The sequence below is a fragment of the Amycolatopsis sp. FBCC-B4732 genome (assembly GCF_023008405.1).
Classification (GTDB): Bacteria; Actinomycetota; Actinomycetes; order Mycobacteriales; family Pseudonocardiaceae; genus Amycolatopsis; species Amycolatopsis pretoriensis_A.
Window position 1 is genome coordinate 4,965,456 of the sequence record NZ_CP095376.1, and the last position, 57,671, is coordinate 5,023,126.

Sequence of the window (57,671 nt, forward strand, 5' to 3'; positions counted from 1 at the left end):
TCCGCCGCGGCGTAGGCCTCGGCCTCCGACACCAGCGCCACGCACCGCTCCCGCCGTCCCCGGATCAGCAGCTGCTTCAGCGCTTCGGCGTACTCGTCCAGGTCACGAACCCCGTCCAGGCGATACCGCTCACCGAACGAATCCCGGAAGACCTGATCACTCATGGTGCTACGCCCTTCCCCCGCGCCGGTCCGAGATGCTCCAGAAAATCTATGCCCGCCGAAGTAGACATTCAACGGCGGGTGGGTGTAGCGTTCTCCTTGTACGAAGAGAGACAACGTCAAGCGGCGCGGGAGACGACGTAACTACCCGCGAGTGAGGCAAGACGCGAGCGGAGCACCTGCGCTCGCGAGGATCAGCAGTTGCAGTCAGTGGTAGTTGTCAGTGCAGTTGCAGGACCGGTCAGGTGGCCGGAGCCGATCGGTGAACGGGGCTCCGGGCAGTGACCAGCGGCGTGAGCGTGCTGGGACCGATCAGTGGAAGGGTTCCCGGCACGTGGCGTCCGCGGTGGTACCGAGTAAGTGGAAAACACCGGAAAGAAGGGAACGGGAGCATCATGGGATCGCCCGCAGCGGGCTGGTAGCGCCGCGCGGGTGCCGTGGTTCCATCGAGTTCGGAGGTGGTGCTCGGTCACGAATGAGCGATCCCCGCTGGTTCCGGCGATGCGCCGGACGCGGGTGCAGGAAGCCGGCGGTCGCGCCGGCGGACAATGGTGAAACCCAACCCTTGAGGACCCCGGGTGCCGTGCACGGCACCCGGGGTCCTTCGTGTGCCGTGGAGGCCGAGTGATCCCTGACCAAGAAGGACCGGCCACGCCCAGCGCGGCCGACAAGTTCGACGACGAGCACTACCCCGCCTACACCATGGGCCGCGCCGCCGACATGCTCGGCACCACCCAAGGGTTCCTGCGCAGCCTCGGCGAAGCCGGCCTGATCACCCCGCTGCGGTCCGCCGGCGGGCACCGCCGCTACTCCCGCCACCAGCTGCGCGTCGCGGCCCGCGCGCGGGAACTGGTCGACCAGGGCACCCCGATCGAGGCCGCCTGCCGCATCATCAGCCTCGAAGACCAGCTCCACGAGGCCCAGCGCATCAACACCGAACTCCGCGCCGGCGAGTGAACTTCCCCGGCCCCACCACGAAGTCCACAGTGGCCCGGCGAACGGGGTGAGCCGGGCGGTTCCGCCGGCCCGAGGTCTGGACCGGCGGAACCTGGTCCTGTCTTCCGCGCGCAGAAGACCGGACTTGGCGCCTGACTACCCATCCCGAAAAGGATTCACACCATTCGGGGGCAGCCATTGCGCTGTTCGGCTCCCCCGGCGGCCGTGGCGGCTCAGTCCTCGAGTTCGTGGTGCCGCTCGGTCAGCGTCTGCGCGAGCTCGGCCAGCTTGACGTTGAGGTCCTGCGACGTGCGGCGCAGGATGTCGAACGCCTCGTCGGCGGACACCCCGCGGCGGTGCATCAGGATGCCCTTGGCCTGGCCGATCACGTCCCGGCTGTCGATCGCCCGGCGCAGGTTCCGCTCCCGCAGCGCGGCCGCGGTGTGCGCGGCCGACCCGGCCAGCGCCAGCGAGGCGTGGGACGACAGGACCAGCGCGTGGTTCACGGCCTCGTCGCCGAACGCGCCCGTGCGCCGGCTGTAGAGGTTGATCGCACCCGGCGGCAGCTCGGCCTTGCGGTCCGGCAGCAGCGTCGTCGCCAGCAACGACCCGAACCCCAGCCGCGCGGCTCGCGTGCCGAACTCGGGGAACGCCGCCGAGCCGGCCAGGTCGTTCGTGAGGCAGTGCCCGGGCCCCTCCTGGCGGGCCGCTTCCAGACAGGGCCCCTGGCCGGTCCGGTACTGGATCCGGTCCAGCTCCTCGGCCGCTTCCCCGGTCCGGACCGGGGTGTGGAACCCGCCGTCGGCCGAGCGCATGGTGATGCTGACCAGATCGGCACCGGGAACGATCCGCAGGGCCGCGGAAACCACGCGTTCCATCGCCTCGTGCAGGGAGCCGGCTTCGAGCAGGACGGCGGCGAGCGCACCGAACCGCCGCGCGAGCGGCCCGTCGGTGTCGACGCCGCAGCGGTCCCACCCGTCACCGGCCGGTTCCGCGCCGAACGCTGCCCGATCGGCCTCCCAGTCGCCGGTCTGCGCGTCGATGTCGGTCACTCCGAGCTCCTCTTCGTCGCGCGATGACCGCGCACCGAGCCCACACCATACCGACCCCGCGAAGACGTCGTGTACGCTCAGTGGTGTCCGAGAGCATTTCGTGCGCAAGTGATCAAGCCTGCGCCGTCCTCGGCCCCAATCCGGTCGTTCACCGGCCGGAGGCGGGAGCACCGACATGCCGTCGGGCCCGAACACCACCCCCTCCGCTTCACCGGCCTCCGAAGCACGCTTGCGGCTGACGACGGCCGCGACCGGGCGCTTCGACGGCGCCTGGTGGCCCCACGCCCGTGACCTGTCCGCCGAGCTGCCCACGCTGCTCGGCGCGGTGACCGAGCGGCTGGGCCGGATCGACCGGGTCACCTACCACCTCGAGGAGTGGCCGGCACCACACCGCCGGCTCGCCTTCGACGAGGGTGTCGTCCGGCTCGAAGGGTTCCGGTCGCAAGCGGCCGGCAGCCTCACCGTGATCGGCTGGAACCGCAAGCGGCTGACGCTGGCGGTGGTCCCGCCGGAAACCGGCCCGGAGACCGCGGAACGCGTCCTCGCGGACGCGGCGAGCGGCCGCACACCGCAGCCCGCCTGAACCACGCCGCTCACACCGGCGTCCACGAAAGGAAACCCCGATCACCACTTCCACAATGGACAGCTTGCTGTTCAGCCACCCCGTCACCGAAGAATCCCGCCCCGGAGCGCTCACCGTGCCCCAGGAGGACCGCTACGGCAGCCTCTTCCGCCAGCCGGTCTACACGCCGTCGCCCGGCAGCGAGCCCGCCCCGCGGCAGCGCTCCGGTGAGGCGGCGTACGACCCGTCCGGCCGCCGCTGACCACCGGCCCCCGAGGGATGCACCCCGCCGGCACGACCGTGCCGGCGGGCACGATGGACCGGTGAAGGAATGACCATGACCACGGATGTCGCTTTCGTCTCCCGTTACGACCTGCGGATCAAGCTCGTGCAGGACGTGCTGAAGGAGAACACGGACCTGTCCGAAACCGCCTGCCAGGCGCTCGCGGTGCGGCTGCTGCACACCATCGACACCGTTCCCGAACGCATGCGGTGACGAGCGGCCCGGCCAGCTGATGCACCCACACCCGGCGGAAACCGCGCGGCAAACTGATCGGACGTCCTCTAGCGTGACCCGGATGGAGCACCCCGAACCCGACATCCGGACGCTCGAGCACGGCCTGAGACGCTACGTGGGCGCGGTGGCGAAGGCGGTCGGCATCCCGGCCGAAAGCACCACGGTCGAGATCAGCGACACCGCCACCGCCTACCTCGGGCTCCCCCGGCGCTGGCTCGACCGGCCCGACCACGACGTCATGCTGGTGTGGAGCGAACGGCGCGGCTGGTCGCTCGCGGTGGAGACCGAACCCACCGAAGCCCCGGACGTCATCGCCCACCAAGGCAGCGAAGACCTCGTGCCGGCCCCGGCCGCGGTCGCGCGGTTCGTCGCCGACATCGCCGCCGGACGGCGCTCCAGCGGAGCGAGTCCGGCGGTGACGCCGGCCACCCGGGCGTCGCTGGCCGAGCGGCTGCGGCCCTACCTCGACCCCGCGCCGGCCGGCGACCCCCGCGAACGCGGCTAGCTCCGCGTCCACTTCTGGCCGCTGCCGCCGGTGCAGGTCTGCAGGGTCACCGGTGTGCTGTTGCCGGTGCCGCCCGGGGTGAGGCACAGTCCGGATTGGACGCCGGTGATCGTCCCGTCGGCGGCGGCGTTCCACTGCTGGTTGGCCCCGCCCGTGCAGTCCCAGATGATCGCCCGCGTGCCGGCGGTGGTGCCCTGGCTCTCGGCGTCGAGGCACTTGCTCCCGTAGACCTGGAGCTGCTTGCCCGAGGTGAGGGTCCACTGCTGGTTGCCGCCGCCGTTGCAGTCCCACAGCGTCACCTGCGTGCCGTTGGTCTGCGACACGTTGGGGACGTCCAGGCAGCGGCCGGATCCGGTGTTGCGCAGCACGGACGTCGACCCGCCGCCCGAGCCGGCGACGGCGAGGTTGTCGAACTGCGCGGTCTCCCCCACGCTCGTGCCGATGCCGACCTGGCCGGCCGGGAAGGTGCTGTCGGTGATCGTGCCGAGCACGGTGCCGTCGACGGAGGCGGTGATGGTGCTGCCGGAGAAGCCCAGTGACAGCTTGTGCCAGCTGCCGGTGCCGGGCGCGGCCGTCGTGCCGGTGCGCAGGGTCGTGTTCTGCTGGCTGGTGTTGTTGCGCCGGATCGACCACGCGCCCGTGTCGCTCACCCGGAAGTAGTACGCGTTCAGCGCGCCCTGGTTGCCCGTGTCCTGAGAGCCGGCCCGGCCGAGCAGCTCGACGTAGCCGGATTTCTCCAGCAGCACGTCCGTGCTGAGCGTGTAGTTGCTCCAGGCGATGTTGCCCAGCAGCGCGTAGGGATCGACGAACTTCTTCCACGGGATCGTCTTCTGCGTCGCGGCCTGGCGCACGCACGTGCCCGCGCGGCCGGCACCGCAGGCGGCGGTCTCGAACGCGCCCTCCATGTCCATCAGGTACTTGGCTTCCTTGCCCTTCGCGTACCCCTCGAAGTCGTCGCTGTAGGGCAGGTTCAGCGAGCCCTGCGGCGCGCCGGCCGCCGTGCCCTTGCCCTGACCGGTGGTGGTCGTGATGGAGTAGAGGTAGCCGGGCTGGACGTTCAGCGAGAAGGCGCCGCCGGACGGCGTGATGTCGGTGCTGTGCACGAAGTGGTCGGCCGGGTTGTTCGAGTTGAGGTTGGTCGCCCACACGTGCACCTGGCCGGTGGACAGGCCGCCGGTGACGTTCAGGTTCAGCGTCTGGGCCGACGTGGCGTCCATCGTCTCGATGACCGTGCTGTAGTCGGTGTTGTTCGGCGACTTGAGCGAGACGTAGCTGCCGTTGGCGCGGTTGCCGCCGAGGTAGCCGCTGGAGGAGTCGAGATACTTCCAGCCGGGCGCGGTGAACTGCGTCGTGTGTGCCAGCGCCCAGGCGTCCTTGCCGACCGAGTAGTACCCCGACCACGGCTGGTTGGCCAGGACCAGCCCCACGGTCGGCCACGGGATGTTCGGCGTGACGGCGGCGATCAGGTCCCAGTTGAGGTAGGCGGTCATCTTGCCGTCGAGGTAGACGCGGTTGATCCCGCGGGCCAGCGGCTTGGCGCCGTCGTTGTAGTCCTGGGAGCCGTTTTCGCTGGACCACAACGTCTTCCCGGTGTTGGTGACGTTGGCCGGCACGCTGCAGGAGGTCTGCGCGCTGAGGTAGCCGCAGGTGTAGTGGGCACTCAGCACGTCGGTCGCGTTGCGGTACGCCGTGTTCGTCGAGATCGCGCTCGCCGGTCCCCAGTCCCCCGGCCACGAGTCACCGGAGATGACTTTGACGGCGCTGTACCCGTTGGCGTTGAGGGCATTGCGGAGGGTCACGGTCCAGTCGGCGCTCCACTGCTTCTCGTTCTGGACGCTCGTGAGGTAGTCGAGGGTGAGCCCGTGCTGCTTGGCGCACCCCAGCCACGACAGGTAGTAGTCCGTCAGGTCGGTGGAGAAGAAGGTGCCGTTGCCGATCCAGCCCGGTGCGCCCCAGGGCAGGCCCACGAGCTTGATACCGGGGTTGCGCGCCTTCGCCTGTTCCATGAGCCACCACTCGTACCCGCGGTTGCAGTCGAGGTCGCCGCGGAAGTGGGCGTGGCTGGGCTCGGCGCCACTGGTGGAGTTGGTGTCCCCGCCCATTTCCACCTTGAGGATCTGCAGGGCGGCGCCGTAGCCGGGCTTGAACAGGTAGTCCAGGATCTGGCCGCGCTGCGGCTCGGGGTAGTCGATCAGCAGCCTGCTGTTGCCCCCGCCGCCGCTGACCGCGCCGACGCCGTCGAACGTCCGGCCGGCCGAACTCCCGTTGACGGTGATCGAGGTGGCGGCCTGCGCCGCCGGTGCGGCGGCCACCAGTCCCGCCGCCAGGACGACGGCCGCGGCCATCGCCGCTCGTACCCTTCCGCGCATGGTCTTTCTCTCCTGTCGAGGACGGGCTCAGACGGCCGTGACGGTCCACTGGTTGTTGGTGCTGCTGTTCGGTGCCCACAACACGACGGCCGAGCCGGCCGCGGTGCTGCCCGCGCCGTCGAGTGCCGTGCCGGTGGCGCGGTTGACGATCTGGTAGCGCCCGGTGCCGGTGCCGGTCAGCCGCCACTGCTGGTTGTCGCTCCCCGTCCAGGCCGCCTGCACGGCGTTGACGCCGTTGCCGGTGCGGCCGCCGCTGTCGGCGACCATCCCGTTGGTGCGGTTGACGATCCGGTGGTACCCGGTGCCGAGGTCGACCAGCTGCCAGTGCAGGTTGGTGGAGCCGTCGTAGGACCACTGCTTGAGCACCGATCCGGACGCGACGGTGCCGCCGCTGTCGAGCACGAGCCCGGTCGTGGCGTTCGCGATCCGCACCCAGCCCGTGGTCGCCGGGCCGGGGATCTGGCCGGCGAAGGTCAGTTTCACCACGTACGCCGGGGCGCTGAACGGCGCGCCGGACGACGGCATCCGGATGTGCAGCCCGGAACCGTCCTGCGTGCGGTCGGGCAGGTCGGTGTAGGACCCGGCGGTGGTGCCGAGCAGCTGCACCGTCTTCAGCGAGGCGAGGTCGATCCGGCTCGAGCCGAGTGTCGTGACGTCGAGCGTCGCGCCCGGCCAGCCCAGGACCGTGGCGTACAGGACGGTGCCGTCCTTGCTCCGGGTGAACCGGATGTCGCGGTTGGTGCCTTCGCGCGGCGTGGTGAAGGACCCGCCGCCCATCTGCGTCGGGCCTTCGCCGTAGACCGACCACGCGCGCGTCGCGTAGATCGACTCGCCGAAGCGGCCGAGGTAGTCGCCGATGCCGAGCAGGATCGTGCGCTGCCCGGCCGGGATGGTGCCGTCGGCCGTCGGCGCGATGTTCAGCAGCATGGTGCCGTTCTTGCTGACGCGGTCGATCAGCGCGTGCAGCATCGCCTTCATCGAGTAGTAGCCGATGCCGGTCGTGTAGCACCAGCTGGAGGAGGAGATGCTGTCGTCGGTCAGCCAGTACGGGTTCTGGATGTCCCCCGGCCCGCCGCGCTCGAAGTCGAAGACCTCGCCCCGGTTGTCGAAGCCGTCCTTGTAGGTCGCGACGACGTCCTTGTTCCACGCGACGGCCTGGTTGTAGTAGTGCGCCAGGAAGTTCAGCCGCCGCGACTCGTCGACGCGGGGCAGGTTGAAGTCCTGCCAGAGCAGGTCCGGCTGGTAGCCGTCGACGACTTCGGCGAGTTTGTCGTACCACAGCTGGTTTTCCGCCGCCGACCCCAGCTGCCCGTACAGCTTGCGCAGACCGGCGTCCGACTGCGCGGGAACGTGGTCGTAGTAACCGGTGAAGTGGTAGGCGTGGTGCAGCGACACCATGAACTTCAGGCCGCGGGCGCGGATCGCGTCGGCGTGCAACCGCACCAGGTCCAGCCGCGGCCCCTTGGCGACCGAGTTCCACTCGTTGACGGCGCTGTTCCACATCGAGAAGCCGTCGTGGTGTTCGGCGACCGGCCCGGCGAACCGGGCACCGGCGTCGGCGAACAGCTGCGCCCATTCGGCGGGGTCGAAGTTCCCGCCCGCGGACCTGAGCTTCGGTGCGAACTGGACCCAGTTGCCCGCCTTGTCCCGGGCTCCGTTGACGAAGTTGTGGTACGGCCACGCCGACGGGTCGCCGTACACGGCTTTGTGGTGGTTGTTCTCCGCCGAGCCGCCGACGCACATGTTGCGCGGGTACCACTCGTTGCCGAACGCGGGCACGCTGAAGACGCCCCAGTGGAAGTAGATGCCGAACTTGGCGTCCTGGAACCATTCCGCGGCGGGCGGGTGCTGGTCGACCGACGACCAGGCGGGCGTGTAGCTGCCCGGCCCGGCCGTGGCCCCGGCGGTGCCGCCGCGCAGGAGGCCGGCCGCCGCGGCACCGCTGACGGTGATCAGGCCCAGCACGGTGCGACGGCTGAACGAGGACATGTCGGAAAGCCTCCTCGGAATCGAGCGGCGATGCGGAAGTTAACGCTAACAGCAAACCCGCCGTCGTTCTGAAACTTTCACGACTTCCGTTCGTTCGGCGGAACACCTTGCCAGGTCGGGAAATCCGGGTATTGCCCCGTCCGGAACCGTCCGGCGAAGGTGAACACCGCGAACCGACCCTCGGGAAAGGGACGATGATGCCCGCACGAAAGCGACGACGGATTGCGTACCTGTTCACCGCCGTGGCGGTGGCCGCCACGGCCTGGTCACCACCGGCCACGGCCGCACCCGGCAGCCCGGCGCTCACCCCGCCGCTCGGCTGGAACAGCTGGAACAGCTTCGGCTGCGGGGTCAGCGAAAGCGCGGTCCGCCAAGCGGCCGACGCGATGGTCTCCTCGGGGATGAAGGACGCGGGCTACCAGTACGTGGTCGTGGACGACTGCTGGTTCGACCCGCAGCGCGACAGCCAGGGTGCCCTGCGCGCCAGCCCGTCGAAGTTCCCCGGCGGAATGCAGGCGCTGGGCGACTACATCCACAGCCGCGGCCTCAAGTTCGGGATCTACCAGGTGCCGACCGACCGGACCTGCGCCCAGCGGACCGGCACCTACCCCGGCTCCACCGGCAGCGCGGGCCACGAGACCCAGGACGCCCGCACCTTCGCGTCGTGGGGTGTCGACTACCTCAAGTACGACTGGTGCTCCCCCGCCGGGACCCGCGACGAGCAGGTCGCCCGGTTCACCGTGATGCGCGACGCGCTGCGCGCCACCGGCCGCCCGATCGTCTACAGCATCAACCCCAACAGCTACCACGCGATCACCGGCGACAAGTACGACTGGGGCCAGGTCGCCGATCTCTGGCGCACCACCGAAGACCTGCTCGACATCTGGCAGAACGGCAACACCAACAGCTACCCGATGGGTGTGGGCAACGTCCTCGACGTCACCGCCCCGCTGGCCGCGCAGGCCGGTCCGGGGCACTGGAACGACCCGGACATGCTCGTGGTCGGCCGGCCCGGGCTGTCGCTGACCGAGTCCCGGGCCCACTTCGCCCTGTGGGCCCTGATGGCCGCGCCGCTGATGGCGGGCAACGACATCCGCACCATGTCCGCCGACGTCGGGGCGATCCTGCGCAACCCCCGGCTGCTGGCGGTGGACCAGGACCGGCTCGGCGCCGGCGGCCGGCGGGTGCGCGACGACGGCGACGTCGAGGTCTTCGCCAAGCCCCTGTCCGACGGGTCGGTGGCGGTCGGCCTGCTCAACCGCGGGAGCGCGACGACGACCGCCGGCACGACCGCCGCGCAGATCGGCCTGTCCGGCACCGCGTTCACCCTGACCGACCTGTGGACCGGCACCACCTCGACGACCACCGGCGCGATCAGCGCGAGCGTGCCGGCGCACGGGATCGCCGCCTACCGGGTGTCCGGCGGTTCCCCGCGGGCCGCCACGACGTCCCGGTTGCGGGGCACGGGATCGGGCCGCTGCCTCGACGTCGAGAACGCCTCGACGGCCGCCGGCGCGGGCACGGTGATCTGGGACTGCCAGACCGCGGCGAACCAGCTCTGGACCACCTGGGACACCGGTGAGGTCCGCGTGTTCGGCGACAAGTGCCTCGCCGGCACCACCAGCGGCGCCCGCGTGCTCAGCCGGCCGTGCACCGGGCAGGACGACCAGAAGTGGACGTTCGCCCAGGACGGGACGATCCGCAACGGTCAGTCGGGGCTCTGCCTGGACGCCGAAGGCGCGGCCACCGCCAACGGGACCCGCGTGCTCCTGTGGACCTGCAACGGGCAGGCCAACCAGCGGTGGGCGCGCGCCTGACCCCTCCCGGACCGGCCGGGTCGTGAGCGGGAAACGTGGGTGTTTCAAGTGGTTGCCGCAACAGACCCTTGAGTAGACAGTAGCTGGTTGAGTCGCTCGGCTGGGGTGTCCCAGCCGAGCGTCTTACGAGCACGACCGTAAGTACTGACGCAGCAGGCCGTTGGTGTTCTCATTCGACCCGCGCTGCCAGGGTGAATGCGGGTCGCAGAAGTAGATCGCCATCTCGGTGGCCATCGTGATCGTGGCGTGCCGGGCCATCTCGGTGCCCTGATCCCAGGCCAGCGACCGGCGCAACTCCTGCGGCAACCACCGGATCATGGCGATCATCGCCTCGGCCACCGCGGCGGCGTCTTTGCCCTCGGGCAGGTGCAGCAGCAGGCAGAACCGGGTGGTGCGCTCGACCAGGGTGCCGATGACCGACCGGCTGTCCTTGCCGACGATCAGGTCGCCTTCCCAGTGCCCCGGGACGGCCCGGTCGGCGGCCTCGGCCGGCCGGGCGGAGATCGGCACCATCCCGGTGATCTTGCCTGCGCGGGTGCGGCGCCCGTCGGGGGTGCGCTGGGGTGCGCGGATCGCGCGTCCGGTGCGCAGGCAGGCGATCAGCCTGGCAGCGATCTGTTGCGGGGACCACCGGGCGGTCAGGTCCTGCTGGACTCGGTCGTGCAGGACCATGATTTCTTCGCGTTCGCCAGGGACAGATAGCGGCCCGAGCAGGCTGATGGCGCGTTGGTGATCACGCCGCCAGCCTGCTCGGATCTGGTCCCAGAACGCCACCCGGACGTCGCGGGGCAGTCAGCGTCGACGGTTTTCTGCCATGGCAACACCTCCAGTGTCAGGTGTTGCGACGACCGCTAGAACCCGAGGGGTTCCAACCCTCCTAAACACTCACGACCCCAGGGGAACGGAGACGGGGTGGGAGCGGCCGCCCGATCGACCGGTCCCACCCCGCTCTCCCCGCGGGTGCAGCGGCCCTCAGCGGTAGCCGGCGGCGACCACGTTGGCCTGCACCGCGTTCTCGGTCGCGTCGGACGGGTAGCCGGCGACCATCGCTCCCTCGTAGAACGTCCCCGCGCTGAGGTTGGCGCCGCCGCCGGGCTTGCAGCAGTCGCCGCCGCTGCCCAGGACGATCGCCCCCTGCTTCTTCATCGGGCTGTACCCGTTCGGGAGGCCGCCGTCCCACAGGGTGGTGAGACCGCCGGCCTGGGCGTCGCTGCCCTTGAGGGCGAACCGCGAAGTCCCGTTGTTCTTCAGCACCGCCGTGACGAACTTGCTCGTGAACGCCCGCTGGTTCGGGTTCCACGTCTGGCTGCCGCCGGGGTAGAGCCCCCACTCCAGGTCGCCCTGCACCCACGGGCCGGTGCCGGAGCAGCCGCCGAACCAGCACTGCTTGCCGAAGTTGATCGCGTCCATGGCGCCGGCGGCGTCGGCCTTCCTGGTCGTTTCGCTGTTGCCGTAGTCGAAGCAGCAGCCGCTGTTGACGTGCGTCCCGCTGGTCACCATGTACATGCCCTCGGGCGCGCTGCCGGTGGGCACGCCGGTCAGGTGCCCGTCGCGCCAGTAGCTGTTGCCCGGGTTGATGTAGAGCGAGTACGCCTTCCGGCCGCCGACCGTCAGGGACTCCGAGGTCGCCTTCGCGGGACTGCTCTGGCTGGAGCCGGGGACCACGCTCGAGCCCTGGTACCACAGGTCGTTGCCCCGGCCGGACTGGTCGTAGACCACCGTGACGACGCAGGAAGTCCCGGTGCAGAAGGAATCCTGGGCCGAAGCGTCGGCGGCGCCGCCCGCGGCCACCACGCCGACGTCGCGGGTCGCGTTGTCGGACGCGCGCCGGACCTGGTACAGGTTTCCGCCGTAGGAGCCGTAAAGCGCGCGCACGGTGCTGTGCGCGGCGACGCACGGTGTCCCGCCCGAGGCGTAGATGTCGCACGGGCCCGCCCCCGAGGGCGGTGTGCTCCCGGTGCTCCACCGCTGGTTGCTCTGGCCGTGGCAGGTCCAGAGGATGACCGCGGTGCCGTTGGCCGTGCCGGCCCCGGTGACGTCGAGGCAGAGCCCGGACTGGACGCCGGTGACCGTCCCGTCGGAGTTCTGCCGCCACTGCTGGTTCGCCCCGCCGGTGCAGGACCAGATGATCACCGCCGTCCCCGGCGCGGTCCGGTTGCCGTAGGCGTCCACGCACCGCGTCCCGTTCAGCGCCCGCAGCTCACCGGCGGCGGTGAACTCGAAGGCCTGGCTCGCCTGGCCGGTGCAGTCCCGGATCTCCAGCGCGGTGCCCGGCGTGTCGACGCCGCCCTGGACGTTCAGGCACCGGCCCGACGCCACGCCGGTCAGCGCCGTCGCGGCCGCGGACGCCGGCGTCGCGCCGGTCAGCGCGGCCGCCACCATCGCGGCCAGGACCAGTACGGCCCGCACCGCGTTGACTCGAGTGGTCACGAATCCTCCTAGGGGCAACTGAGTGTTAGCGTTAACACAATCAAGCGGAAGCGCGCAGGACCAGCTCGGTGTCCAGCACCGCGCAACACGGAGTGGCCGAGCCCCCGAGCATCGCGAGCAGCTCGTCGGTCATCCGCGCGCCCATCTCCTCGATCGGCTGGCGCACGGTGGTGAGCGGCGGATCCGTGCGCAGGCCGATCGGCAGGTCGTCGAACCCGATGACGGCGACGTCGGCGGGTACCCGGCGACCGGCGCGGTGCAGCGCACGCAGCGCGCCGACCGCCATCATGTCCGAAGCCGCGAAGATGGCGTCGACGTTCGGCCGGCGCTCCAGCAGGCGCGCGGTCGCCTGCTGGCCGGACGCCTGGCCGAAGTCCCCGAAGACCACCAGCCCCCGGTCACCGTGCCCGGCACCCACCACGGCCTGCCGGTAGCCCAGCAGCCGGTCCACGCCCGCGGTCATGTCCTGCGGCCCGGCGATCGTCGCCACCGACCGCCGCCCCGCGTCGAGGAGCCGCTGGGTCGCCCGCTCGGCGCCGCCGCGGTTGTCCACGTCGACGTAGGAGAACCGGCCCGGCTCCCCCGCGCACACCGGACGGCCGCCGAACACCACCGGGATCCCGAGCCAGCCCAGGTCGAGCGGGCGGCGCCCGTGCATCCCGACGACGAGCGCCCCGTCGACGTGACCGCCGTCGAGGTAGCGCACCACCGGCGCCTGGTAGTCCTCCGTCGCGGGCACGGTCAGCAGCACCAGCTGCAGCCCCGCCGCGGTCAGCTCCCGCCCCGCACCCGCGGCGATGCGGGCGAAGAACGGGTCGGCGAACAGCCGCAGGACCTCTTCGCACACGACCAGCGCGACCGATCCGGTCGGTCCCGCCGCCCCTCGCGCGGCCCGCTGGCGGGCGTAGCCGAGCGCCGACATCGCGGACTCGACCTGCTTGCGCGTTTTCGGCCGGACCCGGGGAAAGCCGTTGAGCACGCGGGACGCGGTGGCGGTGGACACCCCCGCCGCTCGCGCGACGTCGGCCAGGGTCGGACGGAATTCGGGTGACTCGGCGATGGACACGGTGGCTCTCCCAAGACGTCGTTGTCTTCGCGGGCTCGCTCGAGGATATCGCCGGGTGCCTCAGGTGCGCTGAACCCGGAACCGCTGGTTGGCACCGCCCGACGGCGTCCACTGGGAAATCCGGGCGCCGTCGGCGGTCGAAGCTCCCCACACGTCCATCGCGAGGCCGCTCAGCCGGTTGACCAGGCCGACCACGCCCCCGCCCTGGTCGGTCACCCGCCACTGCTGGGCGGCGGCGCCGGAGTCCGGCTGCTGGCTGATGTCGGCGCCGGTGGCCGAACTCGCCACCTGCAGGACCAGGCCGCTGTGGTGGGCGCGGATGCGGTAGTAGCCGTCGCCGGAGTCGAGGAAGTCGAACTGCTGGTTCTGGCCGCCGGTCGCGGGCCACTGCTGCAGCAGCGCGCCGGCCGCGGTGGAGACGCCGCTGATGTCGAGGAGCTTGCCGCTGTGTTCGGCCGCGAGGGTGTAGTTCACGCCGACCTGCACCGGCGACCCGGACGGCGGGGTCGACGAATCGAACTGGGTGATGAACTTCCAGACCTCGCCGGACGTCCAGGTCTGCCAGCCGCTGCAGGTGCACCCGTCGCGCGGGCCGGGGTCGTGGCCGCCGTCGAAGGCGGCCCAGACCACCGGGTACCCGGCCCGGCAGCCGGAGTAGGCCGTGACGATGTGGGTGTGGCTGCCGCTCGAGGGCTCCGGCGGGTTCTGCGCGGTGCAGCCGTTGTTCCGGACGAACTGGTCGCGCAGCGAGCGGCCGGACGCGATCGGCAGGACGTTGTCGCCGATGCCGTGCATCCCGATGTAGGCGACCGCCTGGGTGCCGCCGGCGCACCCGCTGAGGTTCGCCCCGGAGTAGACCGCGACCGCGCGGAAGACGGCGGGCCGGGCGCAGGCGAGCGCGTAGCTCATCGCGCCGCCGTAGCTGAACCCGCCGGCGAAGACCTGGGAGGTGTCGACGCACAGCGCGTTCTCGAGCTGCCTCAGCAGGTCGTCGACGAACGTGACGTCCTGGCCGCCGGGGTTGGCCCAGCCGTTGCCGTTGCCCTGCGGCGCCACGAAGATCGTGGTGTTGCCCGCGGTGTCGGCGAGCCGCCGGAGCCCGTAGTAGGACCAGTTGTAGCCGTCGGTCCCACCCGAGTCGACGTCGTTGGCCGTGCCGCCGCGCCAGTGCAGCCCGACGAACAGCCGGTAGGCGTGGCTGCTGTCGTAGTTCGCGGGGACCCGCAGGATGTAGCTGCGGTTCTGGCCGCCGCTGGAGATCGTGTGGCTGCCACTCGCCAGCCCGGGGGCGGCTCCGCAGCCCGCGGTGCCCGCGGCGGGGGCGGCGGCTTGCGCGGTCCCGGCCCCGGACATCGCCACCAGCGCCCCGATCGCGGCGGACGCGAACAGACGTCTGAACTTCACCATCGCGCGAGCTCCTTTCTCGTCACAGGGGACGCCGATCAGGTCCGGGTCCACTGCTGGTTCGTGGCGTGGGTGCAGGTCCCGAGCCGAACGGCGGCGCCGTTGGCGGTCGAGGCTGCTTCGAGGCAGAGCCCCGATTGCGGCGCGGTGATCGTGCCGTCCGCGTTGACCTGCCACTTCTGGTTCGCCCCGCCGTGGCACGCCCAGATGATCGCGGCCGTGCCGGCGCTGGTCCCGCCGCCTTCGGCGTCCAGGCAGCGGAGGGTGTCGCCGGAGTAGACGGTCAGTTCCCCGGCCGCGGTGGCCGTCCACGACTGGTTCGCGCCGCCGTGGCAGTCCCACAGCTGCAGCCGCGTCCCCTGCGTGGCCGACTGGCCGGGTACGTCCAGGCACCGCCCGGCCGCGACCGACCGCACCGGGCTCCCGGTGGGTGCGCTCCCACCCGTGCTGTCGAGGCCGAGGAAGGAGATCGCGTACGCGAGCATCCCGTTCTGCGGCAGGGTGTGCCCGGTGCCCGCGATGGTGATGCCCTCGACCGGGGCCTGGGCGCCGGTGCCGCCGTAGCGGTTCCGCGTCCACGACGACTGCGGGTGGTCGGTGGCGGACGGCGTCTGGCTCAGCCCGCGCAGGGCGGTCCACTGCTTGATCTCTTCGCCGTAGTTCGGGTACGCCAGGGTGGTGTCCTGGTTCCCGTGCCACAGCTGCATCCTCGGGTAACCGCCGGAGTAGCCGGGGTACATCGCGTGGGCCTGATCGGCCCACTGCTGCGCGGACTTGACGACGTTCCCGCCCGCGCACTGGCTGTTCCACAGCGAACCGTCGGTGGTCGCGAAGCACCCGGCCGGCACGCCGGAGAACGCGGAAGCGGCGGAGAAGACGTCCGGGTACTCGGCGGCGAGGACGTTCGTCATCATGGCTCCCGATGAGAAGCCGCTGACCACGATCCGGCCCGGGTCCACGTTGTAGTGCTGGCGGGTCCAGGCGACCATCGCCATGATGCCGGTGGAGTCGCTGCCGCCGTCGCGGGTCAGGCCCGCCTTCGTGGAGACGTCGAAGCAGTGCCCGTCACGCGTCGCTTCGGGTACGACGACGAGGTAGCCGTACCGGTCGGCCGCCGTCGCGTAGTCGTGCCCGTTGCCGTTGAAGATCGCGCCCGCCGAACCGCTGCAGTAGTGCACGAGCACGAGCAGCGCCGGCTTGGCCGCCGGCTTGTCGGGCACGTAGAGGTACATGCCGAGGTTGGTCGGGTTGGCGCCGAAGCCGGTCACTCGGGTCAACGCGGCGGCCGACGCCGGGCCGGCGGTCAGCGCCACCGTCAGGGGCAGCAGGAGCAGCGTCGCGAGCAGGACGCGGATCACGTGTCTCATCGGAGGCTCCACTGCTGGTTGGCGGCCTGCGTGCCACAGGACCAGAGGATGATCTTCGTGCCGTTGGCCGTGCCCTGGGCGTTCGCGTCCACGCACAACCCCGACTGGACACCGGTGATGGTGCCGTTCGCGTTGACGTTCCACTGCTGGTTCGGCTGGCCGGTGCAGTCCCAGATGATCACCTGCGTGCCGTTGGCGGTGCCCTTGCCGGACGCGTCGAGGCACTTGTTCCCGTAGACCGTCAGCTGTTTCCCGCTCGTCGGGGTCCACTGCTGGTTGGCGGCCTGGCTGCCGCAGTCGCGCAGCTGGACCTGGGTGCCGTTCGCCGTCGAGGAGTTCGGCACCTCCACGCACCGGCCGGACTGCGTGCCGACGATCTGCTTCCCCGACGGCGGCGGGGTTCCCGGCAGGCCGACCCCGGCGCCGGTGTAGTGGATCCAGTTGACGTTGAACAGGTACGCGGCTCCGGTCTGGCCGGCGGGGTTGCGGGCGACGAAGTACAGCGTGCCGGTGCCGGTCGGGGGGTTGCTCAGGCCGGCGGTGAAGTCCTGCCAGTTCTGCCAGCCCCCGGTCCCGGTGATCGGCACCGAGGCGACCAGCGCGCCGTCCGGGGCGTTGCGGTGCACCTCCAGCGTGCCGCCGGACCCGCCCGAGGACGCCCGGACCTCGAGGCCGGTGACGCCGTTCAGCGCGAGCGGGTCGACCGACCACCAGTCGCCGTCCTGGATGAACGCCGCGCTGCTGCCGCCGCCCATCGGGTCGGTGGCGGCCTCCACGGTGACGCCCGCGGTGTCGGTGCCCTTCCCGTCGGCGGTGCGGCCGGTGGCGGTGTAGAACTCCGCCTGCTTGTGCTTGGGCTGCAGGATCACCTGCGTGCGGCCGGTGATCGGGTTGGCGCCACCGGACCCGCCCTTGTCGGTGTAGGACGCCTCGAGGACGTAGAAGATGTTGTCGTTCTCGCTGTGCCCGGACGAAAGCGTGGTCTGGATCGACGCGGTGCAGCCGGGGTACTGGTCGAGCGGGTGGCCGTGCTCGTCGTGGCCGAGGTAGGCCTGGACGGTCACCTGCCCGCAGTCGACCGTCCCGTCCTCGGGGTCGGTGACCGTGACGGCGACGTTCACCTTGTCGCCCCAGTCGAACACCCCGCCGCTCGGTGGCGTGGTGAAGGTGAGGGTGGGTGCCGTGTTGCCGGCGGTGACGGTGACGCTCGCGGTCCCGGTGGCGCCCGCCGAATTCGTCACGGTGAGCACCGCGGTGTAGTTGCCGGCGGCGTAGGTGTGACCCGGGTTCGCCGCGGTCGAGGTGGTGCCGTCACCGAAGTTCCACGAGTAGCGCAGCGCGGAGCCGCCGGAGTCGGCCGAGCCGGCGCTGCTGAAGTTCACGGTGAGCGGGGCCGGGCCGCTGGTGCGGTCCGCGGTGGCCTTCGCGACCGGCGCGGCCGAGCCGCCGCCGAGGTAGTCGACGCGGTCGATGGACGCGTCGCTGTTGCCGCCGCCGTACCCGGTCCCCCACTCGATGACGTAGAGCGCGCCGTCCGGGCCGAACTTGAAGTCCATCGGCCGGTTGAACTTCACCGACGGCAGCAGCGGGTCGATCGAGGTGACGTTCGTGCCGTTCCCGTCGAGCTGGAAGGTGTACATCGCGCTGGTGTTCCACTCGGCGAAGACCGCGCGGCCGTCGAAGTCCACCGGCCACTTGCGGGTGGAGGCGAGGTTCGGGTCGAACCGGTAGACCGGGCCGGCCATCGGCGCGCCGCCGGACAGCTGCGGGAAGTGCGCCGGGTCGGCCTGGTAGTGGTAGTAGACCTGGGCCGGGATCGCGGGCGGCAGCTTGGTCAGGCCGGTGTTGTTGGGCGAGCTGTTGGTGGGACCGCCGGCGCAGTCGAACTGCGCGCCGGACGCGCCGGTGGCGAAGTTGTACTGGTGGTAGGCCAGGTTCGGGCCGACGCAGAACGGCCAGCCGGCGTTGCCGGGCTTGCTCACGACGTCCCACTCGACGGTGTTCTGCGGGCCGCGGGTGGAACTGGCGTTGGGCGCGTCGGGGCCGTAGTTGGCCACGAGGGGGTAGCCGGTCTTGGGGTCGAGGCCCATCCGGAACGGGTTGCGCTCGCCCATCGTGTAGATCTCCGGGCGGGTGTTCGCGGTGCCGGGGGCGAACAGGTTGCCCGACGGGATCGTGTAGCTCCCGTTGGTTTCCGGGTGGATCCGCAGGACCTTGCCGGACAGGCTGTTGGTGTTGCCCGCGGTGCGTTCGGAGTCCCAGTACGCGCGCCCCGAGCGCTGGTCGAGCGGGCTGTACCCGTCGGAAGCGAACGGGTTGGTGTTGTCCCCCAGCGACAACCACAGGTTCCCGTTCTTCTTGTCGATCACCAGGCCCGCGCCGTGGTGGCAGCATTCCGCGCGCTGCACCGGGACGTCCAGCACGACCTTCTCGGTCGACTGGTCGATCGTGTCGCCGCTGACGGTGAACCGGCTCAGGCGGTCGACGTTGCCGGCGTTGTTCGGCGAGTAGTAGACGTAGATCCACTGGTTGGTCGCGAACCCGGGGTCGAGCCCGATGTTGAGCCCGCCGGACTCGTTGGCCGTGAAGACGTTCAGGTGCGTCGCGAGGACCGCGGTGCCGTTGGGCTTGACGACTTTGACGTCACCGAGGCGGTCGATGTAGAACACCCGCCCGTCCGCCGCCACGTCCATCGCCATCGGGTTGCCGGTTTCGGTGTGCAGCGTGACCTTCTGGAACTTCGAGTCCGGCGGCAGCGCCGCCGCGGCCGCCGGGCCGACCGGGGTCGTGAGCACCGGGACCAGGGCGGCGGCCAGGACCCCGGCCACCGCCAGCGCGCCGCGGCGCAGCGCGGAAAATCCGGACATGACGAGCTCTCCTCGAGACGGGGGAGGGACGGTCAGCGGAGGGACCACTGCTGGTTGGCCTGGCCGCTGCAGGACCACAGGATGATCTTCGTGCCGTTGGCCGTACCGCGGCCGGAGGCGTCCAGGCAGAGGTTCGACGGGACGCCGGTGATCGTGTTCGCGTTAACATTCCACTGCTGGTTGGGTTGCCCGGTGCAGTCCCAGATGATCACCTGCGTGCCGTTGGCCGTACCGCGGCCGGACGCGTCCAGGCACTTGTTCCCGTAGACCACGAGCTGCTTGCCGGCGGTGTAGGTCCACGACTGGTTCGCCTGCCCGGCGACGCAGTCCCGCAGCTGCACCTGCGTTCCGTTGGTGGTGGCGGAGTTCGGCACCTCGACGCACCGGCCGGACTGCGCGCCCGCGATCTGCTTGCCGGCCGGGGGCGGCGTGGTGGTGACCGAGCAGTCGGCGGGGGCGGCTCCGGCCGCGGTGCGGATCCCGCCCAGCAGCAGGTGCAGGAAGTTCGGTTCGCTGAAGCTTTCGATCGTGTGGCCCATGCCGGTGTACCAGGCGCGGCCGCCGTCGAAGGCGTGGCACCAGGTCGTCGGGTGGTCCGCGCCCATCGTGGCGCCCGTGTAGCTGGATTCGTCCACTGTGGTCAGTACGTGCACGGACGGGCGCGGGTTCGCGCGGAAGTCGTACCACTCGTCGTACCGGGTGTACTGCGCGGGCAGCCCCTGCGTGGACGGGTGGTTCGGGTCTTCCACCTTCACCAGCGCGTTCTGCTGGGCGGGGTGCTGCTTGAAGTAGGCGCCGACGAGCTGGCCGTACCAGGCCCAGTCGTAGCCGCTGTCCGACGCCGCGTGGACGCCGGCGAACCCGCCGCCGTGCTGGATGTAGCGGCGGAACGCGTCCTTGCCGGCCTGCGTGCCGACCGGGTCGCCGGTCGTGGAGAGGAAGACGACGGCGGCGTACTGGGCCAGGGTGGCGTCGGTGAACTGCGCGTCGTCTTCGGTGGCGTCGACCGCGAAGTCGTTCTGCTGACCCAGCTGCCGGATCGCGGCGATCCCCGCCGGGATGGAGTCGTGCCGGAAGCCGGTGGTCTTCGAGAACACCAGGACCTTGAAGGCCGCCGCGGGCGCGGCGGACACGGGTGCCACGAGCCCCAGGACCAGTGCCGCGAGCAGGACAGCCGCGCGGAGCGAGCGAGACAGCATCGTCACGGGTGCTCCTTCTCAGGAGTGCAGGGAACGCGCGGGGTGCGCGCTGTGCGTTCGCCCGATCACCGACCGAACGGACATGAGCCAAGATAGAAGCGGCCGGCCGCAAAGGTCAATGCGGGGTGAAACTTACTCACCCACAACGGATTCCACCGGCGTGAAGGCAGCACAAGTCCACAAAGGACGGCGCTCGGCGGGGTGCGCTCACCGGCCGAAGAGACGCCGCTGGATCTCCCGGCGGTAGTCCGCCAGCGTGTTGTCGAGGTGGACGGCGATGGCCCGGGCCGCGGCGTCCGGTTCGCCGTCGCGGATCGCCCGGTGGATGGCGGCGTGCTCCTCGATCGCGCCCGGAGCGTGCCCGCCGACCGAGCCGGACATCCCGATGACGTTCGTCTGGCGTTGCAGGCCGCGGGCTTCGCGCACGGCCGCGACGAGGAACTGGTTGTGCGACGCCGTGGCGACGCGCAGGTGGAAGTCGTCGTCGCCGCGGTCGAACAACGCGGCCTGCCCGGTCAGGTGCCCCTGGCGGCAGGTCTCGGCGGCGGCCTCGATCGCACGCAGCTCCGCCGGGGTGGCGTGGGTCGCCGCCAGCCGGCAGGCCGCGGTTTCCTGGACCCGGCGGAACTCGAAGAGCGAGTACACGTGGTCGAGGTCGGCGGGCAGGAAGGAGCCGCCCCAGCGGGAAGCGCCGAGCATGCCTTCGTCGTCCGACACATACAGCCCACGTCCCTTGTGCGCGCGCACCCGGCCGATCGCCGAGAGGATCTTGACGGCCTCCCGCACCACGGTCCGGCTGGTTCCCATCCGCGCCGCCAGCTCGACCTCGGTCGGCATCCGGTCACCGGGCCGCAACCGCAGCTCCGCGATCAGGTGCAGCAGCTGCTCGGCCACGACCTCGTACCCGGGCCGGTACGGTGCGGCTTCCTCGTTGCGGGTCACCCGATGAGTATGACTCACCGGGTGCTGGAGGGTGACTGTACCGCGCGGCCCCGCCGTCCGGTCAATTCCCGCGAAACCCCGTGAAACTTACATGTGTTCCCGCAGTTGAAGCCTTCGAAAAGAGCCGGGGAATTGACCTGGCCCGCATCCCGGCTTCGAATGAGTCGGACACATCGACTCCCCGGAGAGGTACCCACCATGCCGCCGCGCACCGGATCCCTGGCCGCCGCGCTCGCCGCCGCCCTCGTGGTGACGGCGTTCGCCGCGCCGCCCGCCCGCGCCGCGACCGTCACCATCGCCGTCGCGCCGGGTGGCGACGACACCGGCCCGGGCACGCCCGACCGGCCCGTCGCGACCCCGGCGAAGGCCCAGCAGCTGGCCCGCGCCCAGTCGGCGGGCAACGACGTCGTCGTCCAGCTCGCCGGCGGCACCTACCGCCTGGCCGCCCCGCTTTCGTTCACCAGCGCCGACTCCGGCCGGAACGGCCACACCGTCACCTGGCAGGCCGCGCCCGGCCAGACGCCGGTCCTGTCCGGCGGCACGCAGGTCACCGGCTGGAGCGTGCAGGACGCGAGCCAGAACATCTGGGTGGCGGCCGTGCCGGCCGGCGCCGATTCCCGCCAGCTGTTCGTGGACGGCGCGCTGGCGCCGCGCGCGTCGATCCCGGTCTCGCGCAATGACGTGCAGGTCACGACGTCCGGCCTGACCATCACCAACTCCGCGCTGAACTACCTGGCCACGCTGCCCCGGCAGAACCGGATCGAGGTGGAGAGCCAGAACTCGTTCACCGACCGGTACTCCCCCGTCGACCACATCAGCGGCACCTCGATCGTCATGCAGCAACCCGCGTGGAACAACAACAACTGGGGCTACGACACCCTCGCGAAGCCCTTCGGCGGCGGCCAGCTGTTCCTCGAGAACTCGTACTCGTTCCTCAAGAACACCGGCCAGTGGTACCTGGACCCGGCGGCCGGGAAGCTCTACTACAAGGCACCGGGCGGCTGGGTGCCCGGCAGCCACGACGTCGAGCTCCCGCGGCTGACGTCGCTGCTGCAGCTCGGCGGCAGCTACGACGACCCGGTGCGGGGCATCGCGTTCCAGGGCCTGCACTTCGAGCACACCACCTGGCTCGGGCCGAGCACGCCGGCCGGGTACGCGAACCAGCAGACCGGCACGTTCCTCCCGGCCGCGGCGCCGATGCCGGGCGACTTCCTGACCTCGTGCCAGTCGGGCTGCAAGCAGTTCGAGGGCGCCCGCAACGGCTGGGCGCAGGTGCCCGCCGCCGTCGGAGTCTCGGCCGCCACGGGGATCACGTTCAGCGGCAACACCTTCACCGACCTCGGGCAGGTCGCGCTGGGCATCGGCAACGACGCGAACGCGCACGCCGCCGGGATCGGGCTCGGCGCGTCGTCGATCACCGTGGACCACAACACCTTCACCGAGGTCTCGGGCGGCGGCATCGTCGTCGGCGGCGTGCGCCCCGACGCGCACCACCCGGCGAACGCCGCGATGACGAACCGCGACGTCACGCTGTCGTACAACACGGTGTCCCGCGTCGCCTTGGACTACCGCGAAATGGCCGGCATCCTCTCGACCTACGCGACGCACACCGTCATCACGCACAACGACGTGGCGGACCTGACCTACGACGGGATCGACGTCGGCTGGGGCTGGGGCGCCAACGACCCGGGCGGCAGCCAGGACTACCGCAACCGCGGCCTGTACGATTACCAGCCGGTGTACTCGACGCCGACGACGTTGCGGGACACCGTCATCAGCTACAACCGCGTGCACGGCACGAAGAAGCTGATGCACGACGGTGGCAGCATCTACCACCTGTCGGCCGACCCGGGCAGCTCCGTCGACCACAACCACGTCTTCGACAACAACCGCACGGTCGGGCTGTACCTCGACGAGGGCTCCCGCTACGTGACGCTGTCGGCCAACGTGATCCAGGACTCCGGGGTCTGGGCCTTCACCAACGCGAGCGGCACCAACAACACCAACGACAGCACCTTCGGCGGCAACTGGTACAACGGCGGCGCCACCCAGGTGGCCACCGGTTCGCCCCACAACAACGTCCTGACCGGCAACGTCCAGGTGAGCGGCACGAACTGGCCGTCCGGCGCCCAGCAGGTCATCGCCGCCGCGGGCACCGGCACCACCGGCCCGGCCGCGGGCCCGGTGCGCGCGCTCGGCAAGTGCCTGGACGTCGACGGCGCGAGCACGACACCCGGCTCGCGGGTGCAGCTCTGGGACTGCACCGGCGGCGGCAACCAGTCGTGGGCCCGGACCGCCGCCGGCGAGCTCACCACCTTCGGCGGCACCCGCTGCCTGGACGCCTCCGGCCAGGGCACCACGCCGGGCACCAAGGTCGTCAGCTGGACCTGCAACGGCGGGGCCAACCAGCGCTGGCAGACGACCGCGAACGGCACGATCACCGGCGTCCAGTCCGGGCTGTGCCTGGACGTGACCGACGGCGGCACCGCGAACGGCACGGCCGTCCGGCTGTGGACGTGCACCGGCCAGGCCGGTCAGAAGTGGACCTTCGGCTGACTCGAGGAGAATCATGAAGATCCGGGTTTTCGCGGCCGTGACGGCCTTGTTCCTGAGCGCGTTCCTCCCGGGCGGCCCGGCCGCCGCCGAGTCGAACGGCGGGACCCGGGTGATGCCGCTCGGCGACTCGATCACCGAAGGCACGCAGGTGCCCGGCGGCTACCGGATCGGCCTCTGGCAGCGGCTCGCGGCGGGCGGCTACCAGGTCGACTTCACCGGCTCGCAGTACAACGGCCCGGCCGCCCTCGGCGACCACGACCACGAAGGCCACCCCGGGTGGCGCATCGACCAGATCGACGCGAACGTCACCGGCTGGCTGCGGACGAGCACCCCGCACACGGTCCTGCTGCACATCGGCACCAACGACGTCCTGCAGAACTACGACGTCACCCGTGCGCCCGCCCGGCTGTCCGCGCTGGTCGACCACATCACGGCGACGGCGCCGGACGCCGAGGTCTTCGTCGCGACGATCATCCCGCTCGCCAACGCGGGCCAGGAGTCCGCGGCGCGCACCTTCAACTCCGCGATCCCGGGGATCGTGCAGGCGAAGCAGAACGCCGGCAAGCACGTGCACCTGGTCGACATGCACGCGGCGCTGACCGCCGCCGACCTGGTCGACGGCATCCACCCCACGGCGGCCGGCTACGACAAGATGGCCGCCGCCTGGTTCGCCGCGCTGCGGTCCGTGGCCGGCAGCATCGGCTCACCGGGTACCAGCGGTGCCCGGCAGATCGTCGGCGCGCAATCGGGCCGCTGCGCGGACGCCGGCAGCGCGGCCGACGGCACCCCGGTGCGGCTGCAGGACTGCGGCAGTCAGACCGGCCAGGCGTGGACCCCAGCCGGCGGGCAGCTGGTCGTCGCGGGCTCGAAGTGCCTCGACGCATCCGGCCACGGCACGGCGAACGGCACCCCGGTGATCGTCTGGGCCTGCCACGGCCAGACCAACCAGCAGTGGACGGTCGCCGCGAACGGCACCATCACGGGGGTCCAGTCCGGGCTGTGCCTCGACGCGACCGGACAGGGCACGGCCAACGGCACCGCGCTGATCCTGTGGACGTGCAGCGGGCAACCGAACCAGCAGTGGTCCCTGCGCTGACCCGGCACCCACCGCGAACGGCACCATCACAGGGGCCCAGCCCGGACTGTGCCTCGACGCGACCGGACAGGACACGGCCAACGGCACCGCACTGATCCTCTGGACCTGCAGCGGGCAACCGAACCAGCAATAGTCCCTACCCTGACCCGGCACCCACCGACGAGCCCACCACGAACGACACCACCACGAGGGGCCCAGCCCGGACTGTGCCTCGACGCAAGGGTCTGCCCAGAGTCTGGTTGACACCTCACCTGTGAGGCTCCGGTCTCGCCTGGAAGGATGTCACCGTGCCCAAGCCCTATCCCCGCGAGTTCCGTGACGACGTGGTCGCCGTCGCCCGTCGCGGCGAGACCCCGCTGAAGCAGGTCGCCAAAGACTTCGGGATCTCCGAGTCGTGCCTGGCCAACTGGCTGCGCGCCGCCGACGTCGAAGACGGCGCCCGGCCCGGCGTGACCCGCGAGGAGTCCGCCGAGCTGCGGGAGTTGCGTAAGCGAAACCGGTTGCTGGAGCAGGATAACGAGGTCCTGCGCAAGGCCGCGGCTTACCTGGCGCAGGGCAATTTGCCGGGAAAATAGCCTTCCCGCTCGTCCGTGAACTGGCCGCGGCCAGCGCCCCGATCAGGGTGCCGGTCGCGGTGACGTGCAGGGTGCTGGGGATCTCCCGGCAGGCCTACTACCAGTGGTGCGCAGCGCCAGTCTGCGGGCGGGACTGGGACGACGCGCACCTAATCAACGCCGCGCTCGAGATCCACGCCGACGACCCGGCGGACGGGTACCGGTTCATCGCCGATGAACTCGCCCGCCGCGGCTATGCCGCGTCGGAGAACCGCGTGTGGCGGATCTGCTCCATGCAGCAGATCTTCTCGTTGCACGCCAAAAAGAAAGGCCGTTCCCGTCAGGCGGGACCGCCGGTGCACGATGACCTCGTGCGCCGCGACTTCACCGCCGACGCGCCGAATACCAAATGGCTGACCGATATCACCGAGCATCCCACCGGTGAGGGCAAGCTGTACTTGTGTGCGATCAAAGACTGTTACTCCAACAAGATCGTCGGATATTCCATCGCCTCGCACATGCGGGCCTCACTCGCGGTCAGTGCGCTGCGCAACGCGATTGCCCTACGCGACCCGCGCGATGTCGTGGTCCACTCCGACCGTGGAGCCCAGTTCCGCTCGGGAGCCTACCGGCGTTTGCTGCGTGCCCATGGGCTTGCCGGGTCGATGGGCAGGGTCGGTGCCTGTGGTGACAACGCCGCGATGGAGTCGTTCTTTTCGCTGCTGCAGAAGAACGTTCTCGATACCCGGCGGTGGCGCACTCGCGAGGAGTTGAGGTTGGCGATCGTGTCCTGGATCGAGACGAAGTACCACCGCAAACGCCGGCAACGAGGGCTGGGCAAGCTCACCCCGGTCGAGTTTGAGACCATCTACACGACCGCAGCAGCGGCCTGAGAAACAGTCAGCTCCGGTGTCAACCGAAGTCTGGGCAGACCCAACGACACCACCACGAGGGGCCCAGTCCAGGCTGTGCCTCAACGCGACCAGACAAGGCACGACCAAAAGCACCGCACTGATCCTGTGAACCTACAGCGAGCAACCAAACCAGCAATAGTCCCTACCCTGACCCGACACCCACCGACGAGCCCACCACGAACGACACCACCACGAGGGGCCCAGCCCGGACTGTGCCTCGACGCAACCGGACAAGACACGACCAAAAGCACCGCACTGATCCTCTGGACCTGCAGCGGGCAACCAAACCAGCAATAGTCCCTACCCTGACCCGGCACCCACCGACGAGCCCACCGCGATCAGCCGGTGCGCACGAGGCGCCACCGGGTCGCGGCGGTGCCGTTGTCGGGCCCCTGGACGGCGAACGCGCCCGCGGCGGTCGAGCCGCCCGCGACGGTCAGCAGCTTGCCGCTGTTGACGTTGCGGATCTTCGCCGTGCCGTCGCCCTGGTCGGCGACCGTCCACCGGTGGTCGGCCGTGCCGTTGTCCGCCCACTGCAGGACCTGGGCGTTGTCCACTGTGGACATGTCACGGACGCCGAGCACCTTGCCGCTGTTGACGTTGCGGAACCGGACGGCCGTCCCGTCGGTGACGACTTCCCATTCGTGGTCGGCCGTGCCGTTGTCGGTCCACTGCAGCGCGCGGCCGCCGTCGGCGGTGGACATGTTCTCGATGCCCAGCAGCAGCCCGCTGCCCGCGTTTACCAACCGGTAGGTCGCCGTCCCGCCGGTTTTCCAGTAGACCGTGTAGTTGAAGCCCTGCGCGTCGTAGAAGGGCACCAGGCCCACGGTGGCACCGTTGGCCTTGGCGTTGAAGGTGAGCGCGCTGCCGCTGGTCCGGGTGACCGAGCCCGGATCGAGGGCGGGCAGGCCGCTGAGCGTGCCGGTGCCGTAGTTGCCGGCCAGGACGACCGGTCCGTAGGTGATCGCCGCGACGTTCGCGTTGTCGTCGGCCTGCCGCAGCACGACCTTCATCGGCAGCCGGACGGTGACCGTGTCGCCGGCGGCCCAGGACCGGGTCACGGTCGCATAGCTGCCGGGGGTGGTGGCGACGTTCTGCGTCACGCCGTTGACGGCGATGGTCGCCCCGCTGGTCCAGCCCGGGATGCGGAGGCGCAGGTCCCAGGTTCCGCTCACGGTCCCGGTGACCGTCAGGGTGGTCGTGTCGCCGGCCGGGAAGGACGTCGTCTGGGTGACGGTGATGCCGCGCTCGGTCCAGGTGAGCACCGAGGGCAGGAACTGGTTGACGATCAGCGTCGTGCCGGCGCGGAAGTAGATCGAGTCGGAGAGCTTGGTCTGGGTCTCCAGCCCGCTGCCCTGGCAGCACCAGAACGAGGTGTAGTCGGTGCTCCACGTGCCGCCGCCCCACGCCGGGCCGAGCCCGCGCCGGCCACCCGGGTTCAGCGAGCTGAAGTAGGTGACGTGCCCGTGGCTGTCGGCGGGGTTCTGCTGGCCGATCATCTGGTTGAGCAGCGCCCGCTCGTAGTAGTCGGCCAGGTCGGCGCGGTCCGGGTAGAGCGTGATCAGTTCCCTCGTCAGCTTCAGCATGTTGTAGGTGTTGCAGCTCTCGCACGTGTCCTGGTTCAGGTACGCGGCGATCGCGCCGGGCGCGCGGAAGTGCTCGGCCTGGCTGTTGCCGCCGATGGCGTAGGTGTGCGCGCCGACGGTGATGGCCCACGCGTTGGTGGCGATGTCCCGGTAGCGGGTGGTGCCCGTGGCCTGGTACTCCCGCGCGGCGCCGATCCACTTGGGGATCTGGGTGTTGGCGTGCAGCCCGGCGAGCTGGTCGCGGCCCGCCGCCAGCGGATCGAACACGGCGGCGTGGTCGAACCGCTGCGCGACGGCCAGCCACCGCGTGTCACCGGTGTCCAGCGAAAGGTCGGTCAGCACGGCGTTCATGCCGCCGAACTCGGTGCCGAGCACCGACTGCATCCGGCTCTGGTCGAGCCGGGCGGTCCGCCGGTCGACCCACCCGGCCAGGTTCAGCAGCACATCACGGGCCTGGGTGCTCCCGCAGTACCGCCACACGTCGAGCAGGCCGGCCATGGTCTTGTGGATGCAGTAGTACGGCACGTTGCCGTTGGACAGGCGGCCGGCCTCGAGGTTGTCGAAGTCGGACTCGGGGAAGCCCGACAGGTAGCCGGCGGCGAACCCGGCGGACCCGTTGGCCGCCTGGCACTTGGCCAGCTCGGCCACCACGTACGCGGCCTTGTCCCGGCAGACGGTGTCGCCGGCCACCGCCCAGAGCTGCGCCCAGGCCGTCAGGAAGTGGCCCTGGACGTGGCTGCGGAACGGGAAGTCCGGCGCGTCCCAGCCGCCGTTGGCGGCCGCGCCGCCGGTGGACAGGCGGTGGTTGGCCCGGAAGTTGTACAGCAGCCGGTCGGCGTCGACGAACCGCAGGTAGTTCTGCGTCCGCTGCTGGTTGTCCAGCCACCGGCTCGCGGTCAGGCGCACCTGGCCGAGGCCGAAGGGGGACGCGGCCACCCCGGCCGCCGCCGCGCGGGCCGGAGCGGCCGCGGCGTCGGCGAAAGCGCCTCCGACGGCGGGTCCGGCGGCGGAAGCGATCGCGGCGGCGCCGGCGGCGCGCAGCCATTGCCGGCGGGTGAAGGACGAGGTCACCGGAATCTCCGTTCAGCCACACTGCGGTCGGGAGGGCACGATGACGTTAGCGCTAACATCACGTCCTGTCTTGGTGCGTTCGGGGGAGCTTCACGCCCGGAGACACTGGCCGGACCTCTCGGCCCGGGCGGGCCCGGCGTTGCCGCGCATGCAACTTTCACGGCCGGACTGTCCGTCGTGGACGCACGATCGCGCCCTGAAGTGCGCGCCCGTCCGGACCGGCGCCCGGCCTCCCGGTGTCCCGGCCGCGGTGATTGACACCCGTCCGGCCGGAAGCTCAGGCTGGGCCGAAGGTGTTAGCGATAACAGCCCAGCCGACCCCGCGTCCTGCCCACCCCCGCCTGGCCCACCCCAGGTGCTTCCCAGGAAGAGCCCACCATGAAGCTGACATCGCGGTCCCTGTCCCGCGCGGCACTCGCCTCGGCGCTGCTCGCGGCGTCACTCGGGATTTCGCTGGCGCTGGCCACCTCCGCCGGCGCGGCCACGACGCTCGGTGCGTCGGCCGCCCAGACCGGCCGGTACTTCGGCACCGCCGTCTCGGCCGGGAAGCTCGGCGACTCGACCTACGTGAACCTCCTGAACCGGGAGTTCACCATGGTCACGCCGGAAAACGAGATGAAGTGGGACGCCACCGAGCCCAACCGCGGGCAGTTCAACTACAGCGGCGGCGACCGCATCCTCAACCAGGCGGTCGGCAACGGCAAGCGGGTGCGCGGGCACGCGTTGCTGTGGCACCAGCAGCAACCGGGCTGGGCCCAGGGCCTGAGCGGCTCGGACCTGCGCCAGGCCGCGCTCAACCACGTCACCCAGGTCGCCACCCACTACAAGGGCAAGGTGTACGCGTGGGACGTCGTCAACGAGGCGTTCGCCGACGGTGGCGGCGGCGGGCGGCGCGACTCCAACCTGCAGCGCACCGGCAACGACTGGATCGAAGCCGCCTTCCGCGCCGCGCGCGCCGCCGACCCGGGCGCGAAGCTCTGCTACAACGACTACAACACCGACGGCGTCAACGCGAAGAGCACCGGTGTGTACAACATGGTCCGCGACTTCAAGTCCCGCGGCGTCCCGATCGACTGCGTCGGCTTCCAGTCCCACCTGACCAACTCCGCGCCCGGTGACTACCAGGCCAACCTGCAGCGGTTCGCCGACCTCGGCGTCGAGGTCCAGATCACCGAGCTGGACATCTCCGGTTCCAACCAGGCCGCGGTCTACGGCACGGTCACCCGCGCCTGCCTCGCCGTCTCGCGCTGCGCCGGCATCACGGTCTGGGGCATCCGCGACAGCGACTCGTGGCGCACCGGCCAGAACCCGCTGCTCTTCGACAACAACGGCAACAAAAAAGCCGCGTACAACAGCGTTCTCGACGCGCTGAACGCCGGCGGCCCGACCGTGACCACCACGCCGACGACCCCGACCACCCCGACGACGCCCACCACGACCACGACCACGCCGGTCCCGGGCAGCTGCAGCGCGTCGGTTTCCCTGAACTCCTGGAACGGGGGCTTCGTCGCGACCGTCAAGGTCACCGCGGGCGCCGCCGGCCTGACCGGCTGGCGCGTGACGACGGTCCTGCCGTCCGGTGCCGCCGTCACGAGCTCGTGGAGCGCGGGCAACAGCGGCACGTCGGGCACCGTCACGTGGGCCAACGTCGGCTACAACGGCACCGTCGCGGCCGGGCAGTCCACCGAGTTCGGCTTCCAGGGCACCGGCAGCGCCGAAGGGGTGACGTCCACGTGCGCCGCCGCCTGACCCGCCTGCTCGCCGGGGCGACCGCCGTCGTCGCCACCGTCGCCGTCCTGCCCGGCGCCGCCCGGGCGGACAACCCGATCGTGCAGCACATCTACACGGCGGATCCGGCGCCGCTGGTGCACGACGGCCGGGTCTACCTCTACACCGGGCACGACGAGGACGGTTCCACGTACTTCACCATGAAGGACTGGCGCGTCTGGTCGTCCGCCGACATGGTCAACTGGACCGACCACGGCTCGCCGATGAGCCTGGCGACGTTCAGCTGGGCGAAGCAGGACGCCTGGGCCGGGCAGGCCGTCGAGCGCAACGGCAAGTTCTACTGGTACGTCCCGGTGGTCGACCGCGCCACCGGCCGGATGGCCATCGGCGTCGGCGTCGCGGACAGCCCCACCGGGCCGTTCCGCGACGCGCTCGGCCACCCGCTCGTCGAGAACGGCGAGATCGACCCCACGGTGTTCATCGACGACACCGGCCAGGCGTACCTGTACTGGGGCAACCCCAACCTCTGGTACGTGCGCCTGAACGCCGACATGACGTCGATCTCGAGCGGTCCCACGCAGATCCCGCTCACCACGGCCGGGTTCGGCACGCGGACCGGCAACGCCAGCCGCCCGACGCTGTACGAGGAAGGCCCGTGGGTCTTCAAGCGCAACGGCTTGTACTACAACGTGTTCGCGGCCAAGTGCTGCTCGGAGTTCATCGGCTACTCCACCTCGCCCGGCCCCACCGGTCCGTGGACCTACCGGGGCACGGTGATGCCGACGCAGGGCAGCAGCTTCACCAACCACCCGGGGCTGGTGGACTTCAAGGGCGGCTCGTACTTCTTCTACCACAACGGCGCCCTCCCGGGCGGGGGCGGCTACACCCGCTCGGTGGCGGTGGAGAAGTTCGCCTACAACGCCGACGGCAGCATCCCGGCGATCACCATGACCAGCGCCGGGCCGCCACCGGCCGACACGCTGAACCCGTACACCCGGCAGGAGGCGGAGACGATCGCCTGGGGCTCCGGCATCGAGACCGAACCGGCTTCCGAAGGCGGCATGGACGTCGGGTGGCTCGAAAACGGCGACTCGATCAAGGTCCGCAACGTCGCCTTCGGCGCGGGCGCGAAGACGTTCACCGCGCGAGTCGCTTCCGCGGCCGCCGGCGGGACGATCGAGCTGCGCCTGGGCAGCACCACCGGCACGGTCGTCGGCCGCTGCACGGTCACGGAGACCGGCGGCTGGCAGACGTGGACGTCGGTGTCCTGCCCGGTCACCGGCGCCACCGGCACCCAGGACCTGGTGCTGCGCTTCACCGGCGGCAGCGGCTACCTGTTCAACGTGAACTGGTGGCAGTTCGCCACTTGACCGGCCGGCAGCGGAGTCCTTGACTCTCAAGCCACTTGAGCTCCCATAGTGGTGTCATGACCGAGCTGTACTCCATCGGGGACGTCGCTCACCGCACCGGTTTGAGCGTGAGCGCGATCCGGTTCTACGCCGACGAAGGCGTCGTCGCGCCCACCGCTCTCACTGAAGGCGGCTTCCGGCGCTACGACGTGCAGGCCATCTCCCGGCTCGAGCTCGTGCGAACCCTGCGCGACCTCGGTGCCGGGCTGGCCGACATCCGCCGGGTGCTGGCCGAGGAGACCACCCTGCCCGACCTGGCCCGCGCGCACCTGCGGCTGGTCGAGGACCGGCTGCGGCAGTTCCGGGCCCGCCGCGCCGTGCTGCGGACCATCGTGCGGCAGGAGACGACCGCGGACCAGGTCGGCCTGCTGCACAAGCTCGTCTCCCTGTCCGACGATGAGCGGGACCGGCTCGTCGCCGCGTTCTGGGAGTTCGTGACCGAGGGGCTGGACGTCCACCCCGCGTACGTCGAGCAGCTGCGCAGCCGGCGCCCGAACCTGCCGGAGGAGCCGTCGACCGAGCAGCTCGAAGCGTGGATCGAGCTGGCCGATCTCGTGCGGGACGAGGACTTCCGGACGTCGGTGCGGGACTTCTACCACCGCGCCTTCGCCGCCGATCGCGGCCGGCTGATGACCACGCCGGAGATGCTGGCCCGCCTCGAAGCGCACCGGAAGCTCCTGCTCGAAGCCCGAGCGGCCCGGCAGGCCGGCGTCGCCGCCGACTCCCCGCGGGCCCGCGAGCTCGCCGAGCGCGCGGCCGACGGCGCCACCGACCTCGTCGCCGCCATGACCGGGGAGCGTGCCCCACAGGAGTCCGTCTACGCCGCCCCGGACGGCAGGGCCGCGCGGTGGCTGGCCGAGTCGACCGGCCTGAAGCTGCTGAAGAAATATCACACGCTGGTGGCGACGATCAGCGGCGCGCCGGTGCCGGACGCCGACCCGGACCAGGCGGCCGCGCTGCGGGAGTGGCTGGCCGCCGCCCGGCGGTGACGCCGCCCGGCCTGACTTGACGACAGCAGCGTGAACATCATACGTCTGGTGATCATCTGTCGGAGAATCCGTCGAATAAGGCGAACAACGCCGCGATCCGCAAGCATTCATCACATGACTGATAGGATCTCGCCAAGCACTGTCCGAGGAGCACCATGGCGAGGTCCCTGACCGACGAAGCGATCGACCGGATCCGGGAGTTCGTCCGCTCCGGCCGGTTCCCGGCGGGTTCGCGGCTGCCGCCCGAGCACGAGCTGGCCGCCGAACTCGGGATTTCCCGCAGTCCCACGCGGGAAGCCGTCAAGGCGCTGGCGCTGGCGCGAGTCCTCGAAGTGCGCCGCGGCGACGGCACCTACGTCACCAGCCTCGCGCCCGGCCTGCTGCTGGAAGGCCTCGGCAACGCGGTCTCGCTCATGCAGGACGGCACCGTGCTGGAGCTGACCGAGGTGCGGCGGCTCCTGGAACCGGCGGCCACCGGCCTCGCCGCCACCCGGATCACCGACGACCGGCTGCGGACCGTGGCCGAGCTGCTCGACGCGATGCAGGAAGCGGTCGAAGACGTCGAGCGCTTGACCGTGCTCGACGCCGCCTTCCACCGCGAGGTGATCACCGCCGCGGGCAACGAGACCCTGACCGCCCTGCTCGACGGCATTTCCTCGCGGACGCTGCGCGCGCGGATCTGGCGCGGCACCGTCGACCGGGGCGCCACGCACGAGACCTTGTCCCAGCACCAGGCGATCTACGACGCGCTGGCCGGCCGCGACCCCGCCGTGGCCACCGCCGCCGCGCTGATGCACGTGGACACGTCCGAGCGCTGGCTGCGCGACCACCTGGCCGAGCTGCGAACCCTGGACGACGCTTAGCGGGTGCCGGCGGCGCGGAGCCGGCAGTTGGTCATCGAGTCTCACGGCTTCTGACCTGCTCGAATGATCGAAGACGGCCCGACGGTCCACGTGGGAGATCCCGGACCACGACCGGTTCACCTGCTCCTGTCCGAGCCGGCGAGGCCGTTCGGGAAGGATCCCGCGCTCGACTTCCTGGTGAAACCCCGCGGGCCACGGGTGAGCGTCGAGACCCGGGTGCGGACGTGGGACGGCGACGGCCTCGACGCCTTCCTCGCCACGCTGGCCGAGGACTTCCGCGGCGGGGAAGGGGCGCGCGCCTGGCATTCCCTGGAACACGACCTGACGATCTCGGCGGAACACCGCTCCGGCGGCCACGTCCACCTGACGTGGGGCATCCACGACCGGCCGCCGGCCGAGGAGTGGCGCTTCGAGACCACCACCGTGCACGCGGCCGGTGAGGAGATGCGCACCCTCGCCGCCGAAGTCCGCACCTTCCTCGCGAGCGTGGTCGGGTAGCCACGGCGAGACCGCCTCTCAACCCTGCCGTTTACCGCTGGTGATGCGGGACATCACCAGCGCCACCAGGATGATCGTGCCGTTGAGCGCCCCGATCCACTGCGCGGGCACGCCGGCCAGCGTGAGCACGTTCTGGATCATGTACAGCAGCAGGATCCCGGTGAAGGCGCCGAACACGGTGCCCCGGCCGCCGTTCAGGCTGACGCCGCCGATGACCGCCGCGGCGAAGACCGTGAAGATGTAGCCGTTGCCCTGGCCGGCGGCCACCGAAGCGAGCCGGCCCGAAAGCAGCAGCCCGCCGAGCGCGGCCAGCACGCTCGCGCCGACGAGGACGATCCACACGATGCGGTCGGTCCGGATCCCGCCGGCCTTCGCCGCGTCTTCGTTGCCGCCGATCGCGTAGAGGCTGCGGCCGAACCGGGTGTACCCGAGCAGCACGACACCGCCGGCGAACAGCAGCACGCAGATCCAGATGGAGGCCGGGATCCCGGCCCACAGCGTGGTGCCGAGGTAGAGCATCGACTCGGGCATGCCGAAGAACGTCTGGCCGCCGGAGATCCCGGTGAGCAGGCCGCGCAGCACGATCAGCATGCCGAGGGTGACCACGAACCCGCTCAGCCCGAACCGGACGATCAGCAGGGCGTTGAGGACCCCGACCAGCACGCCGACCGCGAGCACCACGGGAACCGCGGTCCACGAGGGCAGGAGGCCGAGCGAGTGGCCGCCCTCGATCGTCAGCCAGGCCGCGACGCCGGGCGCCAGGCCGAAAGTGGATTCGAGCGACAGGTCCATCTTGCCCACGACCAGGACGAGGGTCTGCGCCAGCACCAGCAACGCGATCTCCGACATGGTCTGCAGGATGTTGAGCACGTTGTCGTACTGCAGGAACACCGGGTTCACCAGCTGGCCGACCACGGCGATCGCGAGGATCCCGGGCACCAGGGCGAAGTCGCGCAGGCGGGCGAAAGCGATACGCCGTGGCGGTCGCGCGGCAGCGGATCCGGTCCGTGCCGCGGCACGCAACGCGGTGGGGCTCTCAGGCATCGAGGTCGACTCCTTCCATGGCGGCCACGACCTCGTGGTCCCGCCAGCCGGCGGCCAGCCCGGTGGTGAGCCGGCCGTGGACCAGCACCAGCACGCGGTCGCAGAGACGCAGGTCGTCCAGCTCGTCCGACGCGATCAGCACCGCGGTGCCCCCGGCCGCGGCTTCGGCCACCTTGCCGAGGAGGAATTCCTTCGACCGCACGTCCACGCCCGCGGTCGGGGTGATCAGCACCAGCACCCGGGGATCACCGGCGAGGGCCCGCGCCATGACGACCTTCTGCTGGTTGCCGCCCGACAACGCCGACACCGCGAGCCCGGGGCCGGGTGTCTTCACCTCGAGCCGGTCGATCATCGTCCCGGCCAGCCGGTCGCGAAGCCCGGACCGGACGAAGATGCCCGGGCCGAGCCGGTCCATGACGGACAACGTGGTGTTGTCCGCGACCGACATCCCGGGCACGAGCCCCTGGTGGTGGCGGTCTTCCGGGACGAAGCCGAGCCCGGCGGCGAGTGCCGCCGGGACGTCGCCGGGGCGGGGGCGGTGGTCACCGACGTCGACGGTGCCCGAATCGGCCGCCCGCAGTCCGGCGAGCGTTTCGGCGACCTCGGTCTTGCCGCTGCCGCCGGCGCCGGCCAGGCCGACGATCTCGCCGGGCGCGACTTCGAAGGACACGTCCGCGTAGTGCGGGGCGAGGCTCAGCTCGCGCACCCGGAGCACGGCCGGGCCGGGCCGCGCCGACGACACGCGTTCTTCGGCCACGACGGCGTTCTCGCCGGTCATCGCCGCGACGAGGTCGGGCTTCGGCAGGTCGGCGACCGGGGCGGTGAGGACGTGGCGGGCGTCGCGGTAGACCGTGACCGTGTCGCAGATGTCGTAGACCTCCTGCAGGTGGTGGCTGATGAACAGGAACGTCACGCCCTGGCGCTGCAGCTCGGCGATGTGGCCGAACAGCCGGGTGATGGCGCCGCCGTCCAGCTGCGCGGTCGGCTCGTCGAGGATGACGAACCGCGCGCCGAAGGACAGCGATCGGGCGATCTCGATGAACTGCCTTTGCTCTACGCCGAGCTCCCCCGCCGGCCGGCGGACGTCGACGTCCACCGACCAGCGTTCGAGCAGCTGGGTGGCCGCCCGCCGCACCGCGGACCAGCGCACGAACCCGCGCAGCGTCTCCTGCCGGTTCAGGAACAGGTTCTCCGCCACCGAAAGGTCCGGGATGATCGTCGAGCGCTGGTACACGCAGGCGACCCGCGACCGCCAGCCGTCCCGTTCGGACAGCCGGGGCACGGGCTCGCCGTTCATCAGCAGCGATCCGGAGTCCGGCGCGGTCAGGCCGGTGAGGACGGCGACGAGCGTCGACTTCCCGGCGCCATTGCGGCCGACGAGGGCGTGCGTCTGTCCCGGTAGGACGGTGAGGTCGGCGTGGTCCAGCGCGGTGGTGGCGCCGTAGCGCTTGACCACCTGCCGCGCTTCGACGACGGGCACCGTGCTCATGGTCACCTCCTTCCCGAGGCGGTCAGCTCTTGCTGTTGCCCCACAAGGACTTGTCGTCGACCTTGACGCTGGCCACCGGCCCGAAGACCGCGCCGTCGGCGGTGACCAGCGGCGCGGCCAGCTGGTCCTCCATCAGGCCGTCGCGCACGGCCACGATGGTGCTGTCGTGGTCGGTCCGGCCCGGCACCGGCTTCTTGCCGTCGATCGCGTCCTTGACGTACTGCAACGCGTACTGGGCGAACAGGTCCGCGGGCTGGGACACCGTCGCGTCCATTTCGCCGGCCCGGATCTTCTCGAGCTCCTCGGGAATACCGTCGTTGGACACGACGAACACGTGCTTCGGATCGGACGGCGGCACGAGCAGGCCCCGCTGCTTCAGCAGCTGCAGCGTCCCGGAAAGCGCGAAGCTGGACTGCATGTAGACGCCCTTGATGTCCGGGTTCGCGGTCAGCCGCGTCTGCAGTTTCTGGGCCGCGGTGCCGGCGTCCCAGTTGGTGGCTTCGCCGAACACCGTGACGGCGGGGAAGTTCTGCTTCATGCAGTCGTCGAAGGCCTCGGTGCGGTCGCGCCCGTTGATCGAGGCGAGGTCGCCCTGCAGCATCACGACCTTGCCGCGGCCGCCGAGCTTCGTGCCGAGGAACCGGCACGCCTTTTCCCCGTAGGCGCGGTTGTCCGCCCGGACGACCATGTAGACGTTCCCCTGGTCGGGTCGGGTGTCGACGGACACGACCGGGATCTTCTTTGCCGCCAGCTGCTGCAGCGTCGGGATGATGGCCGCGGTGTCCTGCGGCGCCATGACGACACCCTTGACGCCCTGGCTGATCATCGTCTGCACGTTGGCGGTCAGCGTGGCGACGTCGTTCTGCGAGTTCGTCGTCTTGAGGTCGAGCCCGAACCGCCCGGCGAACTGGGGCACGTACTTGATGTAGGCGTTCCAGAAGTCGGTGTCCGAGCGCGGGTAGTCGACGCCGACGACGGTGCCGCCGGACGCCGTCGTGCCGCCGCTGCTGCAGCCGGCGAGCACGCCGGCCGCGACGAGCGCGACGGTGCACAGGTAGCGGATCTTCATGACCTCTCCTCGTTGACGGGCTGCGGACGGGTGTGCGGGCCGGTGCTCATGCGACCACCACCGCTTCTTCTTGCCAGGCCGGACCGTCGGGGTACCGGTAGCGCGCGAGGGATCCGGGGTGCAGCCGGGCGCCGAGGCCGGGCCGCTCCGGAGCCAGGTACCTCCCGCGCTCGACCCGCACCGGGTCGACGAAGTGCTCGTGCAGGTGGTCCACGTACTCGATGACGCGGTCGTGCCGCGTCCCGCTCACCGCGACGAAGTCGAACATCGCCAGGTGCTGCACCATTTCGCACAGCCCGACCCCGCCGGCGTGCGGGCACACCGGCACGCCGAACTTCGCGGCCAGCAACAGGATCGCGATGTTCTCGGTGACGCCGGCGACCCGGCTCGCGTCGAGCTGCAGGACGTCGATCGCCTCCGCCTGCAGCAGCTGCTTGAACATCACCGCGTTGTGCGTGTGCTCCCCGGTGGCCACCTTGATCGGCGCGACCGCCCGGCGGATCGCGGCGTGGCCGAGCACGTCGTCGGGTGAGGTCGGCTCTTCGATCCAGTACGGGTCGAACTCCGCCAGCGGCCGCAGCCACGCGATGGCCTGGTCGACACCCCAGACCTGGTTGGCGTCGATGGCGATCCGCACGTCCGGGCCGACCACCTCGCGGGCCAGCCGGAGCCGCCGGACGTCCTCGTCGAGGTCGGCCCCGACCTTGAGCTTGATCTGGGTGAACCCGGCCTCGACCGCCTCCGCCGCGAGCGCCGCGAGCTTCTCCGGCGCGTAGCCGAGCCAGCCGGGAGTCGTGGTGTAGGCGGGATAACCCGACGCGAGCAGCTCGGCCTGCCGCGCGGCCCGGCCGGGTTCGGCGCGACGGAGGATGTCGAGGGCCTCGTCCCGGGTAAGCGCTTCCCGCAGGTACCGGAAGTCGACCAGGTCGACCAGGTCCGCCGGCGGCAGCCCGGCGAGCAGCCGCCAGACCGGCTTGCCTTCGCGGCGCGCCCGCAGGTCCCACACGGCGTTGACGATCGCCGCCGCCGCCATGTGGATCGCGCCCTTGTCGGGGCCCAGCCACCGGAGCTGGCTGTCGCCGGTGAGGCGGCGCGAGAAACCGCCGAGATCGGCGAGCGCGTCCTCGACCGGCATCCCCGCGACCAGCGGCACCAGGGCCCGGACGGCGGCGACCTGCACGTCGTTGCCGCGGCCGACGGTGAACGCGAGGCCGTACCCCTCCTCCCCCGTGCTCGTGCGGATGGTCACGTAGGCGGCGGAGTAGTCGGGTTCCGGGTTCATCGCGTCGGAACCGTCCAGGCTCAGCGACGTCGGGAAGCGGACGTCGACGGCTTCGATCGCGCTGATCACCTCGGGCAAGGTCGCCACCTCTCCCTCGAACACCTCGGACAGACAACATACGTATGGCTACGCTTCCGCCGCCAGAAAGTCCAGAAGCAAGGTAGCGTCCGCAAAAGTCTGGTCGAGACATCATACGTCTGCTACCGTTTTTGACGCCTCACCGCGAGAGACCCGTCGTAGCCGAAGCACTGCCGCTGAGATGGATTCGGGGTCACCATGACAGCTGGAACAGGCACTTCCCGGAGATCCGCGCTCAAGTACCTGGGGGCCGGGGGCGTGGCCGCGAGCGCGCTGCTCACCGCGTGCACGAGCGTCCAAGAAGGCCAGAACGGGGGCCGGTCCGGGCCCTTCCCGGGCACACCGCAGTGGCGGTTCGTGTTCGTCAACCACGTCACCACGAACTCGTTCTTCGTGCCGACGCGAACCGGCCTCGCCGACGCCGCGGCCCTGCTCGGGGTGCCCGAGCCACAGTGGACCGGCTCGGAGAACGGCAACGTCGCCCAGATGGCGAGCGCCATGGAGACCGCGATCACCGGCAAGGCCGACGGGATCGCCGTGGCCCTGACCGACGACAACGCGTTCGTCGACCTCACCAAACGCGCGCTGGGCCAAGGCATTCCCGTGATCGCCTACAACGCCGACGCGGCCGGCAACTACCCGCTGACCTACGTCGGCCAGGACCTGTACCTGTCCGGTTTCCGGATGGGGCAGCGCATCGCGCAGAAGGTCACCTCCGGCGACATCCTGGTCGGCATCTCCCAGCCGGGCGGCAACAACGTCCAGCCGCGGCTCGACGGCATCACCGACGCCCTCAAGCAGGCCGCGCCCGGCGTGCGCGTCCAGTCGGTGAACACCGGCGCCGAGCAGGCCGGTGAGCTCAACGCGATGACCGCCGCCTACACCGGGAACACCGCGGCCAAAGGGATCTACGCGGTCGACGCGGGCAGCACCGCCGCGTGCGCGAAGCTCATCGCCGACCGCGGCCTGACCGGCAAGATCGGCGGCGGCGGGTTCGACCTGCTCGACGACACGGTCACCGGGGTGCAGGCCGGCGCGCTCGACTTCACCATCGACCAGTCCCCGTACCTGCAGGGCTTCCTGTCGGTGCTCTACCTGTACCTGTTCCGGCTGTCCGGCACGCTGGTCGCGCCGCCGGTCACCGACACCGGCCTCACGTTCGTCACCAAGGAGAACGTCAGCCCGTACGCGACGGCCAAGAGCCGGTTCGAAGGCGGCGACAACAAGGACGTGATCGCGATGCCGGGCTCGATCCCGCTGCCGCCCGCGTCGGTGCTGAGCCGGTAGCGGGGCGACGACGTGAGATCGCTGCTGCTCGGCGTGATGCGGGTCAAGGAACTGAGCATCCTGCTGGTCACGATCGCCGCCGGGATCTACTTCACGGTGACGACCGGCGCGTTCGACTCCGTGGACAACTACCAGACGATCGCGCAGTACGTGGCCCCGTGGTCGATCATCGCCGCGGGGCAGGTGATGCTGCTGATCTGCGGCGAAATCGACCTGTCCGCCGGGTTCGTCTTCACCCTGTCGCCGTTCCTGCTGATGCAGTTCTTCGTCAACGGCTGGCCGCTGTGGCTCGCGCTGCTCGCCGCGATCGTGCTGTGCGCGCTGATCGGCGTGGTGAACGGGCTGATCCGGACCGTGCTGACGATCCCGTCCTTCATCACCACCCTCGGCATGGCGTTCCTGTTGCAGGGCTTGGTGCTCGTCATCTCCAACGCCCGGCCGGTCGGGGCGCCGAAGGACAGCGCGGTGCTCGAGGTGTTCGGCGGCGCGCGCTGGACCGAGTTCCTGTGGGCGATCGGCGTGGTCGTCGTGATGCAGGTGGTGCTCTCGGCGACGCGCTTCGGCATCCACACGCAGGCCACCGGCGGCAATCCGGTCGGCGCCGCGGAGTCCGGTATCCCGGTCAACCGGGTGAAGGTGGTCAACTTCGCGGTCACCAGCACCCTGGCCGGGCTCGCCGGCATCCTGCAGGGCACCCGGGTCGGCTCGTACGACCCGACGAACGGGGGGTTCACGACGATGTTCTTCGCGGTGGCGGCGGCCGTCATCGGCGGGACGGCGCTGCTCGGCGGATCGGGGACGGTGGCCGGCGCGTTCCTGGGCGCGCTGCTGCTCGGCATCGTGTTCGACGGGTTCAACCTGACCGGGATCAGCGCGAACGCGTTCAACGTCGTGCTCGGCGCCGCCATCCTGGGCGCGATGGTGCTGAACGTGACGCTGATCGTGGTGCGCAAACGCGTCGGCTCCCGGGAGGTGGCATGACCGACGTCATCCGTGCCGAAGGCATCAGCAAGAGCTTCGGGCCGGTCGCCGCGCTCACCGACATTTCCCTGCACGTGGGGCGCGGCGAAATCCTCGGGCTCATCGGGGACAACGGCGCGGGCAAGTCGACGCTGATCAAGATCCTCACCGGCTACCACCAGCCCGACGGCGGCCGTCTCCTGTTCGAGGGCGAGCCGGTGACGCTGAAGTCGGTGGTGCACGCGAGGTCGCTGGGCATCGAGACGGTGTTCCAGGACCTGGCGATGGTCGACGACCTGCCCGTCTACCTGAACCTGCACCTCAACCGCGAGCTGACGCACCGCCCGCTGCCGTTCCTGCGGCGCGGGGAGATGAAGCGCCGCGCCCGCGAGGCGCTCGACTCGATCGGCATCAGCATCCCCTCGGTGACCACCGAGGTCGGCATGCTCTCCGGCGGCCAGCGGCAGGCGATCGCGGTCGCGAGGTCGGTGTATTCGAACGCGAAGCTGCTGCTGCTCGACGAGCCGCTCGCCGCGATGGGCGCCAAGGAGAGCGCGGTGATCCTGCGCCTGCTGCAGGAACTGAAGCAGCGCGGGGACATCGCGATCATCCTCATCGCCCACAACTACGGCCAGGTGGTGGACATCTGCGACCGGGTGAACCTGGTGCAGCACGGGGAAATCACGTTCGACCGGGCATCCGCGGACACGTCGGTGGCCGAGCTGCTGGAGCTGGTGAACGCGGAGTACCGCCTCGGCGGCGGCCAGTAGACCGGGCGACGGCAAGGGCGGATGTGGCCCGCTCCCCCGCTCGCGGACGGCCGCCACGGCCGGGTCACCCCGTCCCTTCCGGCTCTTCGAACGGAGTCGCGTACGACGGCGGACGGGCCCGCAGCGCCAGCCGCAGCGTCAGGCGGATCCGGGTGGAGGGCGGCAGCTCCACCCGCAGCCACGGGCCGTCGAGGTCGATCGAGCGGTGCGTCACGACCGGTTCGCGGTGGCCGTAGTCGTACAGGCCGCCGATCCACGACGGGTCGTCGCACGTCGTGTAGCTCGCGGTCCGGAAGTGGTGCTCGGCGAACGCGCCGGCCTGGACGACGACCGACCGCGGCGCTGCCGGGTCCAGGTTGACCAGCTCGACCACGGTCGCCCCGGGATCGATGGCGGAGACCAGCGCCGCCACCGACGGGGGCAGACCGGGGCGTCGCGCGGCCGCGTCGTGGTAGCGGACGCGGGCCTGTTGCAGGCCGCCGTTGTAGATCACCTGCGGACCGCCCCACGTGAGCTGCACCAGCGCTTCGGTGACCACGGGGTTGGACTGCTGCCACAGGTGGATGTCGGCCTCGGGAACGGGACGGCCGCGGTACCGCGCCATCCGCGCCAGCCGGTGGCGGACCTGGGCCTGGGCGGCGGCGAGGATCCGCTCCGGGTACTCCGGGTTGTCCCCGGCCAGGTAGGCGAACCAGGGCTCCTCGTGCCCGGCCTCCTCCTTGCTGCGGAACGGCCGGACGGTCCGCCAGTCGTGGCCGCCGGCCGCGCGCAGCCGGTCGAGGCGGTCCCGGTCGACGGCCGCGCCCGAGTGGTGCCACAGCGCGACCGGCACGCCCATCAGCATCGGGTTGTGGTCGAACCAGCCCCGGTCGTCGTGGCGGAAAGGCACGTGCAGCGTCGGGGTGTCCACGTCCTCGCGCAGCTGCACCGTCCACTTGGACGCGAGGCTGGAGTCCGCTTCGGTGAACGCCATCACCTTGCCGTGGGCGATGATTTCGTCCAGCGCCGGGCGCACCAGGTCGGTGAACGTGTCGTCGCCGGTGGCGAGCGCGGCGGACAGGGCGGCGACGACGGCGGCGTGCCCGACGCTGTACCAGCCGTGCGGCCAGGACCAGCCGTAGTGCCCGCCGTACCAGCGGCCCTCCAGCAGCCCCCCGACGGTCCCGTCGGGAGCGACGTTGTCGGGGAGGATGCCGTTGTTGGCCGCCGCGCGCTCCCGCCACGCGCCGACGTACTCGGCGAGCCACTCGCGGTAGCGTTCTTCGCCGGACAGCAGCAGCGCGTTGAACACGAGCCCGGAGGCGGCGAGGTTGACCGCGGTGTCCCCCACCCCGATCCGCCGCCGCATCTCTTCGCCCAGACGGGGATCACGCTCTCGCGGTGGCTCCCCGGCGTCCGCCGGCAGCAGCCATTCGAGCGGGAAGCCGTACAGCTCGGCTTCGTGCGGCAGCCACGGGTACGAGCCGCCGTCGAAGAGTCCTTCGCGGGCGGGGTCGCTGCCGTTGTGCGGACGGCGGATGATCCGGTGCGCGGGGTCGTAGTTGCCGTGGGCCGGGTCGACGTAGAGCTCCGCGAACCGCAGCGCGCGAGCGCGCCACCGCCCGGGCGCCGCCATGCACAGGAAGTACAGCAGCAGCAGGCTTTCGCCCTGGTGGAACCAGTCGTAGCCGCGTTCGTACCCGCCGGCCAGCATGCCCAGCTCGGTCAGCTGCCGGGTGACGCCTTCCCAGTGCCGCTCCGACTCGGCGAGCAGGTCTTCGGCGCCGCCGAGCAGGTAGAGCTGGGGCCAGTTGAAGAACGTCTCGTAGAAGTCGTCGACGCCGTCGCGGGTGGTGAGCGCGTCCGCGTAGGCGAGCCGCCCGTCCGGGCCGGTGAAGTCCCGGGCGAACTGCCGCCAGGCGCGGTCGAGCAGGGCGAACAGCTCCCGCTGGGCGAGCGCCCAGCCCGGCGGTTCGAGCAGCGGCACCGAGGCCGTGATGACGGGGTGCACGTCACTCCTTGGTCGCGCCGGCCAGCATCCCGGCGACCAGGAAGCGCTGGGAGAACAGGAAAACGACGAGCACCGGCGTGATCGCCAGCAGCGTGGCCAGCGCCAGCTCCGGGCGCTGTACCGCCGCGGTGCCGACCGTCGGGTTGAACTGCGGCACCGAGTTCAGCAGGGTGCCCAGGCCCACCTGGACCGGGAACTGGTCGCTCTGCGGCAGCAGGACGTAGGGCAGGAAGTAGTTCGTCCAGTTGGCCACGAAGCTGAAGAACCCGACCAGTGCCACGATCGGCGCGGCCAGCGGCAGCGCGACGCGCCGGAACACCCCGAACTGCGTGCAGCCGTCGAGCTCGGCCGCGTCGAGCAGGTCGCGGGGCACGGCGGTGGTGAAGTAGATGTAAGTCAGGTACACGCCGAACGGGTAGAACGCGTACGGCAGCACGACCGACCACATCGAGCCGATCAGCCGCACCGCGTTGAGTTCGAGGAACAGCGGCACGACGAGGGTGGCGTTCGGCATCAGCATGACCACCAGCGTCGCGACGAGGAGCGTTTTGCGGCCGCGGAACTCGGTCATCGCGAGCGCGTAGCCGGCCGGGATCGCCACGCCCAGCGTGATCGCCAGCGCCACGAACGAATAGAGCGCGGAGTTGCCCAGCCAGTGGAAGATGGCGTTGTCCTGGAAGGACGTCAGCGCGCTCCAGTTGTCCGCCAGCGCCCGCCACGAGCCGAAGGACAGGGGGTTCCCGTGCACGAGCTGGTCGTCGGTCTTCGTGGCCGCCAGCACGAGCCACAGCAGCGGGAGCACGAAGAACACCAGGAACAGCACCAGGATCAAGGCCGGCAGCGGGTTCACCCGCCGGCGGGCGCTCTCAGTCGGCATCGAAGAACCCCGATCGCGCGACGAACACCCCGGCGACGACGAGCCCGACCACCAGCAGCTCCACCGAGATCGCCGCGGCGGTGTTGACGTTGTCGTTCTGGAAGGCGAAGTCGTAGGAGAGCTGGTTGAGCGAGTAGTCGCGCCCGGCCACGCCGACGCTCGCCTGCGACAGCAGCTGCGGTTCGACGAACAGCTGGGTCCCGCCGGCGAAGGCCAGGATGACCATGTAGACGATCCACTTGCGCAGCAGGGGGATCTGGATCCGCCACGCCGTCTGCCACGCCCCGGCGCCGTCGATCCGCGCGGCCTCCAGCAGCTCGGGCGAGATGGTGTTCAGCGCGCCGTACAGCACGACGATCCAGCCGCCCGCCCCGGTCCAGAAGGCGATCAGCGTGAACAGGACCGGGAGGTGCTCCGGCGCGACGACCTGGCCGAAGGTGCCGAACCCGAACGCGCGCAGCAGTGCGCTCACCGGGCTCACCGCCGGGTCGAGCAGGAACAGCCACACCATGACGCTCGCGGCCCCGGCCAGCGCGCCCGGGATGTAGTAGAGGAACCGCAGCGCCCTGCTGACGGCGGCCGCTCCCAGGCGGTGCAGCAGCACGGCCAGCGCGACCACGAACACCACCAGGGACACCAGCCAGAGCACGAGGTACAGCGCCACGTGCCCGACCGCGGCGAGGTACCGGAAGTCACTCGCGGCCTCGACGAAGTTCGCCACGCCGGCGAATTCGTCGCCCGCGTCGGTGAAGGCGAAGTACACCGCGTACACCGTGGGGACGACGCCGAACGCGATCAGCAGGACGACGTAGGCGGCGACGAACAGGTGCCCGGACCGGCCCGGCCGGAACGTCCGCCGTCGCGTCACCGGCTGACCTCGTACCCGTTCGACTGCGCGTAGTTGGTGATCGCGGTCTGCCACTCCGAGAGCATCGAGACGATCGGCTTGCCCGCCGTCAGGCCCGGGGTGACGGTCGCGGCCCAGATCGCCTCCTGGCTGAACTGCCCGTAGCCCCACCCGCGCCACACCTGCGGGGCCGCCGCCTGCAGGGGGCCGGTGATGTCGTTGGCGTAGTACCCGCCGGAGGCCTGCGTCGCCAGCCACGTCTTGGCCACCGGGCCGTAGGCCGGGTAGCCCGGGGCGGTCTTGCCCTGGTACTCGTCGGAAGTCGTGACCCAGGTGAGGAAGTCGGTGGCGTCCTTGAGGTTGGCGCTGTGGGCGGACAGCAGCCAGGTGCCGCCGCCGACGTTGCCCACCGACGGCGCCGGGTCGCCGGCCCACTGCGGCAGCGGGGCGGCGGCGATCTGCCCGGCCGGGGTCTTCAGCGACTCCTGGAAAACCGACCCGCCGAACCACGACGGCCCGGGCAGCATGAGGATCTTGTCCGCGGCGTTCTTGGCGAAGTCGGAGCTGAACACGCTCCCGGTCGACATCGTCTTGTTCCGCACGAGCGTGTCGAGCAGGGCCGCCATCCGCGTGCAGGCCGGGCTCGTGGTGTCGACCTTGACCTTCTTGGGGCCGGTGATCTCGTTGGCGCCGCACTTGCCGGCCCAGAGGTAAATCTCGGGGGCGAAGCTGTCGCCGGCCGCGCCCACGAGGTAGCCCGGGTGCTCCGCCGCGACGCGCTGCCCCAGCGCCTGGTAGTCCTCCCAGGTTTCGGGGACCTGGTAACCCCAGGACCGCATCAGGGACGCGTTGTACCAGAGCACGGTCTGGGCGAGGTCGTTGCGCAGGCAGTAGAGCGTGCCGTCGACCGTGCACGGGTCGTTGGCGCCGGCGGTCCAGCCGTTCAGGGTGGCGGCCGGGACCTGGCCCTTGTCCAGCGGCGCGGTGAACCCGGCCGGCACCGCCCACGTCGCTTCGTTGTTCTGCGAGCTGAACACGACGTCCGGCCAGCCGCCGCGGGTCCGGTTGAACAGGCCCACCTTGGTCTGCAGGTAGTTCGAGCCGTTGGCGTCGCCGTCGTAGGTGACGATGTCCAGCTGCACCGCGGGGTGCTGCTTCTGGTACGCCTGGGCGGCGGGCAGCCGCGTCGAGTCGACCCAGACGACGATCTTCCCGCCGGTCTGCGGCACCGGCTGGAACCCGCCCTGGCCGCCGCCGCTCCCCCCGTTCCCGCAGGCCGTGACCGCGGCGAGGGTGGCCACCGCACCGAGGACCAGGCCCGCCCGCCGACGGGCTGCGGTGGCGCGCGCACGAACTGTCATGAGGTACTCCACTTCATCGTGGCACCTGATATGTGTCATACACATCTTCGGCAGACGGCTGCTTCGGCGGCACCATCTCAGCGTCTTGGCCGGGGGTTCGTCAAGAGGCGAGTCAGAATGAGTCATACTCATCGGCAGCCCTCTACACTCCGACCACCGAGCGCGAAGGAGGTGAGCCGGTGGACGAGCCGCCGTCGGCCCCGTACCGGCCGGGGTACGAACTCGTCGCCGAACGGGTCCTCGAGCTCATCGCCGAGCTCCGGCTGCGGCCCGGGGACCGCATGCCCACGGAGAACGAGCTCGCCGCCCGGCTGAGCACCTCGCGCACCGTGGTGCGCGAGGCGATCAAGATCCTCTCCGCCCTCGGCCGGGTGCGCGCCCAGAAGGGCCGGGGCCTCTACGTGGCCGACGACGAAGGGATGCTCGGCTCGGCCCGCTGGTCGGGCTTCTTCCTGCCCACCGACCTGGACCACGTCTACATGCTGTTCGAGTTCCGCCGCGTCCAGGAGACGACCGCCGCCCGGCTGGCCGCGACCCGGGCCACGCCGGCCGAGCTCCGCACGATCGAGGCGGCCGCGGAAACCTGCCGGGAAGGCCACCTGACCGGCGAGGCCACCCTGTTCGACCGCGGCGACGAAGACTTCCACCTCGGCATCGCGGCCGCGTCCCACAACCAGTTCTTCCTGGCGTCCGTCCGCGAAGCCCGGCGGCTGCAACGCCAGTCCAGCACCATCGGCCTCCATGGCACGGTCGGCGGCCACGCGCCCGAGGCGGTCGAGGAACACGCGGCGATCTTCGAGGCCATCCGCGCCGGCAACCCGGAAGCGGCCGCCGAAGCCGCCGCGATCCACCTCGACAACACCCTGGAGGACTACCGCCGCGAGATCCAGCGCCGGGTGTTCGGCTAGCGCGTGCCTAGCCCGAGGTGGCCGCGTTGAGCACCGGCTTCGGGACCGAGACCTGGTTCAGCCCCCAGCGCGACATGATCCCGACGTACGTGCCGTTCCGGAACAGCTCTTCGAACACCTGCTGCAGGACCGGGCCCAGCTTCGAGGACTTGGGGACGTACAACGCCAGGTCGTCCTTCGTCGCCCCCTGCGCCTCGGTCTGGGTGACGTACTTGTTCCCGCCCTGCCGCTGCGTCACGTCGATCGCGGCCGCCTCCGTCATCCCCGCGGCGTCCGCGCGGCCCGAGCGGGTGGCCAGCAGCGTGGCGTCGGTGTCGTCGAGGCCGACGGTCTGCGTCGCCGGGTGCCGGTGGTCGGTGCAGAAGCGGGACAGCTTGCCCAGCTGCTCCTCGACGACGCTGGCGGTCACCACCGCGATGCGCTTGCCGCAGAGGTCTTCGACCCGCGCGATCCCGGCCGTCGAACCGACGGGGAAGACGTAGGCGGTGCGGGTGGTCATCCAGGTGATCGTGTCGAACTGCTTCTCCCGCTCGGCGGTGGCCTTGACCGGGCCGTTGAACGCGTCGTACCGGTTGCCCAGCATGCCTTGCAGCGCGGCCGGCAGACCGGCGACGACGACGGTCTGCGTCCTGACCCCGAGCACCTGCCCGATCGCGGCCTGGAAGTCGGCGTCGATCCCGGTGACCGTGCCGTCCTGGGCGACCGTGCGGTAGGGCGGATGGGAATCACCGGCGAACCTGAGCACCCCGGCATCCTTGATCGCCTGCGGCAGCGCGTCGTGCAGGGTCGGCACGACCGCGAGGTTCGTCGCGGTGGCCAAGGTCGCGGACCCGGAACCCACGGTGCACCCGGCAAGGGCCGTTCCGATGACGGCGACCGCGAGGATCATGCTTCGGCTTCGTCGACGAAGAGGGGATCGCATAGTGCGTTTCTTCCTTGGCTGAGGTCACTCCGGCGAAGAACAGGTTGCTGAGACGGCGGCGATCGTTGCACAAACTGTCGCCCGGTACAACCCGCTTCACTTCGGCCACCTTCAAACCGACTCGCACAAGTCCATTGCCGCATCGAGCTCGTCAGCGAGACCGGTGACTTCCCACCCGCCGACCGCCGCCGGAAGTGCTCTCACCGTCAGCGCCCGGCAGCGACCACCGCCGGCTTGATCACTTCGGCGGCGAATTCACGGAACGTGGTGGGCGTGGTGTTCCCGGCGGTGCGGGACGTGCCGTTGTTGATGCCACGTTCGCCGGCGACGTCCATGTCCGTCACGGAACGGGCCATCGCCTCGGAGAAACCACGGCCGACGAGGAAACGCTCGACGGCGGCGCGATCCCCTGGCCGGTACGCGACGGGCACACCGAGGACGTCGGTGAGGATTTCGGCGATGTCGTGGTGCGAAAGGTCTTCGCCACCGAGGACGTCGACGGTGTCCTGCCCGGTCCAAGCGCGGTCGAGGAGGTACCCGGCGGCGAGCGCCGCGATGTCCTCGGTCGCGATCCAGGGCGTGGCGAAGCCGGCGGGGAGGGTGCCGGAGAGGACCCCGGTCCCGATGGCGGCCGCCTGCCTCAGGAAGTTGTCCATGAACGCGGGCAGCGCCAGGGCCCGCAGGTGCGCGCCGGTGCTGCGGAAGAGGTCTTCCATCGCGTGCGAGGCCGACACGTGCCCGGCGTAGATCCCCGAGCCGCGGCCGAGCGCGGAGACGATCACGATCCGGGGAACCGCGTGGCGCACGACGGCGTCGGCACCCGGGATCGAGGCGCTCACGTAGGCCTCGTAGGGACTGCTCGCGGTCGCGTCCGCCGGCATCAACCAGAACAGGGCGCCGGCACCCTCGAGGGCGCGGTCCAGCACGTCGCGATCGCGGTGCGACCCGACGACGATCTCGGCCCGGTCCCGCACTCCGGCGGGCAGCTTCCCGGGGTCGCGGACGACGAGGCGAAGCGGCTCGCGCCGCTGGAGCAAGGTGGCGACGAGCTTGCTGCCGATCTGCCCGGTCGGGGCGGTGACCACGATCATGGATGATGTCTCCGTTCAGCGGAACCAAAAGTAAACTCTACCGTACCGTATACTTTGAGGTGGACGCCATGGCCCGACGCGGGGAAGCGCTGCGCGAGCACATCCTCGACGCGGCGAAGCTCGCGTTCCTGGAAACCGGTTTCGAACGGACCTCCATGGACGCCATCGCGGCGCGCGCGGAGACGTCGAAGCGTTCGTTGTACGCGCACTTCCCGACCAAGGACACGCTGTTCCTCGCGGTCGTCGAGCGCATCCGCGCCCTATTCGGCGAACGGATGGGCACGCCCGCCGCGTACGCCGAAGACCCGCTGGAAGCGGTCGTGCGGTACTGCGGGCGCTTCGTGCAGCTGCTGCGCTGGTCGTCGGTGGGCCGGATGCTCCGCCTAGGGATCGCCGAAGCCGAACGCCTGCCGGACCTGGCGGCCGGGTTCTACGACGTCCTTTTCGAAGTCACGACCGCCGACCTCGCGTCACACCTGGTGCAGACGCTGGGGCTCGCAACCGGCGAGGCGCACGCCGCGGCGAGCGACCTGATCGGCCTCACCGTCCACCCGGCACTCCCCCGCCTGCTGTTCGGCGTCGACGCCCTCACGGAGCAACCGCCGGAGCAGGCCCGCCTGGCGGCCGACGTCGACCTCGACCGCATCCGCCGGCTCCTGCGCCGCGTCCTGCCACCGGACGGACGCGAACAGCCCTGAACCATCGTCCACACGGGACACTGGTGTTCCCCACCGAACCGCCACCGCGTCACGGCTTCCCCGGCGGCCCGCCCCGACCCTTCGCCTGCTTGACATCCCGGTGCGGCTCGCCGTGCGGCCTCACCGGCCCACACGCAGGCTCCTCCACCGCGACCTGCCACCGAGCGGACGCTGGTGCTCCCCGCTGAACCACCACCACGTCACGGCTTCCCCGGCGACCCGCCCCGTCCCTTCGCCTGCTTGACGTCCGGATGCGGATCACCGTGCGGCTCACCGGGCCACCCGCAGGCTCCTCCACCGCGACCTGCCACCGGTGCTCCCTGCTGAACCACCACCACATCACGGCTTCCCCGGCGGCCCGCCCCGACCCTTCGCGTGCTTGACATCCGGGCACCGACCACCGTGCGGCCTCACCGGCCCACACACAGGCTCCTCCACCGCGACCTGCCACCGAGCGGACGGGGGTGTCCCCCACCGAACCGCCACCACGTCACGGCTTCCCCGGCGACCCGCCCCACCCCTTCGCCTGCTTAACATCCCGGTGCGGATCACCGTGCGGCCTCACCGGCCCATCCGCTTGCTTCTCCACCGCGACCTGCCACCGAGCGGACGCTGGTGCTCCCTGCCGAACCGCCACCACGTCACGGCTTCCCCGGCGACCCGCCCCGACCCTTCGCCTGCTTCACATCCCGGTGCGGATCACCGTGCGACTTCGCCGGCCCATCCGCCCGCTTCTCCGGGCCGGCCTTCGGCGGTGCAGCGACCACACCCGCGGCCGCCGGCGGGGCGGCTTGGGAGGATGCCACCACCAGCGCCGTCGCCGGGGACGAGGTGACCTGAACCGGGACCACGACCGAACCGGTGGGCGGCACGGCCTCGGGCACGACGGCCGGCGCGGGCCCGGGATCGGCCGGCCTCGCGAGCACCGCCGTCAGCACCGCCGCCGCGGCCACCGCCGCCAGGCCGCCGGCCCACGCCCGTCGTCGGCCGGGCGGTGCCGGGGCCACGACCGGGACCGCCCGGACGGTGCGGGGCTGCTCGCGCAGCAGCTCCGGGATCTCCGCGGCGGCCGGCCGGTCCGCGGGCTCGCGGGCGGTCATCCGGCGCAGCGTGTCCGCGAGCGGAGCCGGAGTACCGGCGGGGACGCGCGGCGCGCGGTGCAGCCGTGCCATCGCCGACTCCGCCAGGGTGCCGGGGAACTCACGCTGCGCGGTCAAGCACTCCAGCAGGATCAGGCCGAGGGCGTAGACGTCGGCCGGCGGCCCGGCCTGCTCCCCCAGGATCTGCTCCGGCGCCAGGTACGCGGCGGTGCCGGTGACCAGCCCGGTGCCGGTGATGCGCGTGGAGTCCAGCGCGTGCGCGATGCCGAAATCGGTGAGGACCGGACCACCGGGACCGAGCAGGACGTTGGCGGGCTTCAGATCGCGGTGCACGATCTGGCGGGCGTGGACGTGGGCCAGCGCGTCCGCCAGCCGGATCGCCAGCTCGCCCACCTCCTCGGCGGTGAACGGCCCGGCGAGCAGCCGGTCGGCGACGTTCTCCCCGTCGACGAGCTGCATCACCAGGTACGGCCGGTCCCCCTCGGTGCCGCTGTCGTACAACGCGACGATCCGCGGGTGCTGGACGCTGGCCAGCAGCCGCTTCTCCCGCGCCCGGCGCAGCTGGTCCACGGCCACCGCGTGGCGGTCGTAGACCTTGACCGCGACCGCCCGGCCCAGTTCCCGGTCGACGGCCCGGTACACCCGGGCGGTGGCCCCTTCACCGATCAGCGACCCGATCTCGTACCGCCCGGCGATCACGTCCGGCAGCTCGTTCATCGACAGGCACCCCGTCCGGCTCGGCTGCCGTACCGGTACCCGTCGTCCGGGGCCGCGCAAACACGACTTGCGGCCGGCGGGCCAGTGCCTCGCTGACCGCGGCGCGGATCTGGTCCTGACTCGCGGTGGCTTCCGCGCTTTCGATGACGACGCACCGTGACGTCGCGGCCAGATCGCTCAGCAGGCCGCGGATCCGGTCGCTCCAGGCGTCGGCCGACCGCGGGGGACTGCCCGTGTCCTGGTCGAGCAGGACGGTGAGGTCGGGAGGGAGCCGCCCGGTGACCCAGCCGGCCAGGCCGGCCATCACGTCCGAGCCGATCCCGGCCGAACTCGCCAGCCGGTCCAGCGGCGAGTCGATCAGCCGTTCCACGACGACGACGGCTCCCGACTCGAGCGCGGGAAGGACTTCCTGCTCGATCGTGTCCGCGCGGATCGCGGCGGCGGCCAGCGCGCGAGCACGCGGACCGGTCAATGCCGCGCTGGCCATGAGCTCCTCGAAGCGGGGGTCGTCACGTCCGGGGTCCGTGGCGAGCACCACGACGTGCTCCCCCGAGCGCCGGAGCCAGCCGGCCAGCTCGGCCGCGTGACCCGCCGTGCGGGCGCGCGGGGGGCCTTCGACCGCGATGAGGAACCCGGCCGGGCGGCGGGGACGGCGCGACAGGCTGCCGCGCAGGTCGGCGAGCAGGTGGCCCGGCCGGTGCGGGTTCATCTGGCGGTGGGCGAGCACGCCCGCCGCACACGCCAGGGCCGCCGCGCCGAGCAGGACCGGCCGGGTGCCGTCGACGCGCACCTCGTTCCCGAAGACGTGGACCGCCCGCGCGTTGGTCAGCCCGACCAGCAGCGGGACGACCGCGACCGCGACGCCGAGGACGATCTTCAGCAGGGACTGGTAGAGGGCGTTGACCCGGCCGCGGACCTCGTCGGCGACCTGGGACCCGATGATCGTCACGCCGGTCAGGAACGTGGCGCCGGCACAGGCGCCGACCAGCAGGACGCCGGCCAGCGACACGAACAGGTGCGGTGACAACGCCACCAGGACCAGCGAAAGCCCGGCGCCCACGATCGCCACGCCGAACAACCGCTCGTGCGCCAGGCGCGCCGCCACCTTCGGCGCACCGGCGATCCCGGCGCTGAGGCCGACGAACACCGCGGCGAACAGCAACCCGAACCCGGCCTGGCCCGCCAGCACGCTCTTGGCGTAGGACTGGGCCGACCCGACGACCGCTCCCCCGGCGGCGAACGCGCCGACCGCGCCGACGAGCAGGCCGCGCACCAGCGGTGTGGTGCGGATGAAGCGGCCGGCGTCGCGCACCATCGCGGCGACGCCGGGGCGGTCCGCTCCACCCTTGCCGACGCGGTTGCGGTCCGTCGTTCCCGACAGCTCGGGTATCCGCCGGGCGATCAGGAACGAACTCGCGAGGTAGAGCCCGGCCGCGAGGGCGATGGCCACTTTGACGGAACCGTCGGCGCCCAGCACGTCGTCGGGCAGCCGCAGTGAAGGCCCGATGCCGGCGAGGGCGTAGAGCCCGCCGCTGGCGACGACCGAGATGCCGTACGTCATCACCAAGCCGAGCTGGCCGGCCGTTTCGACCTGATCCGGCCGGGGCAGCAGGTTGGGCACGGCGGCGTCCTTGGCCGGGATCCACAGCATCGCGACGCTGCTGGTGAGGAAGGCGCCGGCGAACGGCCACCACGGCAGATCGACCACCACGACCGAAAGCAGCAGGACGCACCGCAGCACGTCGCCGACGGCCATCACCTTCCGCCGGTCGAACCGGTCGGCGAGCAACCCGCCGACCGGGGCGAACAGCAACCCGGGCAGGAGGTTGCTGAACACCACACCGGAAAACGCGAAGCTCTTCACCGCGTAGCTGCCGGCCGCGCTGGAGACGAGATCGGCCACGCCGAGCAAGGCGAGCCAGTCGGCGGTGCTGCACAGGAACGTCACGCCCCAGAGCCGGCGGAAGGGCCGGACCGCCAGCACCCGGCGTACTCGCTGCGGCAGGGACAAGCCCGGTGAGGTCATCGGGCGCACCTTACCCTGCAGGAGATCAGCGAATCCGCCGTCACTCGCTCCCCGCGAACCGGTGCAGGGCGTCGAGCACGGCCGGGGCGGGGGTGTCCGGGTGATCGGCGTCGTGCAGCAGGTGGTCCACACCGGACAGTCGCACCCGGCCCGGCCCGCCGACGTGCGCGCGGCGCAGCGCGGACGTCAAGGCATCCGTTGTGGCGCAAGGGACCTGGGCGTCGTTCGTGCCGCAGGTCAGCAGCACCGCGGTCCCCGGCCGCAGAGCCGCGGCGGCGGACGGCGGGTAGACGGCGTCGTCGCTGTCCACGAACCGGCCGCTCGGTCCTTGGAAGGCCGTGAAGAGCTGCGCGACGGCGGGCGGCAGGTCGGTGGTGCCGACCGGCCGGTGCGCGCGCACGGCGGTCACGGCGGCGTCGATCGCCGCGTCGATCACCCGCTGCCGCTCCGGGGTGAACTGGCCCTGCCGGACCGCCTCGGCGGTCTGGGCGTGCAGTTGCAGCGCGACCAGGTCCAGCAGGCGGATTGCCTGCGGTTGCAGCAGTGCCACGCCGATCGGGCGCGGGTGGACGGTGCCGCCGAGCAGCAGCGCGGTCATCGCGCCTTCGCTGTGCCCGAGGACCATCAGCGCGTGCGGGTCGGTCTCCGGCTGATCGCGCAACACCTCGTAGGCGGCCCTCGCCTGGCGGACGAACGCCGGGTAGTCCAGTGTCTCCGGGTGGTCGCGGTAGGCGCCGAGCCCGGTGCGGCCGGTGCCGTACTTGTCGAACCGCAGCGTGGCGACGCGGTCGCCACCGAGCACGCCGGCCACCTGCGCCAGGGTGTTCGGCCGCGCGGCCGGCTGGTTGCCGTCGCGGTCGGTGGGCCCGCTGCCGGGCAGCAGCAGAGCGGCGCGCAGCCGTTGCCCGGCGCGGTGCGCGGGAACGTGCAACGTGCCGTACGTCGTCGTTCCGTCGGCGGTGAAGACGACTTCACGGTCGGCGGCGGGCACGAGGCGGGGTGCCGCCCCGGCCGGGGCGGCGGTCACGACGGCCAGCGACAGCGTGACCGCGGCGAGGTGGGAAAACATCGGCAACCTCTTTCAGCGCAGGGCGTTCTCGACCAGCGCGACGGTCGCACGCGGGTTGTCGACTTGGAGGACGAGGCGGGTGTAGCGCTCGTCGGCGAGTTCGATCACGACGGCCTTCGACGCGTCCTTGACGTCCCAGAAGACTTTTTCGCCGTCGAGGTGGAACGTGCCCGCGGTGATCACACCGGGCACGTGGGCACCCGGCGCCCGCATCCCCTTGGGGTCGGCGGCGATGCCGGGGTCCGCGGTCGCGCCGCGGACGTTGGCCAGCGGGATGGTCAGGCTGCTCTTGAACGCCCAGAGCTTGTCCAGACCTTTGATCACGACGACGAGGTCGTCGCCATCGATGGTGACCAGTGCCATTTCGGTTTTCCTTTGTCAGTCGAGGGGATCGAGGCGGTGGGTCAGCGCGGCGCCGACACCGTCGGGGTTGCCGCGCAGGAGAATGCCCAGCGCGGCCGCCGTGAGAGCGGCGGCCAGGGCGGTGGGAATGCCGAGCGCGTCGGCGATCGCCTGGTCGACGGCGGCCAGCGCCGCGGCGACCTCGGCGGCCACCTCCTCGTCGACCGGCGCCCGTTCGACCACCGCGAGCAGCAGCAACCCGAGGTCGGCCGACGTGACGAGTTCCAGCGCGGCCGCGGCATCCGGTGCCGCGGTGAGCGCTTCGGCCAGGGGACGGACGTCCTCGGCGAGGTGGCGGCGCAAGGCGACGAGGTAGAGGCCGCGCTTGCTGCCGAAAGTCTTGTACAGGCTGTTGCGGTGCACACCGAGGTGGGTGACGAGGTCGTCGATGGAAACCCCGTCGTAAGCACGCCCGCCGAACAACTTCACGGCGGCGCGCACCACCTCGTCCTCGTCGAACGCCCGTTGCCTGCCCATGCCACGACGGTAGCGTTTTGAGGAACGATCAGTCAAGAACGAGCGTTCCTCAAAATTCGGTGCGAGCCTCCGCGGCGGTCCGGGCCGCCTGCCCGGCAGCGTCGCGCGTGGCGAGCACCATCGTGAGCGCGACCGCCGAACCGGCTGTCGGCGCGGTGGTCGCGCCCAGCACGGCGCGGAACAGGATCCCGCCCGGCGAAAGCAGCAGAACCAGCACGCTCAGCCCGGCCACGACCGCCCACACCGTCAGCACCCGGGCCGTCTGCTTCCGCGCGACCAGCACCGCCACGGCCGGCATCGTGGCCGCCAGTGCGACGCCCGACCACGCCAGCCCGGCCATCGTCCACGCCGGCACCGCGAACTTGTCCCGGTACAGCAAGCGGAACACCCACGGCCCCACCGCGTACGCAAGCGCACCGGCGATCAGGCCGGCCACGAGCGTCCCGCCCGCGCCGAGGACGGCGAGGCGCCGCAGCCGACGTGGTCCGCCCGGCCGGTGCAGCAACCGGACGACCGCGGGCACGGCGAGCGTCTGAACCGGTGCCAGCACCAGCAGCAGCGGCGACCGCAGCAGGGACACCGCCAGGAACAACCCACCCAGCACGTCCTCGCTCCCGCTCGGCGCGAGCAGCTTCACCACCGCCGGGTAGCCGGTCAGCACACTCGCCGTCAACGCCGCGCCGAGGATCAGGCCGAGCATGCGCCGGCCGAGCGCGCCCCACGGTTCACGCGAAGGACTCTTCTCCACCAGGCCGAGGGC

Annotated in this window: 48 protein-coding genes and 1 pseudogene (2 of these 49 cut by a window edge); 20 read left to right on the forward strand and 29 right to left on the reverse strand. The window is 71.0% G+C overall.

The annotated features are described in order from the left end of the window. On the reverse strand, positions 1-164 hold the 5' portion of the coding sequence (locus MUY14_RS21185; protein WP_247024914.1) for a hypothetical protein. The gene continues 97 nt to the left of window position 1, outside the view; 164 of the gene's 261 nt are visible here — the first part of the coding sequence; the start codon lies at positions 162-164; its stop codon lies beyond the left edge, outside the window. A 621-nt stretch (positions 165-785) separates the two neighbouring features. Here MUY14_RS21185 and MUY14_RS21190 point away from each other — a divergent pair. Continuing rightward, a complete protein-coding gene (locus tag MUY14_RS21190; protein WP_247024915.1) occupies positions 786-1,118 on the forward strand; it encodes a helix-turn-helix domain-containing protein in 333 nt (110 codons plus the stop codon). A gap of 212 nt (positions 1,119-1,330) precedes the next feature. On the opposite strand, the gene MUY14_RS21195 is transcribed toward MUY14_RS21190, so the two are convergent. Then, positions 1,331-2,149: a GAF and ANTAR domain-containing protein gene (locus MUY14_RS21195; RefSeq protein WP_247024916.1), complete on the reverse strand. Its 819-nt coding sequence runs from the start codon at positions 2,147-2,149 to the stop codon at positions 1,331-1,333. Positions 2,150-2,324: 175 nt separating this feature from the next. On the opposite strand from MUY14_RS21195, the gene MUY14_RS21200 reads away from it, so the two are divergent. From MUY14_RS21200 to MUY14_RS21215, 4 genes are all read left to right on the forward strand, one after another. Next, the gene (locus MUY14_RS21200; protein ID WP_247024917.1) at positions 2,325-2,732 is read left to right on the forward strand and encodes a DUF5994 family protein; all 408 of its coding nucleotides are present in this window, start codon (positions 2,325-2,327) and stop codon (positions 2,730-2,732) included. 55 nt (positions 2,733-2,787) lie between these two features. After that, a complete protein-coding gene (locus MUY14_RS21205; protein ID WP_247024918.1) occupies positions 2,788-2,973 on the forward strand; it encodes a hypothetical protein in 186 nt (61 codons plus the stop codon). A 75-nt stretch (positions 2,974-3,048) separates the two neighbouring features. Next, positions 3,049-3,207 (forward strand): DUF6307 family protein, encoded by a 159-nt coding sequence (locus MUY14_RS21210; protein ID WP_247024919.1) that lies wholly within the window; start codon positions 3,049-3,051, stop codon positions 3,205-3,207. 82 nt (positions 3,208-3,289) lie between these two features. After that, a complete protein-coding gene (locus MUY14_RS21215; RefSeq protein ID WP_247024920.1) occupies positions 3,290-3,733 on the forward strand; it encodes a DUF6292 family protein in 444 nt (147 codons plus the stop codon). Here MUY14_RS21215 and MUY14_RS21220 read toward each other — a convergent pair. Continuing rightward, on the reverse strand, positions 3,730-6,102 hold the full coding sequence (locus MUY14_RS21220; RefSeq protein WP_247024921.1) for a ricin-type beta-trefoil lectin domain protein: 2,373 nt from the start codon (positions 6,100-6,102) through the stop codon (positions 3,730-3,732). The genes MUY14_RS21215 and MUY14_RS21220 overlap by 4 nt on opposite strands. Positions 6,103-6,129: 27 nt before the next feature. After that, complete coding sequence (locus MUY14_RS21225) at positions 6,130-8,091, reverse strand: alpha-L-fucosidase (RefSeq protein ID WP_247024922.1); 1,962 nt, start codon at positions 8,089-8,091, stop codon at positions 6,130-6,132. Positions 8,092-8,288: 197 nt separating this feature from the next. On the opposite strand from MUY14_RS21225, the gene MUY14_RS21230 reads away from it, so the two are divergent. Then, complete coding sequence (locus tag MUY14_RS21230; RefSeq protein WP_247025193.1) at positions 8,289-9,908, forward strand: ricin-type beta-trefoil lectin domain protein; 1,620 nt, start codon at positions 8,289-8,291, stop codon at positions 9,906-9,908. 44 nt (positions 9,909-9,952) lie between these two features. Here MUY14_RS21230 and MUY14_RS21235 read toward each other — a convergent pair. The 8 genes and pseudogenes from MUY14_RS21235 to MUY14_RS21275 all read right to left on the reverse strand — a co-directional run. Continuing rightward, positions 9,953-10,574: pseudogene (locus MUY14_RS21235) on the reverse strand (IS30 family transposase); the annotation flags it as partial. Positions 10,575-10,880: 306 nt separating this feature from the next. Then, positions 10,881-12,338: an arabinofuranosidase catalytic domain-containing protein gene (locus MUY14_RS21240; RefSeq protein WP_281506320.1), complete on the reverse strand. Its 1,458-nt coding sequence runs from the start codon at positions 12,336-12,338 to the stop codon at positions 10,881-10,883. 40 nt (positions 12,339-12,378) lie between these two features. After that, positions 12,379-13,404: a LacI family DNA-binding transcriptional regulator gene (locus MUY14_RS21245; RefSeq protein ID WP_247024923.1), complete on the reverse strand. Its 1,026-nt coding sequence runs from the start codon at positions 13,402-13,404 to the stop codon at positions 12,379-12,381. A 60-nt stretch (positions 13,405-13,464) separates the two neighbouring features. Beyond that, positions 13,465-14,811, reverse strand: coding sequence for an RICIN domain-containing protein (locus MUY14_RS21250; protein ID WP_247024924.1), 1,347 nt, complete (start codon positions 14,809-14,811; stop codon positions 13,465-13,467). Between the two features lie 35 nt (positions 14,812-14,846). Next, positions 14,847-16,175 (reverse strand): PHB depolymerase family esterase, encoded by a 1,329-nt coding sequence (locus MUY14_RS21255; RefSeq protein ID WP_247024925.1) that lies wholly within the window; start codon positions 16,173-16,175, stop codon positions 14,847-14,849. Continuing rightward, positions 16,172-19,042 carry a PQQ-dependent sugar dehydrogenase gene (locus tag MUY14_RS21260; RefSeq protein ID WP_247024926.1) on the reverse strand — a complete coding sequence of 957 codons (2,871 nt, stop codon included), beginning with the start codon at positions 19,040-19,042 and terminating at the stop codon, positions 16,172-16,174. Before MUY14_RS21260 ends, MUY14_RS21255 begins: the two co-directional genes overlap by 4 nt. A gap of 32 nt (positions 19,043-19,074) precedes the next feature. Continuing rightward, a complete protein-coding gene (locus MUY14_RS47135) occupies positions 19,075-20,241 on the reverse strand; it encodes a ThuA domain-containing protein (RefSeq protein WP_315863290.1) in 1,167 nt (388 codons plus the stop codon). A 207-nt stretch (positions 20,242-20,448) separates the two neighbouring features. Further along, entirely contained in the window at positions 20,449-21,183 is a 735-nt protein-coding gene (locus tag MUY14_RS21275; protein ID WP_247024927.1) for a FadR/GntR family transcriptional regulator, read from the reverse strand. A gap of 198 nt (positions 21,184-21,381) precedes the next feature. Between MUY14_RS21275 and MUY14_RS21280 the strand changes: the two genes are divergently transcribed. The 4 genes from MUY14_RS21280 to MUY14_RS21295 all read left to right on the forward strand — a co-directional run bounded on the left by MUY14_RS21280 (position 21,382) and on the right by MUY14_RS21295 (position 26,282). Next, on the forward strand, positions 21,382-23,739 hold the full coding sequence (locus MUY14_RS21280) for a ricin-type beta-trefoil lectin domain protein (protein WP_247024928.1): 2,358 nt from the start codon (positions 21,382-21,384) through the stop codon (positions 23,737-23,739). A 13-nt stretch (positions 23,740-23,752) separates the two neighbouring features. Continuing rightward, positions 23,753-24,835, forward strand: coding sequence for an RICIN domain-containing protein (locus MUY14_RS21285; protein WP_247024929.1), 1,083 nt, complete (start codon positions 23,753-23,755; stop codon positions 24,833-24,835). 46 nt (positions 24,836-24,881) lie between these two features. After that, the gene (locus tag MUY14_RS21290) at positions 24,882-24,968 is read left to right on the forward strand and encodes a hypothetical protein (RefSeq protein ID WP_247025196.1); all 87 of its coding nucleotides are present in this window, start codon (positions 24,882-24,884) and stop codon (positions 24,966-24,968) included. A gap of 154 nt (positions 24,969-25,122) precedes the next feature. Next, positions 25,123-26,282 (forward strand): IS3 family transposase gene (locus MUY14_RS21295; protein WP_247024930.1). Its coding sequence is split into 2 segments (ribosomal slippage): positions 25,123-25,401 and positions 25,404-26,282, totalling 1,158 coding nucleotides; the frame shifts between segments, so codons are not numbered across the junction. A gap of 359 nt (positions 26,283-26,641) precedes the next feature. Here MUY14_RS21295 and MUY14_RS21300 read toward each other — a convergent pair. Continuing rightward, positions 26,642-28,960: a beta-L-arabinofuranosidase domain-containing protein gene (locus MUY14_RS21300; RefSeq protein ID WP_247024931.1), complete on the reverse strand. Its 2,319-nt coding sequence runs from the start codon at positions 28,958-28,960 to the stop codon at positions 26,642-26,644. A 378-nt stretch (positions 28,961-29,338) separates the two neighbouring features. Here MUY14_RS21300 and MUY14_RS21305 point away from each other — a divergent pair, with 378 nt between their 5' ends. From MUY14_RS21305 to MUY14_RS21325, 5 genes are all read left to right on the forward strand, one after another. Beyond that, positions 29,339-30,709 (forward strand): endo-1,4-beta-xylanase, encoded by a 1,371-nt coding sequence (locus MUY14_RS21305; protein WP_247024932.1) that lies wholly within the window; start codon positions 29,339-29,341, stop codon positions 30,707-30,709. Further along, on the forward strand, positions 30,694-32,058 hold the full coding sequence (locus MUY14_RS21310; protein WP_247024933.1) for a glycoside hydrolase family 43 protein: 1,365 nt from the start codon (positions 30,694-30,696) through the stop codon (positions 32,056-32,058). The genes MUY14_RS21305 and MUY14_RS21310 overlap by 16 nt, the downstream gene beginning before the upstream one ends. A 56-nt stretch (positions 32,059-32,114) precedes the next feature. Beyond that, a complete protein-coding gene (locus tag MUY14_RS21315) occupies positions 32,115-33,086 on the forward strand; it encodes a MerR family transcriptional regulator (protein ID WP_247024934.1) in 972 nt (323 codons plus the stop codon). 155 nt (positions 33,087-33,241) lie between these two features. Further along, complete coding sequence (locus MUY14_RS21320) at positions 33,242-33,949, forward strand: FadR/GntR family transcriptional regulator (RefSeq protein WP_247024935.1); 708 nt, start codon at positions 33,242-33,244, stop codon at positions 33,947-33,949. A gap of 63 nt (positions 33,950-34,012) precedes the next feature. After that, entirely contained in the window at positions 34,013-34,447 is a 435-nt protein-coding gene (locus tag MUY14_RS21325; RefSeq protein ID WP_247024936.1) for a DUF6228 family protein, read from the forward strand. Between the two features lie 18 nt (positions 34,448-34,465). On the opposite strand, the gene MUY14_RS21330 is transcribed toward MUY14_RS21325, so the two are convergent. Genes MUY14_RS21330 through MUY14_RS21345 form a run of 4 tightly spaced genes read right to left on the reverse strand, consistent with a single transcriptional unit; the run spans position 34,466 to position 39,418 of the window. Next, complete coding sequence (locus MUY14_RS21330) at positions 34,466-35,491, reverse strand: ABC transporter permease (protein WP_247024937.1); 1,026 nt, start codon at positions 35,489-35,491, stop codon at positions 34,466-34,468. Continuing rightward, positions 35,484-36,980, reverse strand: coding sequence for a sugar ABC transporter ATP-binding protein (locus MUY14_RS21335; RefSeq protein WP_247024938.1), 1,497 nt, complete (start codon positions 36,978-36,980; stop codon positions 35,484-35,486). The genes MUY14_RS21330 and MUY14_RS21335 overlap by 8 nt, the downstream gene beginning before the upstream one ends. A gap of 22 nt (positions 36,981-37,002) precedes the next feature. Continuing rightward, positions 37,003-38,049 (reverse strand): sugar ABC transporter substrate-binding protein, encoded by a 1,047-nt coding sequence (locus tag MUY14_RS21340; protein ID WP_247024939.1) that lies wholly within the window; start codon positions 38,047-38,049, stop codon positions 37,003-37,005. A gap of 46 nt (positions 38,050-38,095) precedes the next feature. Continuing rightward, positions 38,096-39,418 carry an enolase C-terminal domain-like protein gene (locus MUY14_RS21345; protein WP_396126832.1) on the reverse strand — a complete coding sequence of 441 codons (1,323 nt, stop codon included), beginning with the start codon at positions 39,416-39,418 and terminating at the stop codon, positions 38,096-38,098. A 189-nt stretch (positions 39,419-39,607) separates the two neighbouring features. Between MUY14_RS21345 and MUY14_RS21350 the strand changes: the two genes are divergently transcribed. From MUY14_RS21350 to MUY14_RS21360, 3 genes are read left to right on the forward strand one after another with little or no spacing between them, the layout of a single operon-like run. Continuing rightward, positions 39,608-40,696: a substrate-binding domain-containing protein gene (locus MUY14_RS21350; RefSeq protein WP_247024941.1), complete on the forward strand. Its 1,089-nt coding sequence runs from the start codon at positions 39,608-39,610 to the stop codon at positions 40,694-40,696. A gap of 12 nt (positions 40,697-40,708) precedes the next feature. Beyond that, the gene (locus MUY14_RS21355) at positions 40,709-41,677 is read left to right on the forward strand and encodes an ABC transporter permease (protein WP_247024942.1); all 969 of its coding nucleotides are present in this window, start codon (positions 40,709-40,711) and stop codon (positions 41,675-41,677) included. Then, positions 41,674-42,426: an ATP-binding cassette domain-containing protein gene (locus tag MUY14_RS21360; RefSeq protein ID WP_247024943.1), complete on the forward strand. Its 753-nt coding sequence runs from the start codon at positions 41,674-41,676 to the stop codon at positions 42,424-42,426. The genes MUY14_RS21355 and MUY14_RS21360 overlap by 4 nt, the downstream gene beginning before the upstream one ends. A gap of 64 nt (positions 42,427-42,490) precedes the next feature. Here the strand turns inward: MUY14_RS21360 and MUY14_RS21365 are convergent, their stop codons facing one another. Genes MUY14_RS21365 through MUY14_RS21380 form a run of 4 tightly spaced genes read right to left on the reverse strand, consistent with a single transcriptional unit; the run spans position 42,491 to position 47,501 of the window. Then, on the reverse strand, positions 42,491-44,416 hold the full coding sequence (locus MUY14_RS21365; protein ID WP_247024944.1) for a hypothetical protein: 1,926 nt from the start codon (positions 44,414-44,416) through the stop codon (positions 42,491-42,493). A 1-nt stretch (position 44,417) separates the two neighbouring features. Beyond that, positions 44,418-45,293 carry a carbohydrate ABC transporter permease gene (locus MUY14_RS21370; RefSeq protein WP_247024945.1) on the reverse strand — a complete coding sequence of 292 codons (876 nt, stop codon included), beginning with the start codon at positions 45,291-45,293 and terminating at the stop codon, positions 44,418-44,420. Continuing rightward, positions 45,283-46,161: a carbohydrate ABC transporter permease gene (locus MUY14_RS21375; protein ID WP_247024946.1), complete on the reverse strand. Its 879-nt coding sequence runs from the start codon at positions 46,159-46,161 to the stop codon at positions 45,283-45,285. The genes MUY14_RS21370 and MUY14_RS21375 overlap by 11 nt, the downstream gene beginning before the upstream one ends. After that, the gene (locus MUY14_RS21380) at positions 46,158-47,501 is read right to left on the reverse strand and encodes an ABC transporter substrate-binding protein (protein ID WP_247024947.1); all 1,344 of its coding nucleotides are present in this window, start codon (positions 47,499-47,501) and stop codon (positions 46,158-46,160) included. The genes MUY14_RS21375 and MUY14_RS21380 overlap by 4 nt, the downstream gene beginning before the upstream one ends. Positions 47,502-47,680: 179 nt before the next feature. Here MUY14_RS21380 and MUY14_RS21385 point away from each other — a divergent pair, with 179 nt between their 5' ends. Beyond that, positions 47,681-48,409 carry a FadR/GntR family transcriptional regulator gene (locus tag MUY14_RS21385; RefSeq protein WP_247024948.1) on the forward strand — a complete coding sequence of 243 codons (729 nt, stop codon included), beginning with the start codon at positions 47,681-47,683 and terminating at the stop codon, positions 48,407-48,409. A 7-nt stretch (positions 48,410-48,416) separates the two neighbouring features. Here the strand turns inward: MUY14_RS21385 and MUY14_RS21390 are convergent, their stop codons facing one another. Together MUY14_RS21390 and MUY14_RS21395 are read right to left on the reverse strand one after the other, a co-directional pair. Then, entirely contained in the window at positions 48,417-49,298 is an 882-nt protein-coding gene (locus tag MUY14_RS21390) for a transporter substrate-binding domain-containing protein (protein ID WP_247024949.1), read from the reverse strand. A gap of 239 nt (positions 49,299-49,537) precedes the next feature. Further along, a complete protein-coding gene (locus MUY14_RS21395; protein ID WP_247024950.1) occupies positions 49,538-50,422 on the reverse strand; it encodes an NAD(P)H-binding protein in 885 nt (294 codons plus the stop codon). Between the two features lie 68 nt (positions 50,423-50,490). Here MUY14_RS21395 and MUY14_RS21400 point away from each other — a divergent pair, with 68 nt between their 5' ends. After that, positions 50,491-51,120: a TetR/AcrR family transcriptional regulator gene (locus MUY14_RS21400; protein ID WP_247024951.1), complete on the forward strand. Its 630-nt coding sequence runs from the start codon at positions 50,491-50,493 to the stop codon at positions 51,118-51,120. Between the two features lie 641 nt (positions 51,121-51,761). Here MUY14_RS21400 and MUY14_RS21405 read toward each other — a convergent pair. The 6 genes in view from MUY14_RS21405 to MUY14_RS21430 are tightly spaced (at most 49 nt apart) and all read right to left on the reverse strand, a layout consistent with a single transcriptional unit that may run on beyond the window. Further along, positions 51,762-52,937, reverse strand: a complete 1,176-nt coding sequence (locus MUY14_RS21405; protein ID WP_247024952.1) for a serine/threonine-protein kinase — start codon at positions 52,935-52,937, stop codon at positions 51,762-51,764. Then, a complete protein-coding gene (locus MUY14_RS21410) occupies positions 52,879-54,963 on the reverse strand; it encodes an MFS transporter (RefSeq protein ID WP_247024953.1) in 2,085 nt (694 codons plus the stop codon). Before MUY14_RS21410 ends, MUY14_RS21405 begins: the two co-directional genes overlap by 59 nt. A 40-nt stretch (positions 54,964-55,003) precedes the next feature. Further along, positions 55,004-56,032, reverse strand: a complete 1,029-nt coding sequence (locus MUY14_RS21415) for an alpha/beta hydrolase (protein ID WP_247024954.1) — start codon at positions 56,030-56,032, stop codon at positions 55,004-55,006. Positions 56,033-56,044: 12 nt separating this feature from the next. Beyond that, a complete protein-coding gene (locus MUY14_RS21420; protein ID WP_247024955.1) occupies positions 56,045-56,395 on the reverse strand; it encodes a hypothetical protein in 351 nt (116 codons plus the stop codon). A 15-nt stretch (positions 56,396-56,410) separates the two neighbouring features. Beyond that, entirely contained in the window at positions 56,411-56,911 is a 501-nt protein-coding gene (locus MUY14_RS21425) for a TetR/AcrR family transcriptional regulator (protein ID WP_247024956.1), read from the reverse strand. Between the two features lie 49 nt (positions 56,912-56,960). Further along, a protein-coding gene (locus MUY14_RS21430) for a hypothetical protein (protein WP_247024957.1) crosses the window boundary here: on the reverse strand, positions 56,961-57,671 show its 3' portion. It continues 570 nt past the right edge of the window; the window shows 711 of its 1,281 coding nt (coding positions 571-1,281); the start codon falls outside the window, past its right edge — the gene reads right to left on this strand; it ends in the stop codon at positions 56,961-56,963.

Coding starts and splice junctions, on each gene's coding strand:
- MUY14_RS21200 (WP_247024917.1), top strand. CDS start 2,325: ATGCCGTCGGGCCCGAACACCACCCCCTCCGCTTCACCGGCCTCCGAA.
- MUY14_RS21205 (WP_247024918.1), top strand. CDS start 2,788: ATGGACAGCTTGCTGTTCAGCCACCCCGTCACCGAAGAATCCCGCCCC.
- MUY14_RS21210 (WP_247024919.1), top strand. CDS start 3,049: ATGACCACGGATGTCGCTTTCGTCTCCCGTTACGACCTGCGGATCAAG.
- MUY14_RS21215 (WP_247024920.1), top strand. CDS start 3,290: ATGGAGCACCCCGAACCCGACATCCGGACGCTCGAGCACGGCCTGAGA.
- MUY14_RS21220 (WP_247024921.1), bottom strand. CDS start 6,102: ATGCGCGGAAGGGTACGAGCGGCGATGGCCGCGGCCGTCGTCCTGGCG.
- MUY14_RS21225 (WP_247024922.1), bottom strand. CDS start 8,091: ATGTCCTCGTTCAGCCGTCGCACCGTGCTGGGCCTGATCACCGTCAGC.
- MUY14_RS21230 (WP_247025193.1), top strand. CDS start 8,289: ATGCCCGCACGAAAGCGACGACGGATTGCGTACCTGTTCACCGCCGTG.
- MUY14_RS21250 (WP_247024924.1), bottom strand. CDS start 14,811: ATGGTGAAGTTCAGACGTCTGTTCGCGTCCGCCGCGATCGGGGCGCTG.
- MUY14_RS21255 (WP_247024925.1), bottom strand. CDS start 16,175: ATGAGACACGTGATCCGCGTCCTGCTCGCGACGCTGCTCCTGCTGCCC.
- MUY14_RS21260 (WP_247024926.1), bottom strand. CDS start 19,042: ATGTCCGGATTTTCCGCGCTGCGCCGCGGCGCGCTGGCGGTGGCCGGG.
- MUY14_RS47135 (WP_315863290.1), bottom strand. CDS start 20,241: ATGCTGTCTCGCTCGCTCCGCGCGGCTGTCCTGCTCGCGGCACTGGTC.
- MUY14_RS21280 (WP_247024928.1), top strand. CDS start 21,382: ATGCCGCCGCGCACCGGATCCCTGGCCGCCGCGCTCGCCGCCGCCCTC.
- MUY14_RS21285 (WP_247024929.1), top strand. CDS start 23,753: ATGAAGATCCGGGTTTTCGCGGCCGTGACGGCCTTGTTCCTGAGCGCG.
- MUY14_RS21305 (WP_247024932.1), top strand. CDS start 29,339: ATGAAGCTGACATCGCGGTCCCTGTCCCGCGCGGCACTCGCCTCGGCG.
- MUY14_RS21315 (WP_247024934.1), top strand. CDS start 32,115: ATGACCGAGCTGTACTCCATCGGGGACGTCGCTCACCGCACCGGTTTG.
- MUY14_RS21320 (WP_247024935.1), top strand. CDS start 33,242: ATGGCGAGGTCCCTGACCGACGAAGCGATCGACCGGATCCGGGAGTTC.
- MUY14_RS21325 (WP_247024936.1), top strand. CDS start 34,013: ATGATCGAAGACGGCCCGACGGTCCACGTGGGAGATCCCGGACCACGA.
- MUY14_RS21330 (WP_247024937.1), bottom strand. CDS start 35,491: ATGCCTGAGAGCCCCACCGCGTTGCGTGCCGCGGCACGGACCGGATCC.
- MUY14_RS21335 (WP_247024938.1), bottom strand. CDS start 36,980: ATGAGCACGGTGCCCGTCGTCGAAGCGCGGCAGGTGGTCAAGCGCTAC.
- MUY14_RS21340 (WP_247024939.1), bottom strand. CDS start 38,049: ATGAAGATCCGCTACCTGTGCACCGTCGCGCTCGTCGCGGCCGGCGTG.
- MUY14_RS21350 (WP_247024941.1), top strand. CDS start 39,608: ATGACAGCTGGAACAGGCACTTCCCGGAGATCCGCGCTCAAGTACCTG.
- MUY14_RS21360 (WP_247024943.1), top strand. CDS start 41,674: ATGACCGACGTCATCCGTGCCGAAGGCATCAGCAAGAGCTTCGGGCCG.
- MUY14_RS21370 (WP_247024945.1), bottom strand. CDS start 45,293: ATGCCGACTGAGAGCGCCCGCCGGCGGGTGAACCCGCTGCCGGCCTTG.
- MUY14_RS21380 (WP_247024947.1), bottom strand. CDS start 47,501: ATGACAGTTCGTGCGCGCGCCACCGCAGCCCGTCGGCGGGCGGGCCTG.
- MUY14_RS21390 (WP_247024949.1), bottom strand. CDS start 49,298: ATGATCCTCGCGGTCGCCGTCATCGGAACGGCCCTTGCCGGGTGCACC.
- MUY14_RS21395 (WP_247024950.1), bottom strand. CDS start 50,422: ATGATCGTGGTCACCGCCCCGACCGGGCAGATCGGCAGCAAGCTCGTC.
- MUY14_RS21400 (WP_247024951.1), top strand. CDS start 50,491: ATGGCCCGACGCGGGGAAGCGCTGCGCGAGCACATCCTCGACGCGGCG.
- MUY14_RS21405 (WP_247024952.1), bottom strand. CDS start 52,937: ATGAACGAGCTGCCGGACGTGATCGCCGGGCGGTACGAGATCGGGTCG.
- MUY14_RS21410 (WP_247024953.1), bottom strand. CDS start 54,963: ATGACCTCACCGGGCTTGTCCCTGCCGCAGCGAGTACGCCGGGTGCTG.
- MUY14_RS21415 (WP_247024954.1), bottom strand. CDS start 56,032: ATGTTTTCCCACCTCGCCGCGGTCACGCTGTCGCTGGCCGTCGTGACC.
- MUY14_RS21420 (WP_247024955.1), bottom strand. CDS start 56,395: ATGGCACTGGTCACCATCGATGGCGACGACCTCGTCGTCGTGATCAAA.
- MUY14_RS21425 (WP_247024956.1), bottom strand. CDS start 56,911: ATGGGCAGGCAACGGGCGTTCGACGAGGACGAGGTGGTGCGCGCCGCC.